Raw genomic sequence first — 57,671 nt, 5'->3', positions numbered from 1 at the left:
ATCTAGAAAAACGACAACTCCATGGAAACTACCACACGAAGATCCTCGACCGGATGCTCCGACCCGGTCACTCAAGCACGCGCCCTGGAACTGCGGCGGCGCATCCAGGCTTCCGGCTACATGCTGATTTTCGCCCTCGCCATCACCGGCGCCATGGGCGTGATCGCACTAATGGGCGCCGACCTGTTTCTGTCCGCCAGCCTGTTCGCCGTGGCCGGCGTGATCCTGCTGTCCTATGTGGGCGTCAATGTCGCCGGCCCCAGCAGTAAAACCCCATTGTTGGTGGGGGCTTTACTTTTAGTGCTGTATTTCTACCTGCTGCTGTCCGGTGGAGTGAACAACACCGGCCTGATGTGGGCAGTGATGCTGGTGCCCGGGTTTATCAATCTGTACGGCTACAAATGGGGCACGGTTACCCTCGCCGGTATCGGCGGCGCCACCGCATTGATTCTGTTTTACCCGGATTTCCCCGGCCTGCTGGCGAGCTACGACACCGCCCACCGCGCGCGCTTCATCGCCGTATTCGGTGCCCTGACGGCACTCACCGCGATTCTCGACAGCAGCCGCCACCAGACCCAGCAGATGCTGCACAAGCTCACCGCGGAGCTTGAGAGCCATGCCAGTACCGATGCGCTGACCGGGCTGGCAAACCGCCGCGAGGCTTACCGCGCCATCGACGAACTGGAACGCCGCAACCGCGAGCTGGCAGGGCGCTACACCGTACTCATCGGTGATCTCGACAGCTTCAAGGCGATCAACGATACCTACGGCCACGGTTTTGGCGATCAGGTTCTGCAGGATGTGGCGGATGTGCTGCGCAACAACACCCGCGCCGATGACATAGTCGCGCGCTGGGGTGGGGAGGAGTTTCTGATTCTGCTGCCCAATACCGATGTCCAGGGTGGCGGCATTCTGGCAGAGAAACTGCGCCACAAGGTGGAAGCACTGAGCGCGCGCTACGAGGAAGATGTACACATATCCATCAGCTTTGGGGTTGCCGAAGGTGGCGCCAACTCCAGCCTCCCGCAAAGCCAGAGTCAACTGCTGGCGGAGGCGGACTCGCGGATGTATCGAGCCAAAACTGCTGGGCGCAATCAGGTCATCAGCACCGACTGACCGGAACCCACAGACACCAGACATCCGCCAACAGACGCCTGCTGATTACCGGCTCCGCTTCCGCGCGCTGTGAAATTAACTCGCGACTATATCTGTGGTTGCCGCTATGCGGCACCACTGCCGAATCACGCGACGTGCTGCAGCAGCTTTTCCCTGACCTCCTGGGGAATCGGCGCTTTACCCTGCTGTGCATAGTCGAAGTGCACCATCACACAATCCCCCTGTGCAACCAGCTTGCCTTTTTGCCATACCTCCTGATGGATGGTCATCGAGGTACTGCCCACCGCACTCAGGCTGGTACGAATCTCTACCGGTGAGTAGAGATAAATCTGCGCGACAAAATCCACATCCATTTTTTTCAGGATGAGGTTCCACTGGTTCAGGTTCAGATCCGGATTGAATAGCTGAAAAATCGGCGTGCGCCCCTGCTCGAACCACACGGGTATCACGGTATTGTTGATATGCCCGAGGGCGTCGGTCTCGCTGAAGCGCGGCTCTATCTGGTAAGTGAACATCGATTTTTTTCTCTCGCCTAAACGGATTAAATGCGGCAGCGCAGATTTAATCAGCTGGCGGCCCCATCATCCAGACATCATCGGCCGTAAATCGCCGATACTCCGGACAATTGTTTGCATTTGCAATCGGCTGCGGCATATCTGATCAAGTCCGCGTAAAATCTGCGCCCGAATCCGCTACGCTGTGTTTTCGGTCCACGCCCAGTCTGCAGCATCTAAACGACCAGAATCGATTTATGAGTCAAAAAGATAAACGCCCCCTGTATATTCCGCACGCCGGCCCCTCCCTGCTGGAGATTCCCCTGCTCAACAAGGGCAGCGCCTTCACTCTGCAGGAGCGCATCGAGTTCAATCTGATCGGGTTGTTGCCCACCAATGTGGAATCCATCGACGAGCAGGTGCGCCGCGCCTATCACCAATATCAACAGTGCAATACCGATCTGGAACGCCATATTTACCTGCGTGCGATTCAGGACGACAACGAGACGCTGTTCTTTCGCCTGATCGAGCAGCACATTGAAGAGATGCTGCCAATCATCTACACGCCCACCGTAGGCGCCGCCTGTGAGGAATTTTCGAATATCTACCGCAACCACCGCGGCCTGTTTGTGTCCTATCCGGACCGCAAGCATATGGACGACATTCTGCGCAGCGCGACCAAACAGAATGTAAAAGTCATTGTGGTCACCGACGGCGAACGGATCCTCGGTCTCGGCGATCAGGGCATCGGCGGTATGGGAATTCCCATCGGCAAACTGTCCCTGTACACCGCCTGTGGCGGCATCAGCCCGGCCTACACGCTGCCGGTGACGCTGGATGTGGGCACCAACAACCGCACCCTGCTGAATGACCCCATGTACATGGGCTGGCGCAACGAGCGTATCTCCCAGGAGGAGTACGACGAGTTTATCGAAGAGTTTATCGCCGCGGTAAAACGCCGCTGGCCCAAGGTATTGATTCAGTTTGAGGATTTCGCCCAGACCAATGCCATGCCCATCCTGAATCGCTACCGCGACAAGGTGTGCTGCTTCAATGACGACATCCAGGGCACTGCTTCCGTGGCACTGGGCACCATGCTGGCGGCCTGCAAGGCGAAAGACGAGAAGCTCTGCAAACAGAAAGTGCTGGTAGTGGGCGCCGGCTCCGCCGGTTGTGGCATCGCCGAGCAGGTGGTCGCGGCGATGGTGAATGACGGCCTGAGCGACGCCCAGGCCCGCGAGCGTATCTTCATGTTCGACCGCTACGGCCTGGTCACCAGTGACATGAAAGGCCTGCACGACTTCCAGGAAAAGCTCGCTCAGAGCACCGACAAATATCCGCAGGCGCCGGAGTGGGATCTGCAAACCCTGATCGAACAGGTGAAGCCCACGATACTGATCGGCGTATCCGGCCAGGGCGGTCTGTTTACCCAACCGGTAATCGAAGCGCTGCACAAGGGCTGCAAGCGCCCGCTGGTCATGCCCCTGTCCAACCCCACTTCCCGTGCAGAAGCGACGCCCCAGGAAGTGATGGCGTGGACCCAGGGCGAAGCCATGGTGGCCACTGGCAGCCCGTTCGAGCCGGTTGAACTCAACGGCAAGAAGTATCCGATTGCCCAGTGCAACAACGTGTATATCTTCCCCGGTATCGGCCTCGGGGTCATCGCGGCCAACGCCAGCCGGGTAACCGAAAATATGCTGATGGCGGCATCCAACGCGCTGGCAGAAAATGCGCCGGTGGTGCAGAAGGGCAGTGGCGCGCTGCTGCCGTCGCTATCAGATATCCGCGATGTGGGCAAAGCCATCGCCATGGCGGTGGGGCTGCAGGCACAGGAAGACGGCGTGGCTCCGGGTATCACCCGGGAAAAACTGGAAAAGAATATCGAAAAGAATTTCTGGTCGCCCAATTATCGGCGCTACCGTCGCGTGGCTTTTTGAGACACTCGTAAAAAAATAGCGGGCGCCAGGCCCGCTATTTTCACGAGATTGGGGAGATCAGTTTTTTACGCTTTCTACCCAGGCATTCACCCGCTTCTCCAGCAGCGGCAATGGCAGCGCGCCGCCACCAAGGACCGTGTCGTGGAAGGCGCGAATATCGAATTGATCGCCCAATTCTTTTTCTGCGTTGGCGCGCAGCTCTTCAATTTTCAGCATACCGATTTTGTAGGAAGTCGCCTGTCCGGGATAAGTCAGGTAACGACGCACCTCGGAGCGTACCGCGCCCTCCGGAATCGCAGAATTCTCCAGGAAGTACTCCACCGCCTGCTCCTGGCTCCAGCCTTTGGCGTGCATGCCGGTATCCACTACCAGGCGAATCGCACGCCACATTTCTGCGGTCAGGCGGCCGAAGTCGCGATAGGGGTCTTTAAACTGTCCCATTTCCTTGGAAAGTTTTTCCGAGTAGAGCGCCCAGCCTTCGATATACGGCGTGAAGTGTGCCTGGGTACGGAATTGCGGAATATTTTCCAGCTCCTGGGCGATGGAAATCTGCATATGGTGACCCGGGTTCCCCTCGTGATAGGTCACTGTCTCCATATCCGCCTTGGACAGCGCACTCATGTCAGACATATGCACATAGTAAGTACCGGGGCGGGATCCATCCGGAGTAGCTGATGAATAGTGCTGCGCACCACCGGGTACTTCACGGAAGGGCTCAACGCGTTTCACCACCAGATCCGCCTTGGGCAGGATGCCGAAGTATTCCGGCAGCTTGGCTTCGATGTCGGCGAGGTAGCCTTCGACCTCTTCGAGATATTCCTTGCGACCCTCATCGGTGTTGGGGTAATAGAATTTGTCGTCGGTGCGGATGTAGGTAAAGAATTCCTGCAGGTCGCCGTCAAACTCCACCTGGTCCTTGATCGCTTCCATTTCCTTGCGGATACGTGCCACCTCATCCAGGCCGAGCTGGTGCACCTCATCGGCGGTCATCGGCAGGGTGGTGTAATGGGCCAGGCGGTTGGCGTAGTAGCTGTCTCCGTCCGGCAGGTTGGAAACGCCACGCGGCTCCTCGTCGGCGTTTACCCGGTCTTCTTTCAGCCACGCGATATAGGCATCGTAGGAAGGTTTCATTTTACTGGTCAGGGCTTCCGCGACCTGTTCCTGTAATTCCTTCGCAGTGGCATCGTCGATGGTGCCGGCCTCTTTCAACGCCGCGATCTTTTTCTTCGCGTCGCCCATCAGCGGTGCGTCTTCGCCATCGCTGAACGGTTGACCTGTGGTGACTTTCTGGGCGCGCTCAATCGCCAGGTCATAGGCAAATTGCGGCGGGCGGATACCCTTTTTCGCGGAGCCCTGGGCACGCTCCAGCAGCTGGCCGAGGGCGGTGCTGATACCGCCGATACGGGCGATGTAATCGCGCATATCCTGCTCGGTTTCCACTTTGTGCTGGTTGATCATAAAGGTCGGCAACTGGGCTTCCGGCCCACCCAGCTCGCTGGCGAAGTAGCTGTGGTCCGCGAAAGGCTGGTTTGCCTTTTCCTGCTCGTATTGCTGAATCCACAGATCGTAGGACTCTTTACCCTCGGCGGAGAGCTTGTCGTAATCAAACTGCTTTTTCATTTCCTCGACGGTCGCTTTCTTCCACGCCAGCTCGCGTTCGTCCGCGGCCTTGGTCATATCGTCGATCTTGTCGTACTGCTCCTTGCGGCCCAGGTAGCTGAGCTGAATCGGGCTGAACTGCAGTTTTTCTTCGAACTTTGCATCGAACCATTCGGTAAGACGTTTGGTTTCATCCTGTTGCGACTCCGCGGTCTCCGGGAGCTGGTTTGCCTGTTCACCGGACTTGGCCGCCACGGCCTGCTCAGATTGCTTATTGGGGTCGTCACTCTGCTGACAGCCAGCCACAGCCGCTGCGATCACCAGACTCAGGAGCGCTTTGCGCATAATTTAGCCTCTTGTAAAAGCGTTTTATAAATAGGAAACCGATCCACACTCAATATCAGGGGTAGGATATGGAATGTAACAGTATCGATTCGATGAAAAATATCAGCCGATTTTCGCTACCTTCTTTTCTTCACTGTTAACGATGTGCAGTTCCCGCTGAGGGAAGGGAATGGTGAGCCCCTCGGCTTCCAGCGCCGGCTTGAGCTTCTTCATCAACTCCCAGTACACATCCCAATAATCATCGGTCTTGGCCCAGGCCCGCAGGTGCAGGTTTACCGAACTGTCCGCAAGTGCACGCACCGCGTAAGCGGGCTCCGGGTCAGTGAGAATCCGCGGCTCCTGCGCCACCAGATTGCGCAGCACGCGCATACCGGTTTCGATGTCATCGCCATAGGCGATACTGGCGATGATTTCGATCCGCCGACTGGAGTTGCGGGTGAAATTAGTCAGGGTCTCGCCCCACACCTTGTCATTGGGAGCGGATATACGCAGCCCGTCGGGCGTGTCCATTTCGGTGGTGAACAGTCCGATCTTGCGTACGGTGCCGATGGTGCTGCCAAACTGAATGGTTTCACCTACGCGAAACGGGCGCAGCCCCAAAAGCACAAATCCGGCTGCAATGCTTTGCAGGGTGTCTTTCAATGCGAGACCCACCGCGAGACCGGCGGCACCCAGCAGAGCGACCAGCGAGGTGGTATTGGCACCGAAAATATCCAGTACCACCAGGCCACCCACCACATAGGTGCCCCACACCGCGAGGGTTTCCAGTACCGGTACCAGAGTCTCATCGATGCCGCGTTCGGTAAGACGGTTCACTGCGCGGGAGACGATTTTTGCCGCAATCCAGGTTACCAGCAGGGCCAACAGGGCCCATAGAATATTCAGGCCCACGTCGATAAGTACCGGCCACAGCTCTTCCATTTGCGCTTTCAGTCCGTCCACAGCGTAATCTCCCGATTCAAAGTTCAGTGCGAAGCATAAGGCAGGGAAGGCCCCGAGGGCTATGGGGCCCCTGAGAAGAAATAGTGCTGTACCAGCTGCAGTACGAGCAGGGTAAGTACCAGAATAAAAATAAGATTTTGGCGATTCATAACCGGTATCTGAAAATAATTGTCAACCTGAAGCGGGCAGAGTCAGCAGGCCTTCGGCTACCAGCCAGTCCCGGGATTCGCGCAGCATATCCGCAAGCGGCATCGCATTGCGATAGCCCAGTTCACGCTCCGCGCGGGTGGAGTCAGCCAGCGCGCGACTGGTCAACATACTGGCCTTCTGTGGCGTTACCGCAGGTTCACGGCCGCTGATACGGGATACCGCGTCGGACACTGCAGCGATACCATGAATGAACAGCGCGGGGGTGGTGCGCCGTGGGGCCGGCACTCCCACCAACTCGGCAATGGTGCGGAAGAACTCCAGAAAGCTCGCATCGGTACCGGCGAGAATATAGTTCTCACCGCGGCGACCGCGGTGGAAAGCCTCGATATGCGCCCGCGCCACGGCACCCGCGTGGCAGAACGAACTGGCTCCAGGCGGCACCCCCGGCAACCTGTTCTCCGCCAGCAGGAAAAATGTCTGCGCCCAGCTGGACACATCGTACTTACCCACAATGGCACAGGGGTTGAGAAGCACCGCGTCGAGACCGCGCGCAATCTCGTCACGCACTGCAAGCTCCGCGTGCAGTTTTGAATAGTGGTAGTGGAAACGGGGATTGGTGGCCAGTTGCGGACTGGCCTCGCTGATGACACCTTGCTGGTGACCGTAGGCCGAGATGGAACTGGTGACGATCATGCGCCCCGGTTTGCTCTGGCGGGCAAAATGCTGCCGCACCGCCTGCGCGAGGTTGGCAGACCCCACCACGTTATCCTGCCACTGTTGCGCATCGCCACCACGCCACATACTGGTATTACCGGCGAGATGGAACACCGCATCCAGCTCCGCCGGCAAGGCATTTTGCAGGGACTCCAGACTGTCGAGAGAGGCCTGCACCGGAGTGGCCCCCAGCATCCGCAGACGCCGGGTACTGGAGTCGGGACGGTGCATGGCGGTGACTTGCCAGCCATCGCCAATCAGCTGTTCGATCAGGTTGGCGCCGAGAAAGCCGGTGCCACCGGTTACAAATGCGCGCATCGTGTCTTCCGATTCCGGGGCGCGGAATGCGCCCCTGGATAACAGAGACTACTTGATCTCCAGCCCCAATTCATGGGCAAGAAACGCATACTGGTTGGTAAAGTCTTCCACCTGCATCCACACCGGCTTGCCGGCACCGTGGCCCGCGCGGGTTTCCACTGCTAGATAGATCGGGTTGTCACAACCCTGGTCCCGTTGCAGTGCCGCGGCGAACTTGTAGCTGTGCCAGGGCACCACACGGTCATCGCGGTCCGCGGTAGTAATCAGAGTGGCCGGATAGCAGGTACCCTTTTTGGTGTTGTGCACCGGGGAGTAGGCGTAGAGCGCTTTGAACTCGTCCTTGTTTTCCGACAGGCCATAGTCGCTCGACCACTGGCGCGCATTGGCCGAGGCCGTGTGATAACGCAGCATATCCAGCACGCCGACGATGGGCAGGGCTACCTTGAACAGTTCCGGGCGCTGTACTTCGGTAGCACCCACCAATAGCCCGCCATTGGAGCGGCCCATGATGCCGAGCTTTTCCGGCGAGGTGATCTTTTCACCGATCAGCCATTGCGCCGCGCCGATAAAGTCATCAAACACATTCTGTTTCTGCAATTTGGTACCAGCCTTGTGCCAGTCGCCACCGTATTCACTGCCTCCGCGCAGGCTCACCATGGCAAAGGTACCGCCCATATCCAGCCAGCCGGCAAAGCGGGTGTAGAACTGGGGCAGCTGCGCCGCATTGAAGCCGCCGTAGCCGTACAGCAGCGTGGGATTTTCACCGTCTTTTTTCAGGCCTTTCTTGCTCACCAGGAACAGGGGCACACGGGTACCGTCTTCACTGGTGAAAAAGTGTTGGCTAACGGTGTAGCTGGAAAAGTCGGCCGGGTATTTCGGCGCTTTGACCTTTTCGCTTTTGCCACTGGCCACATCCAGCTTGTAAATGCTGGGCGGGGTCAGGAAATTGCTAAACGCATAGTAAGTTTCGCTGTCTTCCGGATCACCGTAGAAGCCTTCCACGGTGCCCATACCGGGCAATTTCAGTTCGTACTGCTGCTTGCCATTCAGATCGGTTACCAGCACCTTGGATTTCGCATCCTCCAGGTAGTGCAGCACAAAGCGACCACCGATCAGGCTGGCGCCCTGCAGGGCATTTTTCTGCTCTGGCACCAGGGTTTTCCAGTGGGCTTTTTCCGGCTTGTCCAGATCGATGGCGACAATGCGACCATTGGTTGCGTCGGCATTGGTTTCGAAAAAGAACGTTTTGCCGTCGTTGCCGAGGAAGGTGTAGAGAGCGTCCCAGCCGTCCAGTAGTTTGACGACTTCGGCCTTGGGATCGGTCAGATCCTTGTAGTACACCCCGTTGCTGTCATAGCCATCGAAAATACCGAGGATCAGGTATTTGCCGTCATCACTGACTTCTGCGCCCGGGTTGCGGGTGGGATGATCGGTAATCTGGTAAACCAGCTGATCCTTGCTCTGGGGCTCGCCGATTTTATGGAAGTAGACGGAGACCTGCTTGCTGTCGTCGGCACTGCCGTCCTGGTTAAACGGGTAGCGGCTATAGTAAAAACCAGACTCGTCCTTGGCCCAGCTGGCGCCGCTGAATTTGATCCCGGTCAGGCGATCCGGAATCAGGCGGCGCGTTTTCAGGTCGCGCACATGGTAATCGGTCCAGTCAGTACCGCCGTCGGAGGTACCATAGGCGAGGTAGCGGCCATTGGGGCTGACCGAATAACGTTTGGCCGCAATAGTGCCATCCTCACTGAGTGCGCGGGGATCCAGTACCACGCCGCCATCCTTGTGGATATCGCGGGTGCTGTAAAAAACGCTCTGGTCCCAGGTGCCATCGTTGTACTCGTAAAAAACCTGTCCGGCTTTCTTGTAGGGCACTCCGTATCGTTCGTACTGCCACAGCTCGGTAAGACGCTTGTTGATCTTGTCCCAACCGGGCAGTGCCTTGAGTTTGGGCAGCGAGAAGTCGTTCTGGGCGGTTACCCAGTCTTTGACCGGCTTGGATTCCTGGTCTTCGAGCCAGCGGTAGGGATCGCTGACACTGGTGCCAAAGTAATCATCTTTCTGCGCGACGGTTGCGGTTTCGGGGTATTCCAGCGCGGGTTTGTCGCTATGCGCGGCGATGGCAGCCACTGCGGCCAGCACGGGAATGGCAGCTCCGGCTATGAGAGTCAAAGCGGTCTTGTTCATGGAGACTTCCGGTTTTTTATTGGCGATCAGTGGGCTAATCTAGAAAATTCGCTGCCAAGCATCCAGCGGGCAACAGAATTTTAGAAGAGGTTATCGATGAAAGGCCTGATTCAGCGGGTAAAACACGCGAAAGTGGAAGTCGGCAGTGAATCCGTCGGCGCCATTGATCACGGAATCCTGCTGTTGCTCGGTGTCGAGGCCACCGATACGGAAGCCACCGCAGACAAGCTGCTGCACAAGGTTTTGCACTACCGGATTTTCAGCGACGGCCAGGGCAAGATGAACCTGAATGTGCAACAGGCCGCTGGCGGACTGCTTGTGGTCAGTCAGTTCACACTTGTGGCAGACACCGCCAGGGGGCTGCGCCCAAGCTTCAGCCGCGGAGCCAGTCCAGAGCGGGCCAATGAACTGTATGAATACTTCCTCGCGGAGGCGCAGAGCAAAATTGCCGACGGCTGCCCTGTCGCCGGTGGTCAGTTCGCTGCGGACATGCAGGTATCACTGTGTAATGACGGGCCCGTGACCTTTTTGCTGGAGGCGTGATTCTGCGCCTTATTCTGGTAGGTTTGGGCACGCTTGCCAAGGGATTCCAGCTGCGCCTTGCGCTGCGCTTTGGACTGGGCGCCCAGTTGCTCTACCGCTCGATAGAATGCTTCCCAGTCGCTGCCGCTATCTTTGTACAGCTGCACGAAAGCCGGCACCTGTGACTGATATTCGCTAACCAGAGCGAGGGTGGCATTGTTGGTTTTCTCGATCATCTGGGCGAATTTTTCGTCCTGGGTCCAGCCTTCAGACTCTTTGCGATAGCAGTGGCGCAGCCGCTGCAGGGTATTGGCCTTGCGCTCGCGCTTCTCGTCATCGGTCAAATCCGAACGGTAAATATCCTGCAGTTGCCTGCGCGCACTTACCATCAAACCGTTCACCCGCCGAGCCTGCTCCACGTTCGCCACCCTGGGAGCGGGAATACCATTGCGCTTGCGCCACGCCGGCAGGGCGATACGCGACACAGCCGTGGCAAAACTCTCGTTAAACTGAGTATCTCCAGCAATATAAACCCGGCGGTGCGCCAATTCATGGAATAGCAAACTGGCCAATCGATCCGGCTTCCAGTCAACAAAACTCGAGAGCACCGGATCGTCAAACCAGCCGAGGGTACTGTAGGCCGGCACCGGCCCCAGATACACGTCGTAGCCCTGGGCCCTCAGCTGTCCCGCCTGGGTCTGGGCATCGCGTTTGTCGAAGTAGCCGCGGTAACTGGCGCAGCCGGCAATGGGGTAGCACCAGCGTTTGGGAGACAGGGAGAACTCCGGCGCAGCCACGACGTTATACAGTACGTATTCGTCTTCCAGCTGGGTAAAGTCGCTGTAGGCCGTACCCACAGGCAGGTGCAGCTCGCCGGCTGCATAAGCGCGGATCGACTGCACCCACTCCAACTGCCGCCGCAGCTTTGGGTCCGTCTGCTCCTCCTGCACCAGGCGGTCAATTGACTCGCGACCCGCCAAAATCTTCAGCTGGCCAGTGGTAGCCTGAGAATAGAAATACACGGTCTCACAGCCGCCGGCCAAAATTGCGCCCACCAGTACCAAAAGGCGCAGCAGTGGGCGCCCCTTTTCACAGGCAAAGATGAAGAGCCGCGGTTGAGCGGCTAATTTAACTCTGGAGAGAAAACGTTGAATCAGGGAGTCGTCCATGCCGCCCGTTGCCGCTGTTTCGCTGGTGTTTTTACTGGTACTCAGTGCCGTGCTGTGGATTTATCTGATACGGCTTTCTTTTGGTATTTCTACAGTAATGGGTATCGCTGCGCTGATTTTCCCACCTCTTCCCCTGCTTCTGCTACTCGCAAACTCTGAGCATAGGAGACAACTGGCTCTGTTGTCTGTGGCGATCTTACTGCTTTCCAGCATAGTCGCTCTCCCCGACTAACCCTGATTACCTGCAACACGGTGAGCGAGGCCGGCCATTCGCCGGCAGCATTTTTTGACCAGCGGTCCGGCTGCAACCACAGGAAAATCTGTATTTCGGCAATTCTTTGGGGTATTTTTCTGTGTTGATTTTTGCGCCAGGGATGTGGCTAACCGACTAATAATTGAACAATCCACATCTTTAGGGGGAAATCCGATGTACAGGCCTGATTCGGGCATGCTTGTTAGCACACTCAAACCACTTTTTTATCTGCCTTTTTGTCTTGCCATTGCAGCCTGTGGCGGTGGCGGTGGCGGTGGCGGGAGCGATGCACCATCCGGTCCAGCATCACCAACCAATACCGCTCCGATAGCAAACAATGACAGTGTCTCCGTCTCCGCCCGGGAAACGTCAATCGTGATTGATGTACTGGCCAATGACTCCGACGCCGACGGTGACGCGTTGAGCCTGACTGCGGTCGAGTCATCGGAATTTGGAACAGACCCCGCTATTGAAGGCGATAAGATTCGCTACACCCTTAAAAATGGCGTCCACGGTACGGACAGGTTTTCCTACACCATAAGCGATGGCACCGATGAATCGCAGGCTACGGTTATTATCAATATTGACTCGCTGTTGACCCTCTCCGGGACTATCGGAGAGTCAGTTAGCGGTATTGGTACCGTCACAGTTACCGTGGGCACCAGGGAATACCAGGCAAATCTCGATGGCCGCCGGTTCCAGCTGGAGCTCCCTGTGGAAGATGACAGTGCGTTAGTCGCCGTCCAGTCAGAACACCAAAATACCGACATCAATAAAGGGATAAGACTGAAGTCATATTTAGGTACTTTAGGCTTCCTAAAGTCCCAGGCAAATGATGGCATCGTCACTGAGGATACTCTGCCAACTCTGTACCTCTCTGCCGCAGGGACCAGCGCCAGCGCTTATATGGAAATGGTGGCGGGAGGCGAAATTCATTCACTCGATGTCCTGACAAACTCCGCACAAACTTTGCCGCAAAAATTGGTGATGGAAAGTGCCATTGCCCTCAAATCCCTATTAGCAGGGGACCAATGGAGTGAATTCACTCAGCTCAACACTTACGATTTTTTGATAGATCATCCAAAAGCCGTGACCCTCGCTGAGCAGTTAGAAGCGAGCAACCCCGAAAAATACACGACCTATCGTAACCAGATTCTCAGTAACTCTAAGCAAATCAAGGCGCTTGAAACAGCACCGGAGCAGGAGCTCCTGTTTATCGATCTTGGCGACCTTAGCGCTACTCGTGCGACGGGAATCAGTGTTCAGTTGCCGGCCGCGGAGTCGGAATTCGGATATTACGCGACCAACTCGACAAAGAGCCAGCAGGACAATCAGGTTCAAATGCATGTTGCAGGCAATACGATCTCAATTGATGTGGACGGAGTGCTGGATGCTGTTTATTTTTATGATGGCCGAGAAGAGTGTACTACGCCGGAAGTGATCAGCTACACCGCCACACCGATCAAAACTGTATTGAGCAAGGTGTTGGATACCAGTGTATTTTCAACCTATCAACAAACGACTCAATACCGCTGTGACGAAACCAAAGCCATTTTTGCCGCAGCCCCCAACTTTCTCCAGCTAAACAACGTCAAGTTTGGCGATTTTTCCGCTGCCACGCAAAACACTTTTGCTATCGGTACATACCTCGACAAAGACGAGACCATTTATCAGGGCCCTTATCATTGGCAGGCGGTGCTCGTATCACCGAACGCAAACGGTACCATCACCCAGCGGTTTGATTTCAAAAATGACTATACCGATAGCGGGGTCATGTCGCTCGACGAAAATGGGCGGCTTGTGCTTGCCATGAACCGTGGTATCACAGTGGAATATGTTGCACTAGGAACGCAAGGGCACGGGCTCAGGACTTTGGGAGTCGTCAGGCGTGCCGATGGTTCTATCGCCTCTGTGGGCGGCGACTACCTTGTACCCGTCACACAAGGGTTGAGACTACCGGTTCCGGGGTCACTGGTTATTAAAGATCAGCAGTTCGCGGTGCTTGACGAAGCATCCAAGTACAGCGCAAGCGGTTTTGGTTTTGAGTTTTTTGCAGACGGCACCGGCTCGCAGCTGTATCGCTCCAATGGTACTTACCGAAGCGCTATTTCAGGTTATCAGTGGACGGAAGATACGGGATATCTTGACATGCGCTACTTCCATCACCGCAGCGACAATTCCGATCCCTATCCGTCCAATTGTGCTGAGGATGACCCGGATTGCGTAGAATATCGATACCGCGAAATTGAGCCGCTGGCGCAGGTGGGTGGTGACTATTTTGTGCGTATCTACCAGGAGATAGATTACTCCAAGCAATACGGCACGGGTGAGGGAGAAGAGGTGTTTATTTCTAGTTACATCGATCGTTTCACTCCCACCCCCTAAGACACGAGATTGTATTTTGAAGCGCCCTGCAGGGCGCTTTTTTGTTGTCGTACACAGTCCACCCTCTAATCGATATTTTAATCACACGCGTAATTCTGCACTTCTGGGCCACTAAATTTCCCAGACTTCAAAAACGTCACCACTTGAACAATGGCCTGCGCACTGCCGGTTAACCCATTGTGCGTCAACGGATACGTCACGCGCGCACAGGTACCCTCTACATAGGTGCTCGGCAGTCCCACGATCCCATCGTCATCACCACTGATAATCGCTGAAAAGAATGGATTGAATGAACGGGTGCCGGCAATGACGCCCAGTGGAAACTTTACCGGGCCCAATCGACTGGGCAGACTCCGTTCATCGATACCCATCTGTTTTCCCGCAGGTCCATTTACATCCTTGATGACCGGAATACAGGAAAGAAAGTTTCCCAGACGGCTTCCCTGATTTGGCGGGCCAAGCATGACCGCCCGAGCGATTTCGTTGGCATCACGATGCTCGTAATATTGCCGCAACAACAGCCCGCCCATTGAGTGGGTGACAAAATGAAGTGGTGCGGCACCCGCTTCCTTACAGGCATTGATGCCGAGTGGAATGGTCATATCAGCAAGGGTTTCGATCGGGAATTCTCTGGAGGGGTAGTCGAGGTTGACCGCGTGAAAGCCGGCCTCACGCAGAGCCGCGGCGATCGCCTCCATGGAGCGCGAGTCCTTGGTGATTCCGTGAATCAATACGACACAGGGCTTTTCGGGCCGGTCGTGACTGTTGGCGTAGGCGCTATGGGCGCTGACAAGTAGTGCCAGTACAACCAGAGCCAGAAGGGAAAAAGAAAACCTCGTATGTTGGGTCGAACCGCACTGCCTGATCACGGAGTAATGTCCCTCGCGCCTGCCAATAAACTGGACAACCATGCCCTATTGCTTACGTCGGTGCGGGGGGGTTCGGATTGCTACTGGGCTTCCATCTCTTCCGCTTTGCCCCGTTTCACCCATCGCCCGAAGAAAATACCCACCTCGAACAGAATCCACATGGGTACGGCCAACAGAGTCTGGGAAATGACATCCGGCGGGGTGAGCAGCATTCCCATGGCGAAACAGGCAACGATCACGTAAGGGCGCTTCTTGGCCAGGTCTTTCGCGGTTACCGCACCGCTCCAGATAAGCAGCAGGGTGGCAATGGGGATTTCGAAGGCAAAACCGAAGGCAAAAAACAGTTTCAGCGCGAGATCCAGATAGCTGCGAATATCCGGCAGAACCTTGATATCTGCATGCGCCGAACTGATAAAAAATTCGAAGATGAGCGGGAACACCACAAAGTACGCAAACGCCATTCCCGCATAAAACAGGAAAATACTGGAAATCATCAGCGGTGCGATAAGGCGCTTCTCATGCTTGTACAGACCTGGGGCAATGAATGCCCAGAACTGGTACAACACAAATGGAATGGCGACAAAAAATGCCAGTACAAATGAGGTTTTGAATGGTGTCAGAAAGGGGGAGGTAACCTCGGTGGCAATCATGCCGGCACCTTCGGTCAACCGCGCCTGCAGTGGTTCTGCAACAAAGTTGTAGATGTCGTTGGCGAAGGGCACCATACAGGCAAAAATCGCCACCACTACCAGCAGGGTTTTCAGCAGGCGATCCCGCATCTCGATCAGGTGCTCGATAAACGGCTGGTCTTTTTCACTCATTGACGTTTGTCTTCCGGATCGGTGGAACGGTCACTTTCGGATGACCTGACAGGTTCGGCGTCATCAGTTTCCGGGCGTTCTTGCTGAGGAGTTTCCGGGTCCAGACGGTCGACCTCGGCCCAGGCCTCATCCTCTTCATGCTTGAAATGGTCCGGATGATGGGGGTTGTGCTCAGGGTCACCGTGATCGTGCAGGTGCTCCGGATATTCCGGGTCCTCCAGATCCTCGTCATCTTCCTCTTCTTCCGGCAGGTAGTCTTCTTCAGGCTTTTCATCGGCGGGTGCGTTGCGATCCTCTTCCGGCAGGTAGTCCGCAGCGCGACGGCGCTGATCCGCCTCGGGGTCTGGCTCTGAAGGTGCCGGGTCGGTGGAGTCGCCGCTATCTTTCAATGCCTGTGCCTGCGCTTCGACCGCTTTCAGGTCCTGCTCGAATCTGCGTTCAGCCTCGCTGAAGGTGCGCTCCATGGCCTGCTGGCTTTCACGTAGCTCCTTGAGTACGCGCTCGTTGTGCAGCTCACGACGAATATCATCGGCGCCCACTTCCCGCTCAAGCTCTTCCTTGGCACTACCGAGGGTCTGCTTAATCTGCGTCCACCAGCGCACCGTGGTACGCACAGCGTCAGGCAGGCGCTCGGGGCCGATGACCACAAGGCCAACGACACCGATCAACAGCAGTTCAAAAAATCCGATATCAAACACGGGCAACTCGCTCAGTTAACCACCGGTTAAATCCGTTGGGCTTGCCGGGGTTTATTTGTCCTGGGACTGCTTTTCTTCGCTGGACGTTTTCTGCTGTGGCTTGCTGGTTTCGTCTTTTTCCAGCAGCTCTGGTTCTTTGTCTTCCTGATCCTCGTCCTTTTTATCTTCTTCTTTCATGGCTTTCTTGAAGCCCTTGATGGCCCCCCCAAGGTCGCCGCCCAGATTGCGCAGACGTTTAGTGCCGAAGATCAGCAGGACGATGACCAGCAGGATCAGTAATTGTTGCCAGCTAATACCCATGAGAATTGCTCCTGATTAAATACGTTAATGCGCGGCCTGACACCTGCATCGCGCCCGCCGCTGCCGCCGCCCCGAGCTCAGTCCTGACTTCGCGACGCTTTTTCATCCAGCCCGGAGAGCCCGAATCGGCGCCCCAGTTCATCCAATACTGCGCGGGAATCCGCACCCAGGTGATTCAGCATCACCAGTGAGTGAAACCAAAGATCTGCGGTTTCCGAGATCATTGCCTGGTGCTCGTCGCTCTCCGCAGGCTTGCCTTCGGCATCCTTGGCGGCGAGCACCAACTCGGTCGCTTCCTCACCCACTTTTTCCAGAATCTTGTTCAGGCCTTTGCGGTGCAGGCTGGCAACGTAAGACGACTCCGCATCCCCCTGTTGCATACGCATCCGCAATACCCGGTCCAGTTGTGTCAGCATATTACTCATGACGCGGTCTATTTCTCCCCTGAATAGATCTCTTTGGGGTCGGTAATTACCGGCTGGCGGACCTGCCACTGGCCATCTTCCAACACCTGATAAAAACAGCTGGTGCGCCCGGTATGACAGGCAATGCCGCCCAGCTGTTCCACCATCAGCACGATGGTGTCACCATCGCAGTCGAGCCGGATTTCCCGCACCTGCTGCACATGCCCGGAGGACTCTCCTTTGCGCCAGAGCTTGCCGCGGGAGCGCGACCAGTAGACCGCACGCCCCTCTTCGACGGTCAGGCGCAGGGACTCGGCGTTCATCCACGCCATCATCAATACCCGGCCTGTCTTGAAGTCCTGGGCGATGGCGGGAACCAGGCCGTCGCTGTTCCAGCTGACAGCCTGGGTGAAATCGGTATCGCTCACTGTTTGCGTCCTTAGTGCATTCGATAGTGTAGGCTCACAGGTCCGGTTCAGGACCCCGTTACCTTATGGCCAGAGCAATAGGGCCAACGCGGCCGCGCCCATCACCCAACTGACCGCGGGTATTTGTGCCAGCAACCCTGGGGAGGCCACCAGTGCGGCCCCCGCCGCCAGTAAACCACCGACGATCATACGCGCATAGCGTGTGCGGCCCCGTTGCCGGCTGCCGGCCAATTGTTCACTGAGCTGCTGCAACCGCGGCCCCAGCTCCTGCCCCTGCTCCAGTGCGGCAAATGCCATTTGTGGCAACTGGGGAAATTTTTCCAGCCATTCTGGCCCGTATCGCCGAATTTCGCCGACGATCGTTTTCGGGTGAACCCGCTCACGCATCCAGCGCTCGAGAAACGGATGGGCAGTCTTCCACAGATCCAGCTGAGGATACAGCTGTCGCCCTAATCCTTCTATATTGAGTAAAGTTTTCTGTAAAAGTACCAGCTGAGGCTGCACTTCCATATCGAATCGCCGGGCGGTCTGGAACAGGCTGATGAGCACCCGCGCGAAGGAAATTTCCCCCAGGGGCTTCTCGAAAATCGGCTCGCACACCGCGCGAATGGACGACTCAAAGGCATTGATCGGCGTGTCCTTGCGCACCCAGCCACTCTGCACGTGCAGCTCCGCCACCATGCGATAATCCCGCCGGAACATCGCCAGCAAGTTGCGCGCCAGATAATACTGATCCTCACGGGTCAGGCTGCCGACAATGGCGGTATCAATCGCGATGTACTTGGGGCGCTCGGGGTGTTCGCGGGATACAAAGATATTCCCCGGGTGCATGTCGGCGTGGAAGAAGTTGTGTTCAAACACCTGCTTGAAGAAGATCTCCACCCCGCGCTCGGCCAACAGCGCCATATCGGTATTCTGCGCACGCAACTGCGCCAGGTCGGTGACCGGGATACCGTCAATACGCTCCAGCACCAGTACATTCTCGCGGGTGTAATCCCAGAAGACCTCGGGGATATAAAGGAGTGGGGAATTTGCGAAGTTGCGCTTCAATTCCGAGCCGTTGGATGCCTCGCGCACTAGATCCAGCTCACCCTCGATGGTGTGGCGATAGTCTTCCACCACCTCCACCGGGCGCATACGGCGGCCATCGGGAAGATAACGCTGAATCCAACGGGCAATAAAACCCAGCAGCTCCAGGTCCTGCTGGATGATCTTATCGATCCCCGGGCGCAGCACCTTCACCACCACGGATGCACCGGGCTCGCCGTTGTCACCCTTCAGGCGCGCACCGTGCACCTGGGCCACGGAAGCGGACGCCAGCGGCTCCCGCTCGAACTCCGCAAACAGCTCATCCACCGGAGCACCCAGTGCTGCTTCAATACGCGCGATACACTGATCCGCCGGGTAGGGCGGCACATTGTCCTGCAGCTGGTTCAGCTCCTGCACCATATCCGGCGGCAGCAGATCCGGGCGCGTCGACAGCAGCTGGCCGAACTTCACAAAAATAGGTCCGAGATCTTCCAGAGCCCGGCGCAGGCGCTCGCCGCGCCCCATATCTTTTACTGCGCCCGCCGGCAACAGCTTTGCCGGGGCCCACAAAGTGCGCAGCCACAGCGGCTGGTGTTCCGCAGGAACCAGTTCATTCAGGCGGTAGCGCAGAAACACGCGCGCAATGGTCAGGCTTCTTGCAATTGGCACGTCAGTTTTTCCCCCGCGCGTCCAGCTTGCTCTTAAGCAGGGCCAGGCGCGCCTCCAGCCGATCTACACCCTGGGCAAACGCGGCCACATCTTCCGCGAACGCCTCGAACTGCGCCTGCGGCGGTGTCATGCGCCACTCTTCACTCACCGCCTCCGCCGTCGCCCGCGGCGCGGCACCCAGTGCATCCTTCAACCAGCTCGCCGCCAGCCTCACGCCTGTACCCAGCTGGTGTGCCGGTGAATCGCCGATCAGCTTCGCCAACGGCTCCTCCCAGTCGATATCCAGATCTCGCAGGATCGACTGCAGTTCCGCCAACAGGGCACTGGAACCACGCACCGTCACCCCCAGTTTGGCCGGGGTGGCATCGCGGTTTCTCAACAGTTGGATAAACGCCAGCGCGGAGCCCGACAGCTCCGTGGTGACCTCGCCGCTCCAGCGGCTGTGGACCTCGATATAGCCCCCTTCTTCACCATCTTCGTCGTCGATGACCAGAAACAGTGACAGGGTCGGCGCAGTAAGGTTTACCGCCAGCACCTTGCCCGCCAGCCTGGCCAGGCGCTGGCGGCTACCCGGGTCGTAGCGCAGGGCGGTGTTGATGGCGGTTTCCAGGGTGGCGTCGAAGCCGGCGCGGAAGGTGGGGTCGGTCATTATTCTAAAGACTTGTCCGTGCGAATTACGCTGATGCGAAGATGTGGCTGCCGGTGGACATTCGCGGGACCGTCTGCGGCCTGGATGGCCGCAGCCGAGCCCCCATGGATGGGTTCACGGCGTGTCCCGCGAATGTCCACCGGCAGCCACACCGCCACGAGATCAACTTAAGAACTAGGGCTTGATGCCTTTGTGCAGGGCCACAATGCCACCGGTCATATTGTGAAACTCACAGTCCACGAAACCGGCCTCGCTCATCATGCCTTTCAGGGTTTCCTGATCCGGGTGCATACGGATGCTCTCGGCGAGATAGCGGTAACTGTCCGCATCGTCCGCCACCAGCTTGCCCATAAACGGCAACAGGCGGAAAGAATACTGATCGTACACCTTCTCCAGCAGTTTCGACTCCGGCTTGGAAAACTCCAGCACCAGCAGCCGGCCACCGGGCTTCAGCACCCGCAACATCGAACGCAGCGCCAGATCCTTATCCGTCACATTGCGCAGGCCGAAGGCAATGGTAATGCAGTCAAAGGTATTGTCCGGGAAAGGCAGGTACTGGGCATCCGCCTGCACCGTCTCCACATTGCCCGCAATGCCCCGGTCCAGCAGGCGATCACGGCCCACCTTCAGCATCGACGCATTGATATCCGCCAACACCACCTTGCCCGTCGGCCCCACGATGCGGGAAAAGCGCGCCGTCAGGTCCCCGGTACCACCGGCAATATCCAGAATCGTCTGCCCGGGCCGCGCCGCGGACAGCTCGATGGTAAAACGCTTCCACAGGCGATGAATGCCCCCAGACATCAGGTCGTTCATCACATCGTAGCGCGCCGCCACCGAGTGAAAAACATCCGCCACCCGTCCGGCTTTCTCTTCCACCGGCACCTGCTGGTAGCCGAAATGGGTTGTTTTGCGTTCCGTCATTGTGAGCCTGCTGTACCTAATTCAGGACCGTATTGTACATGGGAACCGGCAAACGGTACGAGTGACGCCAAAGGGTTGCCTGAGCTTGAGGATTGAAGATGCAGAGGGAGAGAAAGCAGCAAGCGCCACTCAAGTCCGAGTGATGTGAGTGACGCTGCCGAGATAGACCGAGGAGCGGCTCTTCAATTAGAGGCCGTCAGGCCCACAATCAGAAGCAAGATACGAGATCATGGACTCATAAAGAGTCTTCTGGTGATCATAAAACAGGGTGTTGCTGAAGTGATCAGCGCCATCCAGCTCTACGTATTTGTAGACCTTGCCGTTTTCATCAAGTGCCTTTCTGTATCGCTCAGCGTGCTCTGGAGGGACACGCTGATCTACACTTCCGTGAATCAATAGGATAGGCACATTGACTTTGGCTGCCTGCTCAATCGGCGAGATACTGTCATCCCACATACCGAGCTGCTCGATTTTACCGGCACCACGCAGACGATCACGATAGTAATTCACTTGCATCTGGTTATCTGACACAGCTGCACCAGCGATCACGCATTGGTAAATCTGGTCTTCACGGGCGGCAGCCACAAGGGCGGCGTAGCCACCGTATGACCAGCCGAACATGGCTAGCCGATCCTTTTCTGCCAAACCCTGCTCCACCAGGTAGAGCATCCCGTCGTCCTTGTCGTCCTGCATCTTATAGCCACCTTGACCGCCTTCTTTAAAGGCGGACGTGTAGTGCTCAATGCCCAGGCCTTTGGAGCCACGATACTGCGGCTGCAGTACCAAGTAACCATTGTTCGCCAGGAACTGTGCCCACTCATCGTAGATCACCAGCTCTGAAACAAACGGACCACCGTGCGGCAGGACAATCGCCGGGAAGGGCGGCTCACCATTGGGTACCGTCAGATAGGCCGGAATAGTGCGGCCGTCGCGGGATTTATATTTGATGTAGCGTACATCGGCGAGCTTTTCCGGTTCCAGCAGGGGCTGGCGGCTACCGACTTTTGTCAGCTTGCCCTTGTGCAACAGGTAATAGCTGCCGGGATCCCGCGGACCGACATTGTAGATGGTCATGGTTGCACCGTCGCGGGAGCGGCTATTGATTCGCAGATAGTGCGCATTTGGAATCACTTGCTCTAACTGACGCTGCGTCGCCATTTCAACTTCGTCAAAATATTCTACTTCGACATTTTTTTCCGCGTATACAACGCCTACGATCTGATCGCGATATCTCCAGCTGTTGCTATGCTTTCGCACTCCGCTCACATCTACATCGGTTCGGAGATAGACTAACTCGCCAAATTTTTTGGCTTTGACGTCAAACTCCCATAGACCGACCTTGTCATTACCATTATTGGCAGTAACAAAGAAAATGTTCGGATTTTGGGTGTCGAAGCCCTTTACGGAAAATGTTTCAAAACTGTCTTCGCTCATGCGGTGGAATTCGGTCCATCGCTTTTTATCGGTGATGCGTTCGTACCAGACATACTCACCTTTGGCGACATCGAATCCACGTGCCAGCCATGGGTTACCGGTTTCGTCGAACTCGACCTGCCCCATCGCCAGTTTGCCGCGCAGCAGCAGCTTCTTGGCACCGCTTTTTAGATCCAGTTCGTAATAAGTACGCGGACGGAATGCAGCAGCAATTCGGCTTTTCTCACCACCAGGTAGATATGAGAAAATAATCCGACGATCATTGTTGGGCAGGGGGTGATCCAGTTCGGCACCGGCCTGATCATACTTTTTCAGTTTCTTGCGTTTGATATCCACTGACGCAAGTAGATATTCGTAAACACCTTCGTTGAAACCCTCGATTTTGTCGCGCACTTTCTGGCGTAATTGCATGCCGATCACATCATTACTCAACCAGAAAAACTGCTGGATTTCCATCGGGTCGGAATTTATGCGGTAGGGCTCTGCTTCGAGATCCCCGGCGGGGTAGACTTCGATTATTGGGTCGCCATCTTTAGTAGGGATTTTCAACAAAGCCAGATGCTTGCCATCTGGAGAGATAGAGACATTACTGATCACATCGCGAAGTGCCCAAAAATCCAGAGGATAGGGCTTAGCTTCTTTGGCGATCACCTGTGTTGCGACGATCATCGTCAGCACCACGGCCAGACCTTTGATTATTTTCATTTCAGATTCCGCTATTTTTTCTGCTATTACCTAATTTCCCTGGAAAAAAAAGCCCGCAGTAACTGCGGGCTTTTTCCGACCTGTGAGCGATCAGAAGTTCTTCTGAAGGTTCATGAAGACCGTGCGGCCTTGCAGATCGTAGCCGTAACCGATCGGGGTGTTGTTGATAGCGGTTACTTCGTTGCCATCTACCTGCGGAGGCGCTTCGTTGAAGACGTTCCGCACACCAAGACCAGCAGTCCAAGTATCTGCGTAATAGTACAGGGACGCGTGGTGGATCATATAGTCGTCAGCAAAACCAACGTCGCGACAATCAACGCCACCGTTCGCAGCACCGACACAGGTATCGGAGAATTCGCCCGTCCCATTGGTGTCATAGATATCACTGAACTCGTCGATGTACTCGTCCGCCTGCTCCACAGCACCCAGGTACTGGGTAGTCCAGGTAAAGCGGTAGTTATCGTATTCCGCGCGGAATTCACCACGACCGTTCCACTCGGGGAAGCCGAAGGTGCCCTGATACCGCTCGACATCTGGGGTACCGTCGTCGGCTACATAGGTCAGGGTGCGTTCCATCACGCGGTTGAAGGTCAGGTTTGCAGACAGGTCTACCGGCGCACCGAATACGGTAACCGGCTGCTCGTAACGAATGTTGTAGTCGAAACCACGAGCCACTTCGTTATCGCGGTTAACAAAGGCCGCATCGATAACATCCAGGAAGCCTTCATCATCACGAGAGAACATGGAACAAAATGCGCTGTTGCCATTCGGGTTATTGAAACAGTCATTTACAAGAAATTGGGCGGACGGCTCGATGATCGAATTCTCGATATCGATTTCGTAGTAGGTCATACCCAGAGTCAGACCAAAACTCTCAAAGAACGGCTGCTCGAAAGAGAAACCAAAAGTGAAAGATTCAGAGGTCTCTTCCTCCAAGTCCAGGTTACCGCCGCGAGCCACTTCAACACTGTAGGTGTTAAAACCATCGTTCTCGAGAGTGGTGGGATCTACACCATTGGCGAGACAGTTGGACAGAACTTCGGGGCTACGGGTATCCAAGTCCGCGTTATATCCACCACTGATCGGATCCAGGGCTGCATCCGGAATCATGCACGGGTCAAAAATATTATTGAAACCGGTCTGATTCATCAGGAAGTTTTCACGCAAGTTGGGCGCACGGTAGGAGGTACCGTAAGTTGATCGCAGCAGCAGTGACTCTACCGGACGATAGGCAATCTTCGCGGCATTGGTCCAAGCGCCACCGTAGAACTCATCCTTGGTATACCGAGCAGACACGTTAGTGGTCAACTCTTCTGCCATGAATTTACCTGCGAGCAGTGGGATTTCAATCTCAGCAAATGCCTCTTTGGTGTCCTTACTACCGGTCGCGCCACCATCAGAGAAGTAACCGAAGAACAGGCCATCGCGGGCGATATCGTCCGGCAGAGACTTGATACGGTCATTGCGCAGCTCAGCACCGAAACCAACAATTACGTCACCTGCAGGCAAGGTTGCCACGGTACCGGTGGTATATGCGGAGAAGATCGTCTGGTAGTAAGAGGTGTCAAAGTCGCGGCTGTCGAACAGGTAATCGCGTTCCGCTTGGGTGGCGAAGTCACCAATGACGCCTTCATACAGAGAAGCCGCGAACATATCGATCGGCACACAGGTAGACTCGCCCGGAAGCGGTTCACAGGTGTAGGTACCCGGATTATTCGGATCCTCAACAGTGGTCGCCAGAGACTGGGTCAGGCGGTCACCGCGAATCCCGTAGCGGCTGGATTTACCTTCAGATTTGGTAATGGATCCGGACAGTTCAAAGCTCCAGTCAGACATAGAACCGATATTCAGCATCGGCAGGTCGCCGCGCATACCGGTGACGAAGCGCATCTGCGCTACTTCTACATCTGCGGTAGTACGATCACCTCGCACCGAAACAATCGGCTGGGTACTTTGGGGGCCAATAGCTCCGTAGTAAAGATCGTAGTCTGCTGGCAGAGCCCCATAGGTATTATAAAACTGCTCTTGAAACTCTGGGTCATCCAGCAGGGCATCGTAGGCCAAGCCACAATCGACGCCACGAACTCCATCTGGGTTACAAATGTTGAATGGGTTGGAACCTGGCACAGACGGGAACAGCTGGAATGCGCCACTATCGATATAGTTTTCACGTTTGGCGTAACTGGCTTCAAAGAACGGAGTTAGGTTCATGTCGCCTTCAAAAGTGTACTCACCAAAGGTCATGATGCTCGTGCGTTCTTGCTCTGGGTACAAATGTGCAAACAGATCACGGCCATTGATATCGTGATTGCGGAAGTTCACATCGGTTACACCGTCACCATCCGCATCAACTCCGAAGCCAAAAAGGTTGGACTCAGAAAAGTCACTCCAACCGCCGTGACCATTCCCCGGTGTGTAGTAGATGCTACCGGATACTGGGGTGGATACTCGGCCAGCCAGTGAGCCGATGGCACAACCATCAGAGGTATCCATACCCAGCACATTGCTGTAGTAGGCATCCTGGGTGTAGATCTTGCCGTCGGTGCCGATTTCGCGGTTGCGCGCACAGCTGTCAGTCCACTCGCGATCGGCCAGAGTCACTGCCTGTGCCTGATAGTATTCCGCACCCACACCAATAAAGCCGCGGTCAAAATTCTGACCCCAACTCAGGCTCATAGTGGTTTCTTCACCATTGCCCTGTGTAGGGCCAGTACCAAAGACTTCGAAATCGAAACCGTCAAAGTCTTTCTTCAGGATGATGTTGGTTACACCGGCTACGGCGTCGGAGCCGTAAATGGAGGATGCTCCGTCCAGCAGCAGGTCATACTGCTGTACCAGCGAGGAGGGGATAAGGTTCAGGTCTGCAGCGACTGGCGCACCTTCAACACCTGCTGGTGAAAGGCGACGCCCGTTCAACAGTACCAGGGTACGACCAGCACCCAGACCACGCAGGTCTACGGTTGAAGCACCAGGGCCATTATCCAAAACGTAACCAGAAAAGGTCAGATCAATCTGCTGGCCAGAAGCCGCACCACTGCTCTGCAGAATGGTGGAGGTATCGATGGCACCAGCCTCTCGTGCCCCCTCGGCGTTAATTATCTGTAGAGGTGCAATGCTTGAAAATGTGTCTCGTTTCAGACGAGAGCCGGTAACGACGACCTCTTCTACCCCCGAATCGTCTTCCACTCCCTGAGGAACGGGAACAGCAGGCTGCTGTTCGGCGACTACGTTAGTTTCAGTAACAGAGGCGTCATCTTCTTGTGCGAAAGTAATAGGAGAAAGTACTGCTGCCAGCACAGCAGTGGACACGCTTACCTTGAGCGGAGTCCCTGCGCTCTCGAACATTTTTTTTAATTTATTCAATTGGTTAGCCCCCCAATTAGGCTCTTGTCAGTATTTTGTAGCGAAAGATTTCGCTACAAAAGTTTGACGACTAACCTCCCTAACCCCTCATATATATTTTTTGACGACCGAATAATAAATAACGAAAGTGCTCTACTCATTTTGAAGTCGAGCTATTCATACTTAAAAAGCCCACCAAAAAGAGAACATATAACATCAAAAGTATAATAGTTGGGACGGACATCCTTATCTGGAGATTTGGCCTGTCGAGCAATTATTAACCAACCCCAATGGCAAACTAAAAAACCATAGTTTTGCAAAATATCAAGATAAAAAACTTAAATAGCGAAAAAGTAGGCACAAAAAACCACTCAAACCCATGACCCATCGTTTCAGCAAAACATCACGGCATCGGCTGCAACCGTTTTTGAAACACGCCGAAACTGGCTTCGCTGCCCGACCGGGATACTCCAATAGACACGTAAAAGAATAAGGCAGAAGATCAAGCTAATATGAGGGGCACGGGAAAATGTGCTGGACCACATCGACTCGAAGTCAACTCCTACCTTTCAAACGCTGCCAACTATTCCAGCAACCCACCCGCATGCGTCATCACATGAAAAATCAGGCTCTGCTCATTGGTACCAGATAACAGATGCGCCCCGGGGCCGCGGGCCCATACTCCTACATCTTCTCCTGCGTGGGTTTCACTTCCCAGGGGCACCAGTGCTTCCTGGTGGTAACCGGAAGATTCGGTATCGCTGGCAGAAATGTCGTGGCGTCCGGCGCTGACGGGGTCTTCGTAGCGATCATCTGCGTCGGCGCTGTCTCCGTAGTGTGCATGGCCGAGACCGTTGGCGTAGGTAATAGTGGTATAGGGCTTGCCGTCAGCGGCGAGCGCCACCACCGGTTCCGGAGCACCCTCACTATTGTTGGTGACCACCTTGCCGAGTATCGGATTGCCGCGGGTGGGGTAGCCGGCGATGGTCATCACGTGGCTGTGATCCGCGGTCACGATAATCAGGGTATCTTCGGCGCTGGTACTGTCCATGGCGACCTGTACCGCTTTGGCCATTTCGACAGCATCGGTCAACGCATTAAACGCGCTGCCGGCGTGATGCCCATGGTCGATGCGGCCGGACTCGACCAGCAGGAAGTAGCCTTTATCTGATTTGTTCAGTAGTTCTATGGCTTTGCCGGTCATCGCCGACAGAGAAGGCTCGCCGGCTTTATCGTTTTTACGATCCGCCTCATAGCGCATATGGGAACTGGCAAATAAGCCCAATAGTTTGTCGGTGCCGGTAACATCAATCGCATCAAAGCCCGCCTGGTCCTCGATATACACCGCGCTGCCTGACTCGCCGCCGTAGCGCTCCCGCCAGGCGTCAATCAGGTTGATGCCGTCTTCGCGTTTGCCGTTTTTCCCCTCGATATCGGTGACGTCCTTTGGCAGAAAACTGCGACGGCCACCACCCATGATGACGTCCACACCGTCACCCGCGGCGAACTCCACCATCTGGGTAGCGATATCCTTGCATTCTGCGGGTGCAGCATGCTCCCAGCCACGCTCTGGTACTTTGGCATAGGCGGCGGCCGGGGTGGCGTGAGTGATGCGCGCGGTGCTCACGATACCGGTGCGCTTACCCAGTTCTTCCGCAAGCTCCACCGCGGTGGTCAGCGGTCGCTCGAGACTGCCCGCACAGTCGCCGCGCGCTACCGTTTCATCGACATTGAGGACACCCGCTTTGGTTTTCACCCCCGAGAGCATGGCGGTAGCAGTACCAGCGGAGTCCGGGGTCTGCTGATTGGTATTGTAAGTCTTGATCAGGCCCGCAAAGGGCATTTTCTCAAAGCTGAGCTGGTACTCCTCACCAGGCTTCCCTTGCAGCTGCCCCGCCAGAATCCGTGCGGCGGTCACCGTGGAAATACCCATCCCATCACCCACGAACAGAATGACATTTTTTGCCGCACCGGGCTGGTTGTTGATAGTAACTGCGCTCGCTTTGGCGATCGCGTCGCGAGCACCGTCGAACCAGCTACTGTTGCGCTGGTTATCAGGTAGCCTGGGTGAGGCGGGTTTGGCTGAAGAGCTTTCCGCGGCGACTGTTTCAGATTTGCCGCTGTGGCAAGCGGCCAGTGTGACGCCAAAGGCCAGTGCGAAAGCCAGTGTGAAGCGGTTCAATTGCACGAGTGATCCCCCCAGTAGCAATTTAATGAGTGATACCTCTCCGGCGTGGCCGGGTGATTGGGGTGGGAGGATACCGGAAATATGCGTCAGATTTGCTTCGGATTCAGCCAATCAGTTTGACTGGGCTTTCGTCAGGGTCACGGCCCTGACCGGCGTTTGCCAGGCGCTCAAGATAAGCCTGCCACTTTTCCTGCCGGGTTTCACACAGCTCCTGCAGATAGTCCCAGGTGTAGATACCGCTATCGTGACCGTCATCGAAAAAGATCTGCAGGGCATAACGACCGGCGGCAGCTACTCGCTCAATGCCCACATGCAGTTTTCCGGTCACCAGTTTGCCTTCGTCGGCACCGTGACCGCGCACTTCAGCACTGGGAGAGTAAACGCGGAGGTACTCGGCAGGAAGATCGTATTCTGCGTCCGGGTAATGGAGGGTGAGTTTTTTGTCGGCTTTCTGTAGCCGAATTTTCTGGGGTGGGGGCATTGGGGTATTCCGGGGAATCGCGTTTGATAGGAGCCTGCCCTGCAGGCTCCTACTGAGTGGAATGCATCAGAGAATAAAGCGCGAGAGGTCTTCGTCTTTGCTGAGCTCGCCCAATTGCTTGTCCACATAGGCTGCATCAATGGTGATCGCGGTATCGCCATCACCACCGGCAAAGGAAACTTCTTCCAGCAGCCTTTCCAGTACGGTGTGCAGACGGCGGGCGCCGATATTCTCGGTGGACTCATTCACCTCAAACGCCACTTCGGCGATACGCTGGATGCCGTCGTCGGCAAATTCCAGATTGACACCTTCGGTGCCCAACAGTGCTTTCTGCTGCTCGGTAAGCGATCCGCTGGGTTCGGTCAGGATACGCTGGAAGTCTTTGGAGGTGAGTGAGCTCAGCTCCACACGAATTGGTAAACGACCCTGCAGCTCTGGTATCAGGTCGGAGGGTTTGGACAAATGGAAGGCCCCTGAGGCGATAAACAGGATGTGGTCTGTTTTGAGCATGCCGTATTTGGTGGTGACGGTGCAGCCTTCAATCAGTGGCAGCAGATCGCGCTGTACGCCTTCACGGGATACGTCGGCACCGCCGCTTTCCTGGCGTTTGGCCACTTTGTCTATTTCATCGATAAATACGATACCGTTCTGCTCGGCAGACTGGATCGCTTTGGTTTTGATTTCTTCGTCGTTGATCAGCTTGGCGGCTTCATCGTCGGTCAGCTGTTTGAGCGCCTGCTTGACGGTGAGTTTACGCTTTTGTGTTTTGCCCTTGGACATATTGGAGAACATGCCCTGCAGCTGATTGGTCATTTCCTCCATGCCGGGGGGCGCCATGATTTCCACACCCATTGGACCGGCGGAGACTTCGATTTCGATTTCTTTGTCGTTCAGCTCGCCTTCGCGCAGTTTTTTGCGGAAGACCTGGCGGGTACTGGAATCTTTCTCACTGGGGTCGGTGTTGCGTGCCGGCGGCAGCAGGGCGTCGAGGACACGGTCTTCGGCGGCGTCCATGGCGCGCTGTTTGACGCCTTCGGTGGCGCGCTCGCGTTCGAGCTTGATGGCCATTTCGACGAGGTCGCGGACGATGGATTCCACATCGCGGCCGACGTAACCGACTTCGGTGAATTTGGTGGCTTCGACTTTGATAAACGGCGCGCCGGCAAGCTTGGCGAGGCGGCGGGCGATTTCGGTTTTACCGACGCCGGTAGGACCGATCATCAGGATATTTTTCGGGGTGATTTCCGCGCGCAGCTCTTCGTTGACCTGCATGCGGCGCCAGCGATTGCGCAGGGCGATGGCAACGGCGCGCTTGGCGTCGTTCTGGCCGACAATATGGCGGTCGAGTTCGTGGACGATTTCTCTAGGGGTCATGGACATGGTCTTTACTCGGATTCTTTTCGCTTCGTTCCAGCCTCGAAAGTTCTATCGCTGGCGCGGTGGCGGCGGGGCACCGGGTACTGTTTTTTGAAACCGCTGTGAACCCATCCCTGGGCGCTGCGGCAGCGACCTCCTGTCGCTGACGCTTTCAAAAAACAGTACCCGGTACCCCGCCTTCAGTTCGTGGTGAATTACTTCGTTGCTGGTTTGCGATCAGTAACTCAACTCTTCAACGGTGTTGTTGTGGTTGGTGTACACACAGATGTCACCGGCAATCTTCAATCCCTGCTCCACAATCGTTCTCGCATCCAGTTCGGTATTGTCGAGCAGCGCGCGCGCCGCGGACTGGGCGAAGGGGCCGCCGGAGCCGATGGCGATGAGGTCGTCTTCCGGCTGGATCACGTCGCCGTTGCCGGTGACGATCAGGCTGGCGGTTTCGTCGGCGACGGCGAGGAGCGCCTCTAGCCGGCGCAGGGCGCGGTCGGTGCGCCAGTCTTTGGCGAGTTCGACGGCAGCGCGGGTGAGCTGGCCGTTGTGGGCCTGGAGTTTGGCTTCGAAGCGCTCGAACAGGGTGAAGGCGTCGGCGGTACCGCCGGCGAATCCGGCGATGACTTTGTCGTTGTACAGGCGGCGGACCTTGCGGGCGTTGCCTTTCATGATGGTGTTGCCCATGGAGACTTGCCCGTCACCGCCGATGACGACTTTGCCGTTTCGGCGACAGGAGAGAATGGTAGTGCCGCGATATTGTTCCACGTGTGCCTCGGTGTTTTTCAATTCGAGTGCACTAAGTGTGGTCGATGAGGGCGGATTTCAACGTTCGCTATTGGACACTAACCCTGGGCGGGGCGTTTGAGGACCAGTGGCATCAGCCGGTGTTCGGCGAGTACGCCTCGCGCGGCGGCCATTTTGGAACGATTGGTATAGGGGCCGACGAGAACCCGATGCCAGGTACCTCTGTTGTCCGTGGCGGATTCGACCTTGACGTCAAGGTTGGCCAGCATCAGCTGAGCGCGCAGGCGTTCGGCTTCTTCTTTGTCGCGAAAGCTGGCAGCCTGCAGGATATACACGAGATCGGACCTGGGCTCGCTGCGTACCGGGGCGTCGTCGCTGTCGCCGTCACGCACCCGCACCTGCTGGTTCTTGGGTTGCGGCACTTTAACTTCGTTCTCTTCCAGCAGCTTATAGAAATCGAAACGCGGTTTGGATTCGCCGGGTGCCGGCTTTTCCGCGGCAGGTTTCTCCGCGCGCTTGGCGACCTGGGACTGACCGGTCTTGAGGTCGTTCAGCAGAAACACGAAGACCGCGAAGCCACCCACGAAGTTGCCTAGCACAAACCATACCCAGGCGGGTTTACCGGTGGATTGTTGGCGGCGGGTATTGCGGCGGGCCATGGGCGTTCTCTCGGTCTTGTAAATCGTTATTCCTGCAGGTGGGAAATTGTACCGCCTGCACGCGGTGCTGTGGGCGGATTTTAAGATAACTCCTGCGCATCCATATCCACTGCCCAGCGCAGCCTGCGGTTCCGATTACCTTCCGCCCAATGGCTGAATTGCGCCAATAGCTTCTGCAGCAGACCGCGCTTTTCCGCGGTGACCTGGAGATAGAAGCGGAAACGGCCGGACTTGCGCTCCAGCAACGCGGGCACCGGGCCGAGGTACTGGAGCTCCGGTGAAGGTGGTGCCATCGCCTGCAGATATTCCCGGGCACTGACCAGGAACTCCTCCGCCCAACGCGGCTCCTCACACTCGGCACGCACCAGCGCCATGGCCCGCAGTGGCGGCAGCTGGGCGATCTTGCGCTCTTCCATCAGTTGGCGGGCGAAAGCCCCGTAGCCCTTGTTGAGCAATAGCTGAAGCAGAGGGTGTTCCGGGTAGCGGCTCTGTACCAGCACATGACCACGCAGGTCGCCACGGCCGGCGCGGCCGGCGACCTGCTCTAACAACTGCCCCATGCGCTCGGGCGCGCGAAAATCGGCACTGAACAGGCCGCCGTCGGCGTCCTGGATCACTACCAGGGTCACTTTGGGTAAATGATGCCCCTTGGCCAGCATCTGGGTACCCAGCAGCAGGCAGGGCTCGCCATTGCGCGCCGGCTCCAGCAATTTGTCCAGGGCCTGTTTGCTGGCGGTGGTGTCGCGATCTACGCGGATCACCGGGAAATTCCCGAAGCTTTGGGTAAGGAAGTCCTCACTGCGCTCGGTACCCGCACCCAGTGCATTGAGATTGCGACTGTGACATTGCGGACAGCTGTGCACCTCCGGCATGCGATAGTCGCAGTGGTGGCAGCGCAGATGGCGCTGGCGCCGGTGCAGGGTAAGTTTGGCGGAGCAGTGGGGGCAGTCGGCAAGCCAGCCACAATCGTCGCAGGTCAGCGCGGGTGAATAACCACGGCGGTTGATAAACACCAGCGCCTGCTCACCGCGGTTCAGGGTTTCGCCGATATGCCGCAACACCTGCGGGGCAAACCCCTCCTGAAGCTGCTGGTGCAATATGGGCACCAGGCTGATTTCCGGCGGGCGCGCGTTGCCGGCGCGGTGGCGCAGGCGCAGATGCTGATAGCGACCAGAAAGCGCGTTGTGCAGGCTCTCCAGAGACGGGGTTGCCGAGCCAAGCAGCACCGGTACACCGGCATTTTTTGCCAGTACCACCGACAGGTCGCGGGCGGAATAGCGCACACCGTCCTGTTGCTTGAACGAGCCGTCGTGCTCCTCGTCGATCAGGATCACACCGAGGCGCGGCAGCGGGGTAAAAATCGCCGAACGGGTACCGATCACGATATCGGCCACACCGCTGGCGGCGGATAGCCAGGCGCGGGCGCGCTCGCCATCGGCGAGCCCAGAGTGCAGAGCCGCGATGCGAAAATCCGGAAAGCGCGCGGCGATACGGCGCAGGGTCTGCGGGGTAAGACCGATCTCCGGCACCAGCAACAGCGCCTGATGGCCGTCGCGCAGGGCGCGCGCCATCAGCCGCAGATAGACTTCGGTCTTGCCACTGCCGGTGGTGCCCTCCAATAGTGAGGCGCTGAAGCCAGTGGCCGGGACCGCGTCAATAACCTGCCGCTGCTCGTCGTTCAGCGTTGGCGCGGGACGCGGCTCTACCGCTTCCATGGGTGGCGGTGCCGTAGGGCCGGACACCCAGTGGGCCAGCCCGCGCTCGATCAACGCCTTGCACACACTGCTGTTGAGCCCGCGTGCATTCAGCGCGGTACGGCTCTGGCGCCCGCTACTCAACAGCAGCTGCAGCAACTCCTGCTGTTTCTTCGCCCTCGCCAGTGCGGTTTCCGGCAGCCCCTTGCCTTCGGTGGTCAGCTCCAGCCACTGCTCCGCCCAGTGATCCGCCGGTTTACCTTTGCGCAGAGCCACCGGCAGGGCCGCTGCGTAAAGTTCTCCGATGGGTGCCTGGTAATAGTCTGCAGCCCACTGCAGAAAGTGACGGCTGCGGGCGTCAAAAATAGGCTGGTGATCAATGCACTGACTGGCGGGCTTCAGCTCCGCCAATGGTGATTCCGCCACCACGTCCACCAGTACCGCCACCAGGTCCCGCTTCCCAAAAGGCACGTGAAAACGCTGACCAGGGCGAAGGTCCTGCTCGCGCATACCCGCCGGCGGCAGGTAATCAAACAGGCGGCGCAGAGGTACCGGCACTGCCAGGCGCAAAATGGCACGCGGGCGCTCGCTAGCCATACCCGAGCGATGGTGTTCCGGGTGTTGTTCCGGTTGTACCTGCAAACGGCCCCCAATGACGGTTTCTATTGTGCGAATTTTTCAGAGCGCGCTAGTTTAACGGCTGCCGACCCTTGTTACAGCCGGCACCGTCCCCCTTCTGCGTTCAATGACTGGCATCTTGTTCAACCATTACAGTCCTAGCCACTTGCATACTTTAAATATTAGAGTACTCTACACAGCAACTCTAATTTATAGAGTAACAACGGGGCTACTGGTAATCCCCCCCCTCATCACCAAGGATCTGTGAGCATGACCGACGTAAACAAACTGCAAAGTGACCTGGACTATATTCGCGGCGCCATCGACGGGGACGCCACCAGCGGCGGTATCCCGGCCCTGTATTTTCTATGGGCCGCGCTGATTGCGGTGGGCTTCAGCCTGCCGGATCTGGCCCCCCGATTCGCCGGTATCTACTGGCTGTTTGCCGGTGTGGGCGGGGGCCTGTTCAGCTGGTGGCTGGGCGCCCGCGAGAGCCGACGTCACGGCTACAACAATACACAACTGGGACGGCGCTACGGCCTGCACTGGTGCCTCGTGGGTGCCGCATTTCTACTGTGCTTTCTGCCGCTGATGCTTGGGCGTGTCACCCCCGAGATGGGAGGCGCCAACTTCCTGCTGGTGACCGGTATTGCCTACAGCCTCGCCGGAGTTCACCTGGAGCGGCCGCTGTTGTGGTGCGGCATCCTGATGCTGATCGCCTACGGAGTCCTGGTGGTGCTCATGCCTCCATTTATCTGGACAATCACCGGGATCAGTGTGGGTATCGCTCTGTGCTGGGCGGGCTTCAGCCGCCGGGCGGCGCTGAACGCGGGCGATTCCCAATGAAGGCGCTGACCTCCCTGGACCCGCTGCTGGAGCACCGTATCCGCCTTGGCGCCTGCGTGTTGCTGGGCAAGCACGGCGAACTCAGTTTCGCCCGCCTCAAGAGCCAACTGCAGGCTACCGACGGCAATCTGGGAGCACAATTGCGCAAGCTGGAAGAGCGGGGTTACCTGCTAAGTCGCAAGGATTTCGTCGAGCGCAAACCGACGACCTGGTACCACCTGAGTGACAGGGGGCGCGCCGCGTTGCAGTCCCATACGGCGGCGCTGCGATCACTGATCGACGCGGCGGGCGCCACCGGCGGGGAGCCGTGACCCTATAGCCGCATTTGCGCTTGAATCGGCGGGCTAATCTGATAGTATGCGCCGACTTTTTAAACAGCCCGGGGAAGCTTCCCCTACACCAATGACGATCCCGTGCTCAGCAAACGACTGGGTGGCGGTATCGATTAGAGGCCATCATGAAGAACGACATCCACCCGAATTACGCCGAAATTACCGCAACCTGCTCCTGTGGCAACTCCTTCAAAATGGGTTCCACTCTGGGCAAGGACATCCAGCTGGACGTATGCTCAAACTGCCACCCCTTCTACACCGGCAAGCAGCGCGAAGCCAGCACCGGCGGCCGTGTAGACCGCTTCAAGAAGCGTTTCGGCAGCCGCATCTCCAAGTAAGAGATCGCGCAATCGAGACCCGCTCCGGTATGCCCTGCGCTTCACCGGTAGCAATAAAAAAGACGCCCCGGACATACCGTGGCGTCTTTTTTTGTGCCTGCCTGCTGCTGACCTGCATCCTCAACCCCACCGCGGCACTCGCCGACTGTGTGCTGGGGGAGGCAGATGAGGTCGTCGCCCTACAGAAGGTGGTGGACGGTGACACCCTGCGCCTTAAAGACGGCCGTCGGGTTCGCCTTATCGGGGTAAACACACCGGAGCTGGCCCGCGGCAAACGCCCGGCACAGCCGTTCGCAGAGGAGTCGCGGGAGTTTGTTCAGCGCTTTCTCGCCGGGGGTGACCTGGAGCTGGTGTACGACAGAGACCGCTACGACAATCACGGGCGGGTACTCGCCCATGTGTACAACCACCGCGGGGACAGCCTGGAATCCGCATTACTGGCCGCCGGACTGGCCTTTCATATCGCAGTAGCCCCCAACCTGTCGCTGGCGGAGTGCCTGTCGAGCCGCGAAGATGAAGCCCGCCTGCGCCAGCGGGGGGTATGGCGACCGGGAGCCTGGCCGACACTGCGGGCAGAGGATGTACGCGAAGGAGATGGCGGCTTCACACTGCTCACCGGCCAGGTGCGGAAAGTTCACAAAAACCGCTTTATCTGGCTGGATCTGGACGGCCCAGTGGCGCTGCGGCTGGATCCGAAGGGAGCACCGCTTTTGGCGAAACGCAACGGCTGGAAAGGGCGCAAATTGATGGTGCGCGGCTGGCTTGTGGACCGCGGTGCGAATTATGCGCGCAAGAACCCGGGCCACAAACGCTGGTTCATCGCGGTGGATTCGGCGCAAACCGTTGATCTGTTGCGCAACTGAGTAGCAAAAAACCCGCGACGCACAGCGCCGCGGGCTCCAGGATACAGCGTACCCGTAGCGGGAAACGACTTATTCGCCTGCGGGGTTGTACACCCACAGCGCGTTGTTGACGTGGTAACCGGTGTCTTCACCAATCAGCACACGACCGTCGTCCAATACCTCGATGTTATCCGGGCTGGCAATGGCATCCACCGGGCAGCGGTTTTCGGCACCGCCGTCATAGGCGCCACCCACGACCACCGGCTCCATACGCAACACGTCGTAATCTGCCTGCAGACCCAGGCGATAAACCACACCACACTTGTTGGCATCGACCTGGATATCCCCTTCGTCGTCAGCCATGGCGTAGTCCACGGAAGACATGGCCACATACATGTAGGGCACGCTGTTATCTGCTGCGCCATTGAAGTTGATGTTGATGCCTTCCATTTTATTGAATTCCACGGTCGCGCCCTTGGCTTCCGCCGCGCGCAGGGTTTCCAGGAAAGCCACGCGACTGTCCGCTGCGGTACCCGCGGCGTATTCCTCGATTTCCGCGTCACTGATGTAGCTGGTTTCACCCTCTACGTAGTCACTGCGATCGATCTCATCGTACTCGGCGATCCAGCTTTCCAGCTCGGCATTTGAGGCATGGCCCAACTCGATCCAGCGGATGTCAAAGCCGGCTTTGGCGGGGTCGCGAGTGGCATCCTGCTGCACTTTGGCTGCGTATAGCGTGCCCGCACCCAGATCGCCGGCGGTGTCCGCCACAAACTTGAAGAAGCCTTTATTGCCACCGTCGTCGGTCAGGTATACGGTTTTGCGATCCGGCATAACCACCGGGTTTTCGTGCGCCATACGACCCAGGGTGAACAGCTTGACCGGGACGGGCGCCTCGCTGGTGGGCTCGGTAATTTCCACGATGTAGCCGTAGCGGTACGGGTTGGGGTAGGTGCCACCCAGATAGTCGGTGAGCAGATCGATATCCGCATTGTTGGGATAACCGGTGGAGTAATCGGGGTCATTCCAGTGCGCCGTGTTTTCCGCTTCGTAATTCTCTTCCGACGTCAGCGGAGTACCCCAGGGAGAAACGCTGCCAAAGCAGTTGATCAGCGTGCCCTGCACCCCTGAGAAGTCCACGTCGGCGGCACCGGTCACCTGCCAGCTGCCATCCTGCTGGCGCTGCAGATTTACCCGATTCATGGCACCCGGGCGGTCTTCCCAGGCCACGTACAGCATACCTTCACTGCCATCGGCGTTGGTAGGGATAAAGGCGTTGAAGTCCGGGTTCTGGGATTGCTTCAGAGCCATACTGGCGTCACCTTTGACGATGGCACCAAAACCGAACGGCAAAGCGCCGGCGAAGGTGTCGCCACTGCGGCCCAGCACCTGATAATCACCGGTGGCTACCTGTACCACCTGCGCCTGAGGAGAGTCGGATGCGGGCACCGGCACCGATTCCAGGCGCGGGTCCAGATTGTCGATGTCCACACCGGTCCAGGCGCCTACAGCGGCGTCATTCCAGCCGTCGGGAAGGGTGTCGGAAGGGTGCTGAACATTGAAGAAGACTTCGCCGTTGTCGGTCTTGAATACACCGGTGACTTCTGCGCCCAAAGGCAGGGTGGCCACTCTCACCAGAGCCGGTGCTGCGGTGAGGTCTTCGCCATCGGCCCCATCGGCACCGTCGCTGCCATCGACGCCATCAATTCCATCAACGCCATTGGCGCCGTCTACGCCGGCCGATCCGTTCGACCCATCGTCCGCACAACCACCCAGCAGCAACGCGCTGAGCACGGCGATGGCGAGCGTATTTTTGGTAAACAGAGAATCCTTATTGTGCATGGTCTTGCCCCCGTGGAATGCAAAAATAGAAAGCGCCAACCAGAACGGCGGCGCTTAGACCAAGGATCCACATCTGCCATGAAGAATTGGCGATCATTCAGTGACGATTTTTGGGGAATTTTATTGCTAACGTTTTACCCTCAATAAAAATAATTACCAGTACTACTATTCCGCCTGCGCCCAGCGCAAGCGCATATCCCAGCCGAAGAAGCGGTGCTCCGCCTGCAGGGGTGGCGTGGCGTCGTCAATCTGCTGCAGAACATTCTGCGCGGGCAACCAGCTGGCATCGCGCCCCTGCACGTAGCTCTGGTGGCGAACAATATGGGTATAGGCCTTGTTCATGGCCAGTGCGCGCTCCCGCGATGGTGTAATCAGTGTGTAGACGTCTGCGGCCTTTACTTCCGCTTCTTTCACCGAGCCATCTTCGTTGTACCAGCGGTCGAGCATTTCAGGGTTTTCCCGGAACTCGCTGCCGCCGCCGGCGCGCTTCAGATACTGGAGGATTTCACCTTCCTGTTGATTGACGTTGGGTACGTCCGGCATGCCCCGCAGGTTAATGTAGCCCCAGCCCTGTGGGCCGGTGACCTTGCGCGAGAACGAGAAGGTCTGATCGATGGTTGTGCCGATCGCCGCATGACACCCCATACAGAACAGCATCTCTTCGCGGTTTTGCGGGCGCAGATGGCCATCGTAGTCTTCGATAAAGCCAGTGAGCAGCCAGCCCATACCGTTTTCCCGGCCCTTATCGCCATGATCCACATAGTAGGGCAACTCACCGAGCACCTTTTCCTTGCGCTCGGTGCGGTAACGGTTATCCAGGTCGGTGACCGTGAGCTCGCGAATCTTCTTCATATAGCGCAGTTCTTTCATGCGCGCGGGCACGCCAATATTGCCCGCCTCATCCACCCCCACGTAGCGCACGGAGTGGATGAATTCGGTCCCTTTGGGGAATTGCTGATCCACCACCGCGACCGCGGCAGCATCGCCAAAGTAGTGGGATTGCGGAGCCAGCCAGCGCGTATCCCCTCGCAGCGCTCCGTCTCCGTCCAGGTCCCGATCCACCAGACGCTCATCCATCGCCGCAATGGGCATGCGTGGCAGCTGTTTGATATTGAGTTCTGCCAGCGCCAGGTTCAGCAGGTAGATTTCCCGTGAGTTCTCTCCCTCAATCCGCTGAAACTCTCGTGGCAGCCGGATGGCCACATCGTCGGTATTGCCATTGGTCGGCCAGAAGGTGCTCGGCAACGGCTTGTAATTGAAGGCTACCCAACCGCTGCCATCACGGGCAAAACCCTGCGCATCGAATGCCGCCGCAGCCTGATCGAAATCCGCAAGATCCGGAATGAAACCCTTCCAGCCTTGCGCTCTCAATCGCTGCGGCAAGGCACTGTAGTTGTCCTGATTGATGTAGTCGACGATGGCATCGTCACTCACCTGTTGCAGCCAGTCGCTGCGATCTACAAACAGGTTTGCCCAGTGATTTTTCAGGCCTTCATCAGAAAAGAGGTAATTCCCCTGAATCCCCCCGTCATCCAGCATATTCATGCGCGGTTGCTGAGGATCCCGCTCGTACAGCTGGTGACACACATAACAGGGGTTATGTCGCCCCTCTGTCTTGGTGTAACACATGGGCGGCACTGGCGCCTCCGGGTTGGCTTCGTGGGTACCGGTTTCCGGCAGGCGCGCAGCCAGAGGGACGGCCGGCAACAGAGCCGCCGTATCCAAATCGTGAGCGAGTTCCGCAGCGTCCTGCCCGCAGCCGGCCAGAAGCAGACCAGCGAGGCTCCAGCAAGCCCGGCGGAAAATGTAAGAGAACGACATTTTTGATTAGCCATGGTGAAGGAATTGAGCGTCCATGACCCTAACGTCAGCGGATGACAGAAGAATGAAGGCCGGCGTCGCGCAGAGAAGGGGAAAATCAGCACTGCATCTAGGGGCAGGGCACTGGATTCTGGCCACAACAAAAGGCCTATTGGCAATGCGCGCAAAAGAACAGACCGGCAAACGGCAACCCGGAGAACCGCAAGTCCATCCTAATTATGTAATTAAACTACATAAATAAATGCACCATTAAGAAGATTTTACAGCATATTTAGTACAGGTATTTCGTACCGCTGTTTTTTTGAGCTTGTGGATTTTCCGCGGTCTCGGTTATCCTTCCTGCCACGGCGTCGCTCTCGCTTGAGAGGCGAGCCTGCAGACCCACAATAAAATCAATACGTCCGCTGTAACCTGCCGCCAACCGCAGAATGTTGGCCGCTTTCCAAACCAAGAGATGACATCCTGATGACCGACTCACTGCGCCAGGCCGCGCTCGATTACCACGCCTTGCCGACACCGGGCAAACTTTCGGTGGAACTCACGACCCCTGCCCACACCCAGGAGGATCTGTCCCTGGCCTATAGCCCGGGCGTGGCCGAACCGGTGCGCGAAATCGCCAAGGACCCGGAGGCCGCCTACCTGTATACCGGCAAGGGCAATCTGGTCGCGGTCATCTCCAACGGCAGTGCCATCCTCGGCCTCGGCAACCTGGGCCCACTGGCCTCCAAGCCGGTGATGGAAGGCAAGTCCCTGCTGTTCAAGCGCTTTGCGGATATCAACTCCGTGGATATCGAGGTGGAATGCCCCAGCCCCGAGCGGTTTATTGAGACCGTCGCGGCGATTGCCAATACCTTCGGCGGTATCAATCTCGAAGACATCAAGGCCCCGGAGTGTTTCCACATCGAAGAGGCGCTGATCCAGCGCTGCTCGGTACCGGTGTTCCACGACGACCAGCACGGCACGGCGATCGTGACCGTGGCGGGAATGCTGAATGCGCTGGAAATCCAGGGTAAGCAGATCGAAGACGTGCGTATCGTGTGCCTGGGTGCCGGTGCCGCCGCAACTGCCTGCTGCAAACTGCTGCTGGCCGCCGGCGCCAAGAAAGACCAGATCACCATGCTGGACAGCCGCGGGGTCATTCACTCCGGGCGCAGTGATATCAACGCTTACAAGGGTGAGTGGGCGCGGGATACCGAGATGCGCACTCTGGATGATGCCATCGAGGGCGCCGATGTATTCCTCGGCGTGTCTGGCCCGGACCTGTTATCAGCGGAGCAACTGGCACATATGGCGGACAAGCCGGTGGTATTCGCCTGCTCCAACCCCAACCCGGAAATCTCCCCGGAGCTGGCGCACCAGACCCGCAAAGACCTGATCATGGCCACCGGCCGTTCGGACTACCCGAACCAGGTGAACAACGTGCTGTGCTTTCCGTTTATTTTCCGCGGTGCCCTGGATGTACGCGCCACGCGCATCAACGAAGACATGAAGCTCGCCGCCATCGAGGCGATCCGCAAGCTAGCCCGCGAGGAGGTGCCGGAGGCGGTGCGCGCGGGTTACGGCGGTGTGGAAATGAGCTTTGGGGCCGAGTACATCCTGCCCAAGCCCACAGATCCGCGCCTGCTGCCGGAAGTGGCGGCGGCAGTGGCCCGCGCGGCGGTGGACAGCGGCGCGGCGCGCTTGCCGTATCCGGCGCACTATCCGTTGAAGCCGGTGTAACTACGTTCCCCCACCGACCAGATCAAGGCTGTCGCTTCGGGCGAAGGCGGTGCTACCGGGTGCAACCTTGTCAGACCTTCAAAAACAGGATGTTTTTGCAGAGCCCCCAGGGATGGGTTCACGGTGTGTCTGGCAAGGTTGCACCCGGTAGCACCGCCGCCTCTAGTCCTTAACAGAACCACATATCCCGCCAGCCTTGAGCCTCCCTCCCACCGCCGCTAAACTGCGTTCCATGTCTGAGCAAAGTTGTCCCCCCGCATGAGCCACGTCTATGTGCTGACCAATCAGCACCAGCAGTTTTTAAGCAAAAGCAACGAATGGATCGACGGCCGCGAGAACACCAAGCTGTTCCGCACCGAACACAAGGACGTCGCCATCAATCAGATGTTCGAGGCCAATACTCGCAACGTCGCCCTGCGCATTGAGCTGCTGGAGTGCGAGCTGGACACCAAGCGCCAGCCCATCGTCCCGGAAGAAGCCCTGAGCGAGACACCGCTTGAGTCAGCGGTGCCAGAAGAAGCAGTGGATGAGCCCGAAATTGTCGCGGAAGCGAATGACGTCGCCGAGCCCGAAAAGCTGCCGCAAACCGAGGCAGCAGAGAGCCAGCCCGACCAACCGCTCCCGAGCCCCTGACAGACCTGCCTTGAGCCTACTCTTGAGCTTGTTTACTGAGCCCACTTACTTGAGATAGCAGCAGGCGCCCCCATTTAGGCCGGATCGCCATTTTGGTGATTGACGTTTTTTGTGAGTAAGAAGTACCGCGTCCCGGTGGCGCACCCGGCCCATCAGCCAACCGGCTGCCACAGGAGATTCCCTTGTCCAAACTCGATCTGGCCGATCTGGCCCAGCCGCAAGGTTTAGCGCTGTTAAAGGGCATCCGCCGCGGCATTGAGAAAGAGGGCCTGCGGGTCTCCGCGGAAGGTGAGCTGGCGCAGACCGATCACCCGATCGGCCTCGGCTCCGCGCTCACCCACGAGTACATCACCACCGACTTCTCCGAAGCCCTGCTGGAATTCATTACGCCGCCGGTGGCAACACCGGAGCAGGCGCTGGAAACACTGGACCAGATCCACCGCTACACCTACAGTCAGATCGGCGACGAGCGCCTGTGGGTAAACAGCATGCCCGGCAAACTCGGCCGCGATGAAGACATTCCCGTGGCCCGCTATGGTAGCTCCAACAGCGGCACCATGAAGACCATCTACCGGCTCGGACTGGGCCTGCGCTACGGCCGCGCCATGCAGACCATCGCAGGTATCCACTACAACTTTTCCCTGCCGGACGCCTTCTGGAGCTGGCTGCAGGAAAAAGAGCGCGGTAGCGATACAGGCGGCCAGGAAGAGTCCCTGAAAGACTTCAAAACCCGCCGCTATTTCGACCTGATCCGCAACTTCCGCCGCCACTACTGGCTGCTGATCTACCTGTTTGGTGCCGCCCCCGCCGTGTGCGGCACCTTCGTGCAGAATCGCGAACACCAGCTGCAGTCCTTCGATGGCGATGGCCGCACCCTGTATGCCCCCCAGGCCACCTCCCTGCGCATGGGCGGCCTCGGCTATACCAGCGACGCACAGAAGTCCCTGATCGTGTGTTACAACGATCTGCAGACTTACCTGTCTACCCTCTGCGCAGCCATCAGCAAGCCTTACCCGGAGTACCACCAGCAGGGTGTGAAAGACGCGAATGGCGAATACCAGCAGCTCTCCACTGGCCTGCTGCAGATCGAAAACGAGTTCTACTCCCCGATCCGCCCGAAAAACCCGGCCGGCATGGGCGAAACCGCACTCTCCGCCCTCGACGCCCGCGGTGTCGAATATATCGAAGTGCGCTGCCTCGACCTGAACCCCTTCGTCCCGCTCGGTATCGAAGCCCCGCAAATGCGCTTCCTCGACGCCTTCCTGCTGCACTGCCTGCTGAGCGAAAGCCCGGTAACCGATGAAGCCGACTACCGCGCGGTACAGGAAAACCAGACCCGCATCGTCGACCGCGGCCGCGAGCCCGATCTGCAACTTATCCACAACGGCAGCGAGCGCAAACTTACCGACTGGGCCGGTGAACTCCTCGATCAGATCACCCCCATGGCCGAACTGCTTGACCAGGCGTGGGACAGCCACGACTACCAGCGCGCCGTCTCCGCACAGCGTGACAAGGTCGACGGCAAAGCACCCACCCCGGCTGCACAAATGCTCGCGGAGATGCACGAGCACAACCAAACCTTCTTCCAGTGGGCCAAGGCCAAAGCGGAACAGCACCGCCAGTATTTCCTGGACCGCCCGCTGAACGAGGAAGAGCAGGCGGATTTCGAGCGCCTCGCAAAAGAGTCACTCGACAAGCAAAAACAGGTAGAAGACGCCGATACCGGCAGCTTCGAAGACTTTCTCGGCAAGTATTACGCGCAATATGTGTTCTGCCAGAAGGGGCTCTGAGGTCGAAGCGCAGGTGCTGATGCCGGGTACGGCCTTGCGAGACCTTCTGCGAGAGGGACCTCGCGGAAGAGCCCCCATGGATGGGTTCACGGCGTGTCTCGCAAGGCCGTACCCGGTAGCAGCGCCGCCACTCAATCCAATTAAGAACGCAAGCCAGGGGACCTGAAATGAACTACCTGGCCCACCTGCTACTATCAGGCCCGGACCCGGACTGGCAGCTCGGTGGCCTATTGGGTGACTTCGTCAAAGGCCCCATGAAAGGGGAGCGCCCCAAAGCCATCGAAGACGGCATCCGCCTGCACCGCCGCATCGACCTGCTGAGCGACCAGCACCCCGCCTACCTGAGCGCCCTCAAACGCCTCGGCCCCCAGTGGCGCCGCCTCGGCGGCATCGCCCTCGATATCTGGTTCGACCACCTGCTCGCCAACGACTGGCACCACTGGCACCCGCAACCGCTGGAAACCTTTACCCAGAACTGCTGGTCCAACTTCCACCAGCGCAACCAGTGGATCCCCAAAAACGCACAAACGTTTATTCAAAGAGCCGAGCAATTTAAACTCCTGCCTGGCTACCGCGAGGTAGACGTCATCCAGCGCACCCTCGAACGGGTCGGCCTGCGCCTGCGACGCCCGCAGCCACTCGCCGACATGCTGCCACTACTGCAGCGAGACCAGGCCGCACTGGAACAGGAATTCCGGCAACTGTTTGCCGACCTCAGCCAACAGGCCGAACAGTTCCGACAAACTATTTATTAGAAAATCGCCTGCTAAAGAATTGCTCAACGCATCCGGAAAATAATCACATGACCCTGCCCAGCCCACGCACCACCTTCCTGATCATGTTCCTTGCGGTCATCGCCGTACTCAGTGTCGCCTTTTACATGGAATATGCGATGGGCCTCGAGCCCTGCCCGCTGTGCATCACCCAGCGGATCATGTTTCTGGGTGTCGGCCTCACCTCCCTGATCGCATTTCTGCACAACCCCACCGGCACCACCAATATCGGTCGCCGCGTCTACGGTCTGCTGGTCTCCCTGTGGGCCATCGGCGGTCTCTACTTCTCCGGGCGCCAGCTGTGGCTGCAGAGCCTGCCGGAAGACCAGGTGCCCGCCTGCGGCCCCGGCATCAGCTATATGGTGGATGTATTCCCCATGGCGGAAGTGATCAAAACCCTGCTCACCGGTGACGGCAACTGCGCAGAAGTGCAGTGGACCATGCTCGGCCTGTCTATCGCCGGCTGGGCCGCGGTGGGCTTTGTGGGCCTGATCCTGTTCGGCCTGTGGCAAGCCTTCCGCAAGCACTGACCGATTCTTCCCGTGTCTTTCCTGCGCGCACTCCCGCGCTGGCTGTTGGGGGCCGGCCTGCTGCTTGCCTTTGACCTGACTGGCCGCGTCCTCGTTGCCGCACTGTCATTGCCATTGCCCGGCCCGGTGCTGGGCATGCTCCTGTTGCTGATCGCGATGATGCTCTACGGTCGCGTACCCCGCGGGCTGGGGCTGGTGGGCGAGCAGATCCTGCGCCTGCTGGTGCTGATTTTCCTTCCCGCGACCGTGGGTATCTACTTCCTGCGCGACCTGTCCGGCGGAGACTGGATTGCCCTGATCGTCGCCATGGTCGTGGGTACCCTGATCAGCATCGCGCTGACCGCGCTGCTGCTGAATCATCTGATCCGGCGCAGCGGACGAGACGGAGAGGGTGGCAACGATGGCGAGTAACGCATTCACACCGCTGCGCGAGTGGCTGGCACAGGTGCAGCAGGTTGCCATCAACTTTGCGGAGCCACTTTCCTTCGCACACCCGCTGGTAATCCTGCCGCTCAATATTCTCGGCTTCTGGCTGGCGCTGAAGATTTACCGTCGCGCCGGTACACCGATACTGCACCCGGTGGTTGGCGGCAGCCTGCTGGTGTTTGCCGGGCTGCTGCTAATGAACGTGGACTTCGCCGGTTACCAGCGCGGCAGCGGCCTGCTGTATCTGTTGCTGGGGCCCGCGGTCGTCGCACTGGCCATTCCACTGAAACAGAACCTGACAATGGTGCGGAGAGTCGGCTGGCCGCTGATACTGGGCCTCGCGGTGGGCGCGATACTGGCGCCGCTGGTGGCGGTATTGATTGCTATGTTACTAAACGGCAGCGCTGCGGTACTGATCGCGCTGACCACCAAATCCGTCACCACCCCGGTGGCCCTGGCACTGACCGAGCAGATGAACGGTATCCAGAGTCTCGCAGCGGGCGTGGTGGCATTTACCGGTGTTGTGGGCGCAGTGTGCGGTCCCGCGCTGCTGAAGCTGCTGGGTATTACCGACGAACGGGTCACCGGCTTTGCTCTGGGAGTGAATGCCCACGCTATCGGCACCGTCCGCGCACTGGAAATCAGCGCCCTGTGCGGAGCCTTTTCCGCACTGGCCATGGGACTTTGCGGAGCACTGACCGCATTGCTACTTCCGGTATTGATCTCTGCGTAAAGCAAACCTGACCTGTTTCCCGATACTGGTTATTTTCCATCGCTAACCTTGCCCGCGGCGGCAGAAGCTTCTACATTCCTAAAAGCACTTGTAGAAGTAGAGCAGTTGTAAAAGTCACAAAAGGAAACTTGGAGATGTTGGAGAACTGTAAGAACGCGCAAGAGCGTTGGGGCGGCGTCAGCCAGATCATCGACCGCTGGCTGCAATCCCGTCAGGCGCTGTTGGTGAGCTTTTGTCAGCTGTCAGAGCACAAGGAGTTTGCCGACGGCGATAAAGAGGCTGAAGCCAGTGTGCGCACCCTATGTCAGCAACTGGTGGATTACGTTTCCGCGGGTCACTTTGAGGTCTACGACCAACTGATTCAGGAAGGGCAGGCATTTGGTGATACCGAGGGCCTGCAACAGGCCAGGGCACTGTACCGTGAAATCGACGGTACCACCGATGTCGCCGTGGACTTCAATGACAAGTACCTTGAAACCGATGACCTCACCACACTGGTAAAAGATCTGTCTGTGCTGGGTGTCGCCCTGGAAACCCGGTTCGCCGCAGAGGATCGCATGATTGATACCCTGCATACCGCGCACAAAAATCAGCTGGCCTGATACGGCTGACGCTCTGAACAGTTCATTAAAAAAGGGGCTCAAAGCCCCTTTTTTAATGACTGCGGAAATCCGCAGTCATGCGCTAGGTCGTCAACTACCGATTATTCGGTCGCCTGATCTTCCGCGCCGTCTTCTTTAACCGCCTCTTCTTCGGCTGCGCCTTCGTCGCCACCGACATTGGCTTTATGCAGCTCCACCTCAAACACCAGGGTAGAGTTCGGGCCAATCATGCCGCCCGCACCACCCGGACCGTAAGCCAGGTCAGAGGGAATGTAGAGTTCCCACTTGGCACCCTCTTTCATCAGCTGCAGCGCTTCGGTCCAACCTTTGATCACACCTTTAACCGGAAACTGGACCGGTTTGCCGTTTTTGTACGAGCTGTCAAACTCGGTTCCGTCGATCAGGGTGCCCTTATAATCCACTTCCACAACACTGGATTCACTCGGGCTCGGGCCAGTACCTTCAGTAATAATCTTGTACTGCAGGCCAGAGTCGGTGGTCTGCACACCGTCTTTCTTGGCGTTCTCTTCGAGGAACTTCTTACCTTCTTCCAGGTTCTTTTCCGCAGATGCCTTGAACTCTTCTTCCTGCTTGGCCATCAGCTCTTTCTGCTTGGCCTGCATATTCTCCTGGAATACCTGGATAACCTGCTGCTTCTCTTCATCGTTGAGGCGGGACTCACGACCACTGGCGACATCTTCCAGCGCCATGGCAACGATTTTAGGGTCCAGAGCAACTTCCTGGCTCTTCAGGCGGTTGGCCATATCTTCGGCAATGATATAGCTGACTTTCTGCTCCTGGGATTCCAGCTTGATATCTGCGGAGCCCGCAGACTCCTCCTTGTTACAGCCGACCAGTGCAATACCCAGAGCAATCGCAGCAGCCAAAGAAGTTTTATTCATGAGAATTGTCTCTTAATTTCCGTGAAGCATTTATTTGTATGAGAGGGTTCCACCCTTCTCTGCTGTTTTACACCCTGACTCTGTCACACATTGTGCGGCAGATCACAGTACCGCAAGCGGGTCCAGCGACAGCCAAGTCTAACCCATGCAGGGAGAGGCTGCACACCACCGGTCCAGGTAATGCAGGGATTCCAACTGAGACCGCAACGGCTCGCTGTTGTTTCATTTTCCTGACAGCGGCCATCCTCGACTTACGCGAGAGAAACACCTGAAAAACGCCGTGAGCCTATCCTGATAACACAGGGATGCACTTCCGAAATAACAACGCTATTATCAGCGTTCAACCCCGTTTTTTCACAGGAAGTTCGCTGGCAGAGAGGTGGTTCTGCTATCAATAAACTAGAAGTGTCGGGGTTTCTTTCAAGAGCATTCCCACAACCCGTTTCAACCGCAGGATTTTGAACCATGGCCGCCAAACGCAAAGTCGCCAGTTCCGTTGAGGATCTGGAAAAACAGATCGCCAAGATTACCACCCAACTCGAAAAAGCACGGGCCAAGGAAGCGGCCGATGCCGACAAAGCCCTGGCCAAAGCCACCAAGGAATCCGACAAGGCACAGGCTCAAGTTAAAAAAGCCAAGGCGAAGCTCGCCACTGCACGCGCTAGCGCGAGCAAGGCAAAAACTCCGGCGGCCAAAACCTCCGCCAAGAAAAAAGTTGATGCCGCAAAGGCCGCCGTTGCCAAGGTTGAAAAGGTTGCCAAAGAGGCCGCCCAATCCCTGGCCGATTCCCGTGCAGTCGCAGCGGCTACCAAGCTGGCCGAGAAGACCGCCAAAACGGTGAAAAAAGCCGGCGAAGCCGCCGCGAAAAAGGTAATAGCAGCAAGCAAGCCGAAGAAGAAAAAGGCCGCTAGCGCCAAGAAGTCTGCAGCAGCCAAACCCGCTGCAGAGAAGAAAGCCACAGCAAAGAAACCAGCTACCAAGAAGGCCACCGCCAAAAAAGCAGCCACCAAGAAAGCCGCACCCAAAAAAGCGGCAGCCAAAAAGGCACCCGCAAAAAAATCTCCGGTGCAGAAAGCAGCCACAGATAAAGCCGAGCCCAAGAAGGCCGCACCTAAAACAACGGCCGCTGAGAAAACTGATGTGAAGAAGACATCAAGCAAGAAGGCAGCGCCGAAAAAAGCCGCCAAACCGACCTCTGAGGTGAAGCCTGCACAGAAGTCTAATGGTGCCGCGACGGCCAAACCCGCTGCTCAGCCGGTCACTCCCACCGCGAAACCCGCTAGCACCCCAGCGCCAGAAAGCCCCGCACCGGTAATGGGCAAAACCTCAGAGCCAAAGCCTCTGGTGCCCGAGTCCAGCCCTGCTGCCGCCAATCCGGTCACTCCCAGCATTACCCCGACCACGCCGCCTAACAGCCTGTTTGCCACAGAAGAGAATCCGCACTACGGCCCGGAAGAGCACAAACACAAGCACTAACTAAACCCTCAGAGGGTAACGCCGGGAATACTGCCTCCGCGCGGATCCCGGCCCGCATCGCTCTCGCGGACACTACCGGCAGCACTATAGGCATCGATCAGGCCCGCCCAGCGGGCCTGATCTTTTTGCATCAAGCCATATTGCTCGCCCGCAAGTGCCAAGGGCGAGCGGGTCTCCGGCCAGGCTTCACCATTCAGCTTCCACAGTGCCGCCAACTGCCGTTGCTCCATACGAATCTCACAGCGCTTGCACCATTCGTATACCCGGCTGTGCCTGTTGAGCCGCCCCAGCAGACGGCGCAGGTTGCGCACGCTGTTGATCATGCGCCGACGTGGCGCCAGACCGCGATCTGCTACACGCCAGCTCTCATCGCTCAACTGACGGCCACAGGCGCTGGTATAACTGGCCCAAAGCATCAGGCACACATCTGCGCCCTTGCTGTCCTGGCAGTCAAGCAGGAACTCGGCCACCGACGGCTGTCGATAAAACTCCAGACTGAACTGCCACAGGGGGTTCTGCAAAGGGCAGGGTGGCGGTGATGGCTGTGCGGTTTCTGTCACGATAGAATCCCGGCGGTTTGTTATAGCCGATAGCCTAGTCAAATTTAGGCGAATTCAAAGAGGTTTCCATTGATTAATCTGCAAGGCGTATCGCTGCAGGTGGGCGGGCGCGACCTGCTCAACGACGCCAGCTGCCGTATTTTCCCGGGACACAAGGTGGGCGTCATCGGCGCCAACGGTTGCGGCAAGTCGACCCTGTTCAAAATGCTGCTGAAACAGCAGGATAGTGATGCGGGCAGTGTAGAGGTGCCTTCCGGCTGGGAGATTGCACATATGGCGCAGGAGATCTCCGCCACCGACCAGAGTGCCCTCGACTATGCGCTGGACGGTGATCACCGCCTGCGCGCGCTGCAGCGGGAGCTGGATGCCGCCGAGGCGGATGGCAGTGACGGCAAGCACATCGGCGAACTGCACGAGCGCATGGCGGCCATCGACGGCTACAGTGGTCCAGCCCGCGCCGCGCAGTTGCTAGACGGGCTTGGTTTCTCCCACGAGGATCAGCAGCGGCCGGTCAAGAGCTTCTCCGGCGGCTGGCGCATTCGTCTGAACCTGGCGCGGGCACTGATGTGCCCGGCGGATCTGCTGCTGTTGGACGAACCCACCAACCACCTGGATCTGGATGCGACCCTGTGGCTGGAACAGTGGCTGCAACGGTTCCCGGGCACCCTGTTGATCATCTCCCACGACCGGGATTTTCTCGATGCGGTAGTGGACGGCATCATCAGCTTCGAGCACCAAGATCTGGTGCTCTACAGCGGCAACTACACCGCGTTTGAACGGGCCCGTGCCGAGCGCCTGGCCCAGCAGCAGGTACAGTACGAGAAACAGCAGGCGCAGCGCGCGCACATGGAAGACTTTGTGCGGCGCTTTCGGGCAAAGGCTACCAAGGCCAAGCAGGCCCAGAGCCGTCTGAAGGCGCTGGACCGCATGGCGGAAATCGCCCCCGCCCACGTGGATTCCCCATTCCGTTTTCGCCTGCCATCCTCCGACAAGGTGTCGAACCCGCTAATCGATCTGCGCGAGGCGGAGATCGGCTACCCCGGCAAGACCATTCTGCCACGGGTGGAAATGGGTATTCAGCCCGGCCGCAGAATCGGCCTGCTCGGGCCGAACGGCGCGGGCAAGTCGTCTCTGATCAAGACCCTGGCCGGGGAGATCCCCCTGATCAATGGCGAGCGCCAATGCGGCGAGCATCTGAAAATCGGCTACTTCGCCCAGCACCAGCTGGAAGCGCTGGACTCCAAAGCCTCGCCGCTGCTGCATGTGCAGCGCCTGTCACCCACCGCCAGTGAGCAGGAGCTGCGGGATTTCCTCGGCGGCTACGGGTTTATTGGCGATCGCGTGTTCGAGCCGGTGGGCGGCTTCTCCGGCGGTGAAAAGGCACGGGTGGCACTGGCACTGCTGGCGTGGCAAAAACCCAATCTGTTACTGCTCGATGAGCCCACCAACCACCTGGACCTGGAGATGCGCCACGCCCTGACCCTGGCGCTGGCGGAGTTCCCTGGTGCGGTGATCCTCGTATCCCACGATCGCCACCTGCTGGCGAATACCACTGACGAATTTATCCTGGTGGCCGAGGGCCGCGCGGAGCCGTATGACGGGGACCTGGACGACTACAAGCAGTGGCTGCTGGCTTTCAAGCGCGAGGAGAAGCGCCAGAGCGGCAGTGAAGCGGGCTCTACCGACACGGCTACCAAACCGGTGGAAGACAAAAAGGCCCAGCGCCGCGCCGCGGCGGCACTGCGTGAACAGCTGAAACCGCTCACCAACAGACTCAAGAGTATTGAGCAGAAGATGGCGAAGGCGGAGAAAGAGGTGCAAAACCTGGAAGAAAAGCTGGCGGATGAAAGCCTCTACAGTGGCGGTCAACAGGAAGAAATAACCCGCCTGACCAGGGCTCAGGGAGAGGCAAAAGAGTCTCTGGAGGAATTGGAGATGGAGTGGCTGGAAGTTTCCGAGGCGCTGGAGGCTGCCCGCGCGGGAGAATAACTCATCGCCCGGCGGACATTTGAGATTTCATTTGGAGAAGTCGTTGGGATCGTAGGCTTCCCGCTGGCAGCCGTCAAAATTGACCGCCACCCCCATCGGCGTGCCCGGGCACTGATCCAGATAGTCCGGCACACCGTCGCCATCGCTGTCGATGGGGCAGCCACGGGCATCCACATCTATCCCCGGTGGGGTCTGCGGGCATTCATCCAGATTGCTGTAAATGCCGTCGCCATCCCAGTCCCGCGGCGCTATTTCATCCTGCCATTGGTAACCGATGGCAAAACTCACGAAGCTATCCAGCCCGCCTTCTTCAACGCCCTGAAATCCACGCACATCGCCCCGCATCTGCCAACGGGGCAGAAACTGGTATTTCACACCGGCGCCAAAGTTGATCATCGTCTGACGCTGGTGCCAGTCGTCCGGGTACCCGTAGGTGTCCTCATCGATGCGTAGCTCACCGGCACCCATTACCACATAGGGCTGCCAATCGAAGTTTCCACAGAACTGGCCCGCGAACTGGTACATCAGGTCGAGGTGATAGTTCTGCACGCCAACGTCTTCGCGGGTGTCACGGACATTGACGCTGAAATAATCGTACACGCCTTCGATGGACCAGCGGTCGGTAATGTTGTAGCCGAAGCCGATACCGCCTCCGGAGCTGTCGTCCAGCTCAAATCCGAAGTAGGGCGTGCCATCGAGACGCTGGTCGTCAAACCAGTACTGTCCGGCGTTAAGATACAGATTGAGTGTGCCTTCCTGATCGGCCATGGTCGGTCCGCTCAGCAGGAGCAGTGCACCGCCCAGTAGTAAGGCGCGCATTTGATTTGAGACGAGGGTGGGGCTTGTTGTCATTGTTGCTCCGGAGCATCCATTTACCGGTAGACAGAAGATAGCACAGCGGGCCGGGAGTTATTTCCTATCTGACCCGCGGTGTTTGTCGGCTTATTTCCTTTTGTAGAGCAGGTCCCAAACACCGTGGCCCAGCCGTTCGCCGCGACGCTCGAATTTGGTTTGCGGCCTGAAGTCAGGGCGCGGGGCGTAGTTGCCTTTGCCTGCGGTATTTTCCAGTAACTCCTCCGCTTCGAGCACTTCGAGCATCTGCTCGGCGTAGTTTTCCCAATCGGTGGCCATGTGCATGAGGCCGCCGGGTTTCAGTTTGCTACACAGGAGTTTTACAAACTCCGGTTGCACGATGCGCCGCTTGTTGTGCTTCTTTTTGTGCCAGGGATCGGGGAAGTACAGTTGGAAGCGGTCGAGGCTGGCGTCGGGAATACAGTCGTTGAGCACGTCGATGGCGTCGGCCATATACACCCGCAGGTTTTTGATTTCGTCTTTGCCAGCGTTGTTGATCAGGCGACCGACCCCGGGCGGGTGGACTTCGATGCCGATAAAGTCTTTGTCGGTTTCGGCTTGGGTCATTTCCAGCAGGGAGTCGCCCATGCCGAATCCGATTTCCAGCACCACCGGCGCCTCGCGGCCAAAGATTTCTTTCGGGTCGATGGCGCCGTCGTACAGGGACAAACCGAACGGGCCCCAGTAATTATCAAATGCCTTGCGCTGGCCCTCGGTCATACGCCCGCCACGAATCACGTAGCTACGGATGGATTTCTTTTTGAATTCGGTGCGGTAGGGGAAGTCTTCTTCCTCGTTACCTTGTTCGTTATTGGGTTCTTCTTGCATCTTGGTTTGGTTACCTCTTTGGCTCGGAGCACTGTTCTTGGGTGCTTCGTAGCTCGTCTTGTGGCGGCCAAGCACCGGGTATAAGTTTTCAGAACCACTGTGAACCCATCCATGGGCGTTGCGGCGGCGACGTCCTGTCGCCGACGCTTCTGAAAACTTATACCCGGTGCTTGCCCTGCGATTCGTAGTTTTTTGCTTCGTAGTTGCCAGCGCCTACTTTGTATAGCCGAGTGCGGCGATAAACAGTGCTATCCAGCCGCCGATCAGCAGGGTGCCGCCCAGCGGGGTGATGGGACCCAAGATTCTGGGGCCACCGAAGGTCAGGCCATAAAGGCTACCGGAGAAAAACAGGATCCCGATAGCAAACAGGGCGCCACTTACAATCAGCGAGGTTTTTGCGCCGATCTGATGAATCAATACCGCCACGGCAATCAGGGCCAGGGCGTGAGTCATCTGATAGTGCACACCGGTTTTATAGGCTTCCAGAAGGTTCTCTGCGACTTTGTCGCGCAAGCCATGGGCGCCAAAAGCACCGAGAACAACTCCGGTGCCGCCAAAAAATGCGGCGAGCAGTAAATACAATTTAGCCATCGTTATTCCTTTCTAACTGGCTTACGAAGATCAGCAGTCAAAATCTAAGGTGAGGTACCGGGTATTTGTTTTCGGAAGCGTCGGCGACAGGGACGTCGCCGACGCAGCGTACAGGGATGTATTCACAGCGGTTCCGAAAACAAATACCCGGTGCCTCACCGCCACCAAACCGGCTTCAAAGCAAATACCACGGAACCAAGAGCCAGATACGAAAAAACCGCGCCAGTAGCGCGGTTCTTGAATCCGGTCAGTGAGAAGGCTATCAGGCCTCCATCGCCACCCGGACCTTTTTCATGGCGTTTTTTTCAAGCTGGCGGATTCGCTCAGCAGAAACACCGTATTTGTCGGCCAGCTCGTGCAACGTCGCCTTGGACTCGCTCAACCAGCGCGCCTCGATAATATCGCGGCTGCGATCGTCCAGCTGCTCCATCGCGGCAGTCAGGTTGTTTACACTGGTTTCCTGCCAGTTATCGTTTTCCAGCATGGTCGCCGGATCGTAACGGCGGTCTTCCAGGTAATGGGCCGGCGCCTGCCACGCGGAATCTTCGTCGTCGTCCACGCCGGCATCGAAGGCCGCATCGTGGGCCGCCAGGCGACCTTCCATATCGTGTACATGCTGCACATCCACATTCAGCTCAGCGGCAACGCGCTTGGCTTCATCGTTAGTCAGCCACGCCAGCTTCTTCTTCTGGCCACGCAGATTGAAGAACAGCTTGCGCTGCGCCTTGGTGGTCGCGATCTTGACGATGCGCCAGTTGCGCAGGATGAACTCGTGAATCTCCGCCTTGATCCAGTGCACCGCAAAGGACACCAGACGCACACCCTTTTCCGGGTTGAAGCGCTTCACCGCCTTCATCAGACCCACGTTACCTTCCTGAATCAGGTCACCCTGATTCAGGCCGTAGCCGGAGTAGGATTTGGCGATATGCACCACAAAGCGCAGGTGAGACATCACCAGTTGGCGGGCCGCCTCGAGATTCTGGTGATAATAGAGATCTTCCGCGAGTTTCTTTTCTTCTTCGGCGGAGAGTACCTCGAAGCCGCTGACCGTCTGAATGTAGGCGTTCAGGTTCGCGCCCGGTGACAGTGTATGAATCGGCTGTAAGCTGGTTCCCATTCAGGATTCTCCTCGTAACTCTTGTTGCCCCGCTTGGCACTTGCTGCTTGGACTCTTTCCTACCAAGACCAGTAGTTTGCGGCGGCTTGCCTGTTCCGGCCCTGAACCGACTGCACCTTCTTGTGGATTGCGGTCAGTTTTTAAGCGGCACCGGGAGAGCAAAGTTGGCCACAGTGTAGCACCCGCAACGGGAAATGGAACCCCGTATGCAGAAGGCCGGTAAACCGCGCCAGCCCTTGATTTCCGGGTGATTAGAGCGGTTATCCACAGGGGAAGTTCCACGCTTTACGATTCTTGACTGACCGTGTGGTCAGAACAACTTCTGGCAGGCTTTCCGCATCCACCGACTCAACCGAGCGGGCCGGGCGGTCTAGTAGGGTAGATAAGCGCAGCGCATCCACCAATTGGACTCAACGGGGCTGAATCGCCGAAATATGCCGCGCCACCGCCAGCCAGGCGCCGGTCAGACCTAACAGAGCCGCGCCACCGGCCAGGCCCGCCAGGTAGGTGAAACCGGGTCCACCGAGGCGGAATCCACTGCCGTAGAGGTTCGCCAGCCCCCTCACCGGCCCCGCCAGCAACCAGACCCCGAGGCTCACCAGCAGCCAGGCAATCAGCCCACCGACAAGACCGTACACCAGCCCCGTGTACAGGAAGGGCCGGCGCACGAAGGCATCCGTCGCCCCCACCAGCTTCACCACCAGAATCTCGTCCCGGCGGTTCTCGATATGCAGACGGATACTGTTCACCACCACCAGCAGAACTCCCAGCGCCAGCAGAAATGCCAGCCCCAGACTCATGCGGCGACCCAATTCGGTCAGATTCGCCAGCCGCTGTACCCAGGCCATATCCAGCACCACCGAGTCGGTCAGCGCACTCGCGCGCAATCGCTCCGCCAGGAATTCGAGGGACGCGCTATCAGAACCCCGCGGCCGCACCAGCAACACCGCCGGCAGCGGATTGCTGTCCATGCCAATCAACGCATCACCGAGACCAGACGACTGTTGAAACTCCGCCAGCGCCTGCTCAGGGGAAATATACGTCACCTCGGCTACCAGCGGATCACCGCGCAGATTGTCGGCAAAAGACGTTACTGCACTCTCCTTGGCGCGCTTGTGCAGAAAAACCGAGATCTGCGGCTGTCCATCCCAGCCGGCCACCGCCTTCTGGAAGTTGGTAAGTCCCAACTGCAGTGCCGCCGGTAGCGCCAGCGCAATGGCAATCACCAGCGCCGTCATACCGCTGGACATGGGCGAGGCAAAAAAACGCACCCAGGACTCCCGCCACATCTCCCGGTGATGACCCAGCCAGCTGCCGAATCTGTCACCCATACCGGTGCGCGCGGTTACCGCGCCGGTAGAGCGGGCGCGTTCGGGGGCTTGCGGTTGGGTTCTTGCGGGTGAAGGTTTAATACGCTGGTTCACGGCTCGGGTATCCGTCGTAGATCAATTGGCCCTGCTGCAGGGTCAGCACCCGCTGGCGCATGCGCGCAATCAGCTCCAGATCGTGGCTCGCAATCAGCACCGTCGTGCCCACCGCATTGAACTGTCGGAACAGCCCCATGATCTCCTCCGACAGCTGCGGGTCCAGGTTACCGGTCGGCTCATCCGCCACCAGCAGCGCCGGCTTGTTCACCACCGCCCGCGCAATCCCCACGCGCTGCTGCTCACCGCCGGAGAGCACAATCGGATTCTGCTTCTCCTTGTGCAGCAGCCCCACCTTGTCCAACGCCGCCCGCACCCGCCGGCCCACCTCGCGCTTGCTACAACCAGACACGGAAAGGGGCAGCGCCACGTTGTCAAACACACTGCGATCAAACAGCAATTGGTGGTTCTGGAATACGATGCCGAGATTGCGGCGATAGTAGGGAATCTGACCGTTGCGCAGCCGGTTCAGGTTCTGGCCGCCAACAATGATGCTGCCGCGGGTAGGGCGCTCGATGGCGGTGAGAAGTTTCAGCAGGGTACTTTTGCC

General features: G+C 57.7%; 52 protein-coding genes (1 of these 52 cut by a window edge). 19 read left to right on the top strand and 33 right to left on the bottom strand.

Annotated elements, in window-relative coordinates; translation table 11 throughout:
* Positions 1 to 21: 21 nt before the first annotated feature.
* A complete protein-coding gene (locus AU11_RS14470; RefSeq protein ID WP_051687274.1) occupies positions 22 to 1,116 on the top strand; it encodes a diguanylate cyclase in 1,095 nt (364 codons plus the stop codon).
* Between the two features lie 125 nt (positions 1,117 to 1,241).
* On the opposite strand, the gene AU11_RS14465 is transcribed toward AU11_RS14470, so the two are convergent.
* Complete coding sequence (locus tag AU11_RS14465) at positions 1,242 to 1,631, bottom strand: thioesterase family protein (RefSeq protein ID WP_043319992.1); 390 nt, start codon at positions 1,629 to 1,631, stop codon at positions 1,242 to 1,244.
* Between the two features lie 236 nt (positions 1,632 to 1,867).
* On the opposite strand from AU11_RS14465, the gene AU11_RS14460 reads away from it, so the two are divergent.
* Positions 1,868 to 3,547, top strand: a complete 1,680-nt coding sequence (locus tag AU11_RS14460) for an NAD-dependent malic enzyme (protein ID WP_043319991.1) — start codon at positions 1,868 to 1,870, stop codon at positions 3,545 to 3,547.
* Positions 3,548 to 3,604: 57 nt separating this feature from the next.
* Here AU11_RS14460 and AU11_RS14455 read toward each other — a convergent pair whose 3' ends face one another.
* The 4 genes from AU11_RS14455 to AU11_RS14440 all read right to left on the bottom strand — a co-directional run bounded on the left by AU11_RS14455 (position 3,605) and on the right by AU11_RS14440 (position 9,802).
* On the bottom strand, positions 3,605 to 5,491 hold the full coding sequence (locus AU11_RS14455; RefSeq protein WP_043319990.1) for a DUF885 family protein: 1,887 nt from the start codon (positions 5,489 to 5,491) through the stop codon (positions 3,605 to 3,607).
* A 102-nt stretch (positions 5,492 to 5,593) separates the two neighbouring features.
* Positions 5,594 to 6,433, bottom strand: coding sequence for a mechanosensitive ion channel family protein (locus AU11_RS14450; RefSeq protein ID WP_156035334.1), 840 nt, complete (start codon positions 6,431 to 6,433; stop codon positions 5,594 to 5,596).
* A gap of 171 nt (positions 6,434 to 6,604) precedes the next feature.
* Positions 6,605 to 7,615, bottom strand: a complete 1,011-nt coding sequence (locus AU11_RS14445) for an NAD-dependent epimerase/dehydratase family protein (RefSeq protein WP_043319988.1) — start codon at positions 7,613 to 7,615, stop codon at positions 6,605 to 6,607.
* A 48-nt stretch (positions 7,616 to 7,663) separates the two neighbouring features.
* Entirely contained in the window at positions 7,664 to 9,802 is a 2,139-nt protein-coding gene (locus tag AU11_RS14440) for a prolyl oligopeptidase family protein (protein WP_043319987.1), read from the bottom strand.
* A gap of 96 nt (positions 9,803 to 9,898) precedes the next feature.
* Between AU11_RS14440 and dtd the strand changes: the two genes are divergently transcribed.
* Positions 9,899 to 10,345 carry a D-aminoacyl-tRNA deacylase gene (dtd, locus tag AU11_RS14435; RefSeq protein WP_043319986.1) on the top strand — a complete coding sequence of 149 codons (447 nt, stop codon included), beginning with the start codon at positions 9,899 to 9,901 and terminating at the stop codon, positions 10,343 to 10,345.
* Here dtd and AU11_RS14430 read toward each other — a convergent pair.
* Complete coding sequence (locus AU11_RS14430) at positions 10,276 to 11,493, bottom strand: aminopeptidase (protein WP_231491950.1); 1,218 nt, start codon at positions 11,491 to 11,493, stop codon at positions 10,276 to 10,278. The genes dtd and AU11_RS14430 overlap by 70 nt on opposite strands.
* On the opposite strand from AU11_RS14430, the gene AU11_RS14425 reads away from it, so the two are divergent.
* Positions 11,492 to 11,725, top strand: a complete 234-nt coding sequence (locus AU11_RS14425; RefSeq protein WP_043319985.1) for a hypothetical protein — start codon at positions 11,492 to 11,494, stop codon at positions 11,723 to 11,725. The two genes, AU11_RS14430 and AU11_RS14425, sit on opposite strands and share 2 nt — an antisense overlap.
* 195 nt (positions 11,726 to 11,920) lie before the next feature.
* A complete protein-coding gene (locus AU11_RS14420; RefSeq protein WP_156035332.1) occupies positions 11,921 to 14,131 on the top strand; it encodes an Ig-like domain-containing protein in 2,211 nt (736 codons plus the stop codon).
* Between the two features lie 77 nt (positions 14,132 to 14,208).
* Here the strand turns inward: AU11_RS14420 and AU11_RS14415 are convergent, their stop codons facing one another.
* From AU11_RS14415 to AU11_RS14335, 17 genes are all read right to left on the bottom strand, one after another.
* Entirely contained in the window at positions 14,209 to 15,042 is an 834-nt protein-coding gene (locus tag AU11_RS14415; protein ID WP_051687273.1) for a triacylglycerol lipase, read from the bottom strand.
* A 38-nt stretch (positions 15,043 to 15,080) separates the two neighbouring features.
* A complete protein-coding gene (gene tatC / locus AU11_RS14410) occupies positions 15,081 to 15,821 on the bottom strand; it encodes a twin-arginine translocase subunit TatC (RefSeq protein ID WP_043319983.1) in 741 nt (246 codons plus the stop codon).
* On the bottom strand, positions 15,818 to 16,519 hold the full coding sequence (tatB, locus tag AU11_RS14405) for a Sec-independent protein translocase protein TatB (RefSeq protein ID WP_043319982.1): 702 nt from the start codon (positions 16,517 to 16,519) through the stop codon (positions 15,818 to 15,820). The genes tatC and tatB overlap by 4 nt, the downstream gene beginning before the upstream one ends.
* A gap of 51 nt (positions 16,520 to 16,570) precedes the next feature.
* A complete protein-coding gene (gene tatA / locus AU11_RS14400; protein WP_043319981.1) occupies positions 16,571 to 16,819 on the bottom strand; it encodes a twin-arginine translocase TatA/TatE family subunit in 249 nt (82 codons plus the stop codon).
* A gap of 77 nt (positions 16,820 to 16,896) precedes the next feature.
* The gene (locus AU11_RS14395) at positions 16,897 to 17,244 is read right to left on the bottom strand and encodes a phosphoribosyl-ATP diphosphatase (protein WP_043319979.1); all 348 of its coding nucleotides are present in this window, start codon (positions 17,242 to 17,244) and stop codon (positions 16,897 to 16,899) included.
* Positions 17,245 to 17,252: 8 nt separating this feature from the next.
* Positions 17,253 to 17,651 carry a phosphoribosyl-AMP cyclohydrolase gene (gene hisI, locus AU11_RS14390; protein WP_043319978.1) on the bottom strand — a complete coding sequence of 133 codons (399 nt, stop codon included), beginning with the start codon at positions 17,649 to 17,651 and terminating at the stop codon, positions 17,253 to 17,255.
* A 63-nt stretch (positions 17,652 to 17,714) separates the two neighbouring features.
* Positions 17,715 to 19,349: a ubiquinone biosynthesis regulatory protein kinase UbiB gene (ubiB, locus tag AU11_RS14385; RefSeq protein ID WP_051687272.1), complete on the bottom strand. Its 1,635-nt coding sequence runs from the start codon at positions 19,347 to 19,349 to the stop codon at positions 17,715 to 17,717.
* 1 nt (position 19,350) lies between these two features.
* The gene (locus AU11_RS14380) at positions 19,351 to 19,998 is read right to left on the bottom strand and encodes an SCP2 domain-containing protein (protein WP_043319977.1); all 648 of its coding nucleotides are present in this window, start codon (positions 19,996 to 19,998) and stop codon (positions 19,351 to 19,353) included.
* Positions 19,999 to 20,172: 174 nt separating this feature from the next.
* Positions 20,173 to 20,922, bottom strand: coding sequence for a bifunctional demethylmenaquinone methyltransferase/2-methoxy-6-polyprenyl-1,4-benzoquinol methylase UbiE (gene ubiE, locus AU11_RS14375; RefSeq protein ID WP_043319976.1), 750 nt, complete (start codon positions 20,920 to 20,922; stop codon positions 20,173 to 20,175).
* A 186-nt stretch (positions 20,923 to 21,108) separates the two neighbouring features.
* The gene (locus tag AU11_RS14370) at positions 21,109 to 23,061 is read right to left on the bottom strand and encodes a S9 family peptidase (RefSeq protein ID WP_043319975.1); all 1,953 of its coding nucleotides are present in this window, start codon (positions 23,059 to 23,061) and stop codon (positions 21,109 to 21,111) included.
* A gap of 90 nt (positions 23,062 to 23,151) precedes the next feature.
* A complete protein-coding gene (locus AU11_RS14365) occupies positions 23,152 to 26,424 on the bottom strand; it encodes a TonB-dependent receptor domain-containing protein (RefSeq protein WP_156035330.1) in 3,273 nt (1,090 codons plus the stop codon).
* A 562-nt stretch (positions 26,425 to 26,986) separates the two neighbouring features.
* The gene (locus AU11_RS14360) at positions 26,987 to 28,591 is read right to left on the bottom strand and encodes an alkaline phosphatase (RefSeq protein ID WP_043319974.1); all 1,605 of its coding nucleotides are present in this window, start codon (positions 28,589 to 28,591) and stop codon (positions 26,987 to 26,989) included.
* 103 nt (positions 28,592 to 28,694) lie between these two features.
* On the bottom strand, positions 28,695 to 29,072 hold the full coding sequence (locus AU11_RS14355) for a gamma-butyrobetaine hydroxylase-like domain-containing protein (protein WP_043319972.1): 378 nt from the start codon (positions 29,070 to 29,072) through the stop codon (positions 28,695 to 28,697).
* Positions 29,073 to 29,138: 66 nt separating this feature from the next.
* A complete protein-coding gene (gene hslU, locus AU11_RS14350) occupies positions 29,139 to 30,452 on the bottom strand; it encodes an ATP-dependent protease ATPase subunit HslU (protein ID WP_043319971.1) in 1,314 nt (437 codons plus the stop codon).
* Between the two features lie 213 nt (positions 30,453 to 30,665).
* Complete coding sequence (hslV, locus tag AU11_RS14345) at positions 30,666 to 31,205, bottom strand: ATP-dependent protease subunit HslV (RefSeq protein ID WP_043319970.1); 540 nt, start codon at positions 31,203 to 31,205, stop codon at positions 30,666 to 30,668.
* Positions 31,206 to 31,282: 77 nt separating this feature from the next.
* On the bottom strand, positions 31,283 to 31,843 hold the full coding sequence (locus tag AU11_RS14340) for an SPOR domain-containing protein (RefSeq protein WP_043319969.1): 561 nt from the start codon (positions 31,841 to 31,843) through the stop codon (positions 31,283 to 31,285).
* A gap of 80 nt (positions 31,844 to 31,923) precedes the next feature.
* Positions 31,924 to 34,179, bottom strand: coding sequence for a primosomal protein N' (locus AU11_RS14335; RefSeq protein ID WP_369797822.1), 2,256 nt, complete (start codon positions 34,177 to 34,179; stop codon positions 31,924 to 31,926).
* A 246-nt stretch (positions 34,180 to 34,425) separates the two neighbouring features.
* Here AU11_RS14335 and AU11_RS18500 point away from each other — a divergent pair, with 246 nt between their 5' ends.
* The 4 genes from AU11_RS18500 (at position 34,426) to AU11_RS14315 (ending at position 36,534) form a co-directional block, all read left to right on the top strand.
* Positions 34,426 to 35,001 (top strand): hypothetical protein, encoded by a 576-nt coding sequence (locus tag AU11_RS18500; RefSeq protein WP_043319966.1) that lies wholly within the window; start codon positions 34,426 to 34,428, stop codon positions 34,999 to 35,001.
* On the top strand, positions 34,998 to 35,312 hold the full coding sequence (locus AU11_RS18495) for a transcriptional regulator (RefSeq protein WP_043319965.1): 315 nt from the start codon (positions 34,998 to 35,000) through the stop codon (positions 35,310 to 35,312). Before AU11_RS18500 ends, AU11_RS18495 begins: the two co-directional genes overlap by 4 nt.
* Before the next feature lie 146 nt (positions 35,313 to 35,458).
* A complete protein-coding gene (gene rpmE / locus AU11_RS14320) occupies positions 35,459 to 35,671 on the top strand; it encodes a 50S ribosomal protein L31 (RefSeq protein WP_043319964.1) in 213 nt (70 codons plus the stop codon).
* A 29-nt stretch (positions 35,672 to 35,700) separates the two neighbouring features.
* Positions 35,701 to 36,534, top strand: a complete 834-nt coding sequence (locus AU11_RS14315; RefSeq protein ID WP_043319963.1) for a thermonuclease family protein — start codon at positions 35,701 to 35,703, stop codon at positions 36,532 to 36,534.
* Between the two features lie 69 nt (positions 36,535 to 36,603).
* Here the strand turns inward: AU11_RS14315 and AU11_RS14310 are convergent, their stop codons facing one another.
* On the bottom strand, positions 36,604 to 38,355 hold the full coding sequence (locus tag AU11_RS14310) for a PhoX family phosphatase (RefSeq protein WP_081848128.1): 1,752 nt from the start codon (positions 38,353 to 38,355) through the stop codon (positions 36,604 to 36,606).
* Between the two features lie 165 nt (positions 38,356 to 38,520).
* Complete coding sequence (locus tag AU11_RS14305; protein ID WP_043319962.1) at positions 38,521 to 40,176, bottom strand: hypothetical protein; 1,656 nt, start codon at positions 40,174 to 40,176, stop codon at positions 38,521 to 38,523.
* 465 nt (positions 40,177 to 40,641) lie between these two features.
* Here AU11_RS14305 and AU11_RS14295 point away from each other — a divergent pair, with 465 nt between their 5' ends.
* The 8 genes from AU11_RS14295 (at position 40,642) to AU11_RS14260 (ending at position 47,382) form a co-directional block, all read left to right on the top strand.
* A complete protein-coding gene (locus AU11_RS14295; protein ID WP_043319960.1) occupies positions 40,642 to 41,895 on the top strand; it encodes a malic enzyme-like NAD(P)-binding protein in 1,254 nt (417 codons plus the stop codon).
* Between the two features lie 258 nt (positions 41,896 to 42,153).
* Complete coding sequence (locus AU11_RS17840; RefSeq protein WP_051687270.1) at positions 42,154 to 42,528, top strand: hypothetical protein; 375 nt, start codon at positions 42,154 to 42,156, stop codon at positions 42,526 to 42,528.
* A 182-nt stretch (positions 42,529 to 42,710) separates the two neighbouring features.
* Complete coding sequence (gene gshA, locus AU11_RS14285) at positions 42,711 to 44,318, top strand: glutamate--cysteine ligase (protein WP_043319959.1); 1,608 nt, start codon at positions 42,711 to 42,713, stop codon at positions 44,316 to 44,318.
* Positions 44,319 to 44,485: 167 nt separating this feature from the next.
* Positions 44,486 to 45,073, top strand: a complete 588-nt coding sequence (locus tag AU11_RS14280) for an ACP phosphodiesterase (RefSeq protein WP_043319958.1) — start codon at positions 44,486 to 44,488, stop codon at positions 45,071 to 45,073.
* Positions 45,074 to 45,120: 47 nt separating this feature from the next.
* Positions 45,121 to 45,621, top strand: a complete 501-nt coding sequence (locus AU11_RS14275) for a disulfide bond formation protein B (protein WP_043319957.1) — start codon at positions 45,121 to 45,123, stop codon at positions 45,619 to 45,621.
* Between the two features lie 12 nt (positions 45,622 to 45,633).
* The gene (locus AU11_RS14270) at positions 45,634 to 46,032 is read left to right on the top strand and encodes a CidA/LrgA family protein (protein WP_051687269.1); all 399 of its coding nucleotides are present in this window, start codon (positions 45,634 to 45,636) and stop codon (positions 46,030 to 46,032) included.
* Complete coding sequence (locus AU11_RS14265; RefSeq protein WP_051687268.1) at positions 46,022 to 46,780, top strand: LrgB family protein; 759 nt, start codon at positions 46,022 to 46,024, stop codon at positions 46,778 to 46,780. The genes AU11_RS14270 and AU11_RS14265 overlap by 11 nt, the downstream gene beginning before the upstream one ends.
* A gap of 134 nt (positions 46,781 to 46,914) precedes the next feature.
* Positions 46,915 to 47,382: an Rsd/AlgQ family anti-sigma factor gene (locus AU11_RS14260; protein WP_043319956.1), complete on the top strand. Its 468-nt coding sequence runs from the start codon at positions 46,915 to 46,917 to the stop codon at positions 47,380 to 47,382.
* A gap of 101 nt (positions 47,383 to 47,483) precedes the next feature.
* Here AU11_RS14260 and AU11_RS14255 read toward each other — a convergent pair whose 3' ends face one another.
* Positions 47,484 to 48,284, bottom strand: coding sequence for an FKBP-type peptidyl-prolyl cis-trans isomerase (locus tag AU11_RS14255; protein ID WP_043319955.1), 801 nt, complete (start codon positions 48,282 to 48,284; stop codon positions 47,484 to 47,486).
* Between the two features lie 465 nt (positions 48,285 to 48,749).
* Here AU11_RS14255 and AU11_RS14250 point away from each other — a divergent pair, with 465 nt between their 5' ends.
* Positions 48,750 to 49,760 (top strand): hypothetical protein, encoded by a 1,011-nt coding sequence (locus tag AU11_RS14250; protein ID WP_051687267.1) that lies wholly within the window; start codon positions 48,750 to 48,752, stop codon positions 49,758 to 49,760.
* Between the two features lie 8 nt (positions 49,761 to 49,768).
* On the opposite strand, the gene AU11_RS14245 is transcribed toward AU11_RS14250, so the two are convergent.
* Entirely contained in the window at positions 49,769 to 50,320 is a 552-nt protein-coding gene (locus AU11_RS14245) for a TIGR02444 family protein (RefSeq protein ID WP_231491948.1), read from the bottom strand.
* Positions 50,321 to 50,389: 69 nt separating this feature from the next.
* Here AU11_RS14245 and AU11_RS14240 point away from each other — a divergent pair, with 69 nt between their 5' ends.
* Complete coding sequence (locus AU11_RS14240) at positions 50,390 to 52,309, top strand: ABC-F family ATP-binding cassette domain-containing protein (RefSeq protein WP_043319954.1); 1,920 nt, start codon at positions 50,390 to 50,392, stop codon at positions 52,307 to 52,309.
* A 27-nt stretch (positions 52,310 to 52,336) separates the two neighbouring features.
* Here AU11_RS14240 and AU11_RS14235 read toward each other — a convergent pair whose 3' ends face one another.
* The 6 genes from AU11_RS14235 to ftsE all read right to left on the bottom strand — a co-directional run.
* Entirely contained in the window at positions 52,337 to 53,161 is an 825-nt protein-coding gene (locus tag AU11_RS14235; RefSeq protein ID WP_043319953.1) for an outer membrane beta-barrel protein, read from the bottom strand.
* A gap of 90 nt (positions 53,162 to 53,251) precedes the next feature.
* Positions 53,252 to 53,989, bottom strand: a complete 738-nt coding sequence (trmB, locus tag AU11_RS14230) for a tRNA (guanosine(46)-N7)-methyltransferase TrmB (RefSeq protein WP_051687266.1) — start codon at positions 53,987 to 53,989, stop codon at positions 53,252 to 53,254.
* Between the two features lie 213 nt (positions 53,990 to 54,202).
* Positions 54,203 to 54,580 (bottom strand): DUF423 domain-containing protein, encoded by a 378-nt coding sequence (locus AU11_RS14225; protein ID WP_043319952.1) that lies wholly within the window; start codon positions 54,578 to 54,580, stop codon positions 54,203 to 54,205.
* A gap of 262 nt (positions 54,581 to 54,842) precedes the next feature.
* Positions 54,843 to 55,697 (bottom strand): RNA polymerase sigma factor RpoH, encoded by an 855-nt coding sequence (rpoH, locus tag AU11_RS14220; protein WP_043319951.1) that lies wholly within the window; start codon positions 55,695 to 55,697, stop codon positions 54,843 to 54,845.
* A gap of 410 nt (positions 55,698 to 56,107) precedes the next feature.
* Entirely contained in the window at positions 56,108 to 57,121 is a 1,014-nt protein-coding gene (gene ftsX / locus AU11_RS14215; protein WP_051687265.1) for a permease-like cell division protein FtsX, read from the bottom strand.
* Positions 57,105 to 57,671, bottom strand: partial view of a cell division ATP-binding protein FtsE gene (gene ftsE, locus AU11_RS14210; RefSeq protein WP_043319950.1) — the 3' portion only. The gene runs 117 nt beyond the window's last position; only the last 567 of its 684 coding nucleotides appear in the window; the start codon falls outside the window, past its right edge — the gene reads right to left on this strand; it ends in the stop codon at positions 57,105 to 57,107. Before ftsE ends, ftsX begins: the two co-directional genes overlap by 17 nt.

Origin of the sequence: Microbulbifer sp. HZ11 (genome assembly GCF_000708675.1) — a bacterium.
GTDB lineage: Bacteria > Pseudomonadota > Gammaproteobacteria > Pseudomonadales > Cellvibrionaceae > Microbulbifer.
Note: the sequence above shows the minus strand (reverse complement) of the source record. Positions and strands in the feature narration are given on the sequence as shown.

Bases quoted from the DNA above. Each gene is read 5' to 3' on its own strand.
- AU11_RS14470 (WP_051687274.1), top strand. From the start codon at position 22: ATGGAAACTACCACACGAAGATCCTCGACCGGATGCTCCGACCCGGTC.
- AU11_RS14465 (WP_043319992.1), bottom strand. From the start codon at position 1,631: ATGTTCACTTACCAGATAGAGCCGCGCTTCAGCGAGACCGACGCCCTC.
- AU11_RS14460 (WP_043319991.1), top strand. From the start codon at position 1,868: ATGAGTCAAAAAGATAAACGCCCCCTGTATATTCCGCACGCCGGCCCC.
- AU11_RS14455 (WP_043319990.1), bottom strand. From the start codon at position 5,491: ATGCGCAAAGCGCTCCTGAGTCTGGTGATCGCAGCGGCTGTGGCTGGC.
- AU11_RS14445 (WP_043319988.1), bottom strand. From the start codon at position 7,615: ATGCGCGCATTTGTAACCGGTGGCACCGGCTTTCTCGGCGCCAACCTG.
- AU11_RS14440 (WP_043319987.1), bottom strand. From the start codon at position 9,802: ATGAACAAGACCGCTTTGACTCTCATAGCCGGAGCTGCCATTCCCGTG.
- dtd (WP_043319986.1), top strand. From the start codon at position 9,899: ATGAAAGGCCTGATTCAGCGGGTAAAACACGCGAAAGTGGAAGTCGGC.
- AU11_RS14425 (WP_043319985.1), top strand. From the start codon at position 11,492: ATGCCGCCCGTTGCCGCTGTTTCGCTGGTGTTTTTACTGGTACTCAGT.
- AU11_RS14430 (WP_231491950.1), bottom strand. From the start codon at position 11,493: ATGGACGACTCCCTGATTCAACGTTTTCTCTCCAGAGTTAAATTAGCC.
- AU11_RS14420 (WP_156035332.1), top strand. From the start codon at position 11,921: ATGTACAGGCCTGATTCGGGCATGCTTGTTAGCACACTCAAACCACTT.
- AU11_RS14415 (WP_051687273.1), bottom strand. From the start codon at position 15,042: ATGGTTGTCCAGTTTATTGGCAGGCGCGAGGGACATTACTCCGTGATC.
- tatC (WP_043319983.1), bottom strand. From the start codon at position 15,821: ATGAGTGAAAAAGACCAGCCGTTTATCGAGCACCTGATCGAGATGCGG.
- tatA (WP_043319981.1), bottom strand. From the start codon at position 16,819: ATGGGTATTAGCTGGCAACAATTACTGATCCTGCTGGTCATCGTCCTG.
- AU11_RS14395 (WP_043319979.1), bottom strand. From the start codon at position 17,244: ATGAGTAATATGCTGACACAACTGGACCGGGTATTGCGGATGCGTATG.
- AU11_RS14380 (WP_043319977.1), bottom strand. From the start codon at position 19,998: ATGACCGACCCCACCTTCCGCGCCGGCTTCGACGCCACCCTGGAAACC.
- ubiE (WP_043319976.1), bottom strand. From the start codon at position 20,922: ATGACGGAACGCAAAACAACCCATTTCGGCTACCAGCAGGTGCCGGTG.
- AU11_RS14370 (WP_043319975.1), bottom strand. From the start codon at position 23,061: ATGAAAATAATCAAAGGTCTGGCCGTGGTGCTGACGATGATCGTCGCA.
- AU11_RS14355 (WP_043319972.1), bottom strand. From the start codon at position 29,072: ATGCCCCCACCCCAGAAAATTCGGCTACAGAAAGCCGACAAAAAACTC.
- hslU (WP_043319971.1), bottom strand. From the start codon at position 30,452: ATGTCCATGACCCCTAGAGAAATCGTCCACGAACTCGACCGCCATATT.
- AU11_RS14340 (WP_043319969.1), bottom strand. From the start codon at position 31,843: ATGGCCCGCCGCAATACCCGCCGCCAACAATCCACCGGTAAACCCGCC.
- AU11_RS18500 (WP_043319966.1), top strand. From the start codon at position 34,426: ATGACCGACGTAAACAAACTGCAAAGTGACCTGGACTATATTCGCGGC.
- AU11_RS18495 (WP_043319965.1), top strand. From the start codon at position 34,998: ATGAAGGCGCTGACCTCCCTGGACCCGCTGCTGGAGCACCGTATCCGC.
- rpmE (WP_043319964.1), top strand. From the start codon at position 35,459: ATGAAGAACGACATCCACCCGAATTACGCCGAAATTACCGCAACCTGC.
- AU11_RS14315 (WP_043319963.1), top strand. From the start codon at position 35,701: ATGCCCTGCGCTTCACCGGTAGCAATAAAAAAGACGCCCCGGACATAC.
- AU11_RS14310 (WP_081848128.1), bottom strand. From the start codon at position 38,355: ATGCACAATAAGGATTCTCTGTTTACCAAAAATACGCTCGCCATCGCC.
- AU11_RS14305 (WP_043319962.1), bottom strand. From the start codon at position 40,176: ATGTCGTTCTCTTACATTTTCCGCCGGGCTTGCTGGAGCCTCGCTGGT.
- AU11_RS14295 (WP_043319960.1), top strand. From the start codon at position 40,642: ATGACCGACTCACTGCGCCAGGCCGCGCTCGATTACCACGCCTTGCCG.
- AU11_RS17840 (WP_051687270.1), top strand. From the start codon at position 42,154: ATGAGCCACGTCTATGTGCTGACCAATCAGCACCAGCAGTTTTTAAGC.
- AU11_RS14280 (WP_043319958.1), top strand. From the start codon at position 44,486: ATGAACTACCTGGCCCACCTGCTACTATCAGGCCCGGACCCGGACTGG.
- AU11_RS14275 (WP_043319957.1), top strand. From the start codon at position 45,121: ATGACCCTGCCCAGCCCACGCACCACCTTCCTGATCATGTTCCTTGCG.
- AU11_RS14265 (WP_051687268.1), top strand. From the start codon at position 46,022: ATGGCGAGTAACGCATTCACACCGCTGCGCGAGTGGCTGGCACAGGTG.
- AU11_RS14260 (WP_043319956.1), top strand. From the start codon at position 46,915: ATGTTGGAGAACTGTAAGAACGCGCAAGAGCGTTGGGGCGGCGTCAGC.
- AU11_RS14255 (WP_043319955.1), bottom strand. From the start codon at position 48,284: ATGAATAAAACTTCTTTGGCTGCTGCGATTGCTCTGGGTATTGCACTG.
- AU11_RS14250 (WP_051687267.1), top strand. From the start codon at position 48,750: ATGGCCGCCAAACGCAAAGTCGCCAGTTCCGTTGAGGATCTGGAAAAA.
- AU11_RS14235 (WP_043319953.1), bottom strand. From the start codon at position 53,161: ATGACAACAAGCCCCACCCTCGTCTCAAATCAAATGCGCGCCTTACTA.
- trmB (WP_051687266.1), bottom strand. From the start codon at position 53,989: ATGCAAGAAGAACCCAATAACGAACAAGGTAACGAGGAAGAAGACTTC.
- AU11_RS14225 (WP_043319952.1), bottom strand. From the start codon at position 54,580: ATGGCTAAATTGTATTTACTGCTCGCCGCATTTTTTGGCGGCACCGGA.
- rpoH (WP_043319951.1), bottom strand. From the start codon at position 55,697: ATGGGAACCAGCTTACAGCCGATTCATACACTGTCACCGGGCGCGAAC.